The 49,940-nt window shown below is 45.4% G+C and carries 47 protein-coding genes, 1 tRNA gene, 1 rRNA gene, 1 other RNA gene and 1 riboswitch; of the genes, 12 read left to right on the forward strand and 38 right to left on the reverse strand.

Annotated elements, in window-relative coordinates:
• Window positions 1-386: 386 nt before the first annotated feature.
• From J2T19_RS27245 to rpoE, 14 genes are all read right to left on the reverse strand, one after another.
• On the reverse strand, window positions 387-656 hold the full coding sequence (locus tag J2T19_RS27245; RefSeq protein WP_307221526.1) for a pro-sigmaK processing inhibitor BofA family protein: 270 nt from the start codon (window positions 654-656) through the stop codon (window positions 387-389).
• 34 nt (window positions 657-690) lie between these two features.
• The gene (locus J2T19_RS27250) at window positions 691-969 is read right to left on the reverse strand and encodes a DUF2508 family protein (protein ID WP_370874968.1); all 279 of its coding nucleotides are present in this window, start codon (window positions 967-969) and stop codon (window positions 691-693) included.
• Window positions 970-1,238: 269 nt separating this feature from the next.
• A complete protein-coding gene (gene recR / locus J2T19_RS27255; RefSeq protein WP_145053433.1) occupies window positions 1,239-1,838 on the reverse strand; it encodes a recombination mediator RecR in 600 nt (199 codons plus the stop codon).
• A 34-nt stretch (window positions 1,839-1,872) separates the two neighbouring features.
• Complete coding sequence (locus J2T19_RS27260) at window positions 1,873-2,184, reverse strand: YbaB/EbfC family nucleoid-associated protein (protein ID WP_024628773.1); 312 nt, start codon at window positions 2,182-2,184, stop codon at window positions 1,873-1,875.
• A 50-nt stretch (window positions 2,185-2,234) separates the two neighbouring features.
• Entirely contained in the window at window positions 2,235-3,992 is a 1,758-nt protein-coding gene (gene dnaX, locus J2T19_RS27265) for a DNA polymerase III subunit gamma/tau (protein WP_307221533.1), read from the reverse strand.
• Between the two features lie 174 nt (window positions 3,993-4,166).
• Window positions 4,167-4,434: signal recognition particle sRNA large type (ffs, locus tag J2T19_RS27270), an RNA gene on the reverse strand.
• A gap of 264 nt (window positions 4,435-4,698) precedes the next feature.
• Window positions 4,699-4,896, reverse strand: a complete 198-nt coding sequence (rpmE, locus tag J2T19_RS27275; RefSeq protein WP_056698168.1) for a 50S ribosomal protein L31 — start codon at window positions 4,894-4,896, stop codon at window positions 4,699-4,701.
• A 103-nt stretch (window positions 4,897-4,999) separates the two neighbouring features.
• Window positions 5,000-6,274 (reverse strand): radical SAM family protein, encoded by a 1,275-nt coding sequence (locus J2T19_RS27280; protein ID WP_307221536.1) that lies wholly within the window; start codon window positions 6,272-6,274, stop codon window positions 5,000-5,002.
• A gap of 65 nt (window positions 6,275-6,339) precedes the next feature.
• Entirely contained in the window at window positions 6,340-7,665 is a 1,326-nt protein-coding gene (gene rho / locus J2T19_RS27285) for a transcription termination factor Rho (RefSeq protein WP_056698164.1), read from the reverse strand.
• A gap of 471 nt (window positions 7,666-8,136) precedes the next feature.
• Complete coding sequence (murA, locus tag J2T19_RS27290) at window positions 8,137-9,390, reverse strand: UDP-N-acetylglucosamine 1-carboxyvinyltransferase (protein ID WP_145053427.1); 1,254 nt, start codon at window positions 9,388-9,390, stop codon at window positions 8,137-8,139.
• Window positions 9,391-9,537: 147 nt separating this feature from the next.
• Window positions 9,538-10,392 carry a class II fructose-1,6-bisphosphate aldolase gene (gene fba / locus J2T19_RS27295; protein WP_056698160.1) on the reverse strand — a complete coding sequence of 285 codons (855 nt, stop codon included), beginning with the start codon at window positions 10,390-10,392 and terminating at the stop codon, window positions 9,538-9,540.
• A gap of 260 nt (window positions 10,393-10,652) precedes the next feature.
• Window positions 10,653-11,039 carry a response regulator gene (locus tag J2T19_RS27300; RefSeq protein ID WP_056698157.1) on the reverse strand — a complete coding sequence of 129 codons (387 nt, stop codon included), beginning with the start codon at window positions 11,037-11,039 and terminating at the stop codon, window positions 10,653-10,655.
• 224 nt (window positions 11,040-11,263) lie between these two features.
• Entirely contained in the window at window positions 11,264-12,868 is a 1,605-nt protein-coding gene (pyrG, locus tag J2T19_RS27305) for a CTP synthase (protein WP_128099818.1), read from the reverse strand.
• A gap of 490 nt (window positions 12,869-13,358) precedes the next feature.
• On the reverse strand, window positions 13,359-13,931 hold the full coding sequence (gene rpoE / locus J2T19_RS27310) for a DNA-directed RNA polymerase subunit delta (protein ID WP_307221538.1): 573 nt from the start codon (window positions 13,929-13,931) through the stop codon (window positions 13,359-13,361).
• A gap of 422 nt (window positions 13,932-14,353) precedes the next feature.
• Here rpoE and J2T19_RS27315 point away from each other — a divergent pair, with 422 nt between their 5' ends.
• Complete coding sequence (locus tag J2T19_RS27315; RefSeq protein WP_307221540.1) at window positions 14,354-15,508, forward strand: S8 family peptidase; 1,155 nt, start codon at window positions 14,354-14,356, stop codon at window positions 15,506-15,508.
• Between the two features lie 260 nt (window positions 15,509-15,768).
• Here the strand turns inward: J2T19_RS27315 and argS are convergent, their stop codons facing one another.
• From argS to J2T19_RS27335, 4 genes are all read right to left on the reverse strand, one after another.
• Window positions 15,769-17,448, reverse strand: a complete 1,680-nt coding sequence (gene argS / locus J2T19_RS27320) for an arginine--tRNA ligase (RefSeq protein WP_307221541.1) — start codon at window positions 17,446-17,448, stop codon at window positions 15,769-15,771.
• Window positions 17,448-17,870: a YwiB family protein gene (locus J2T19_RS27325; RefSeq protein WP_145053417.1), complete on the reverse strand. Its 423-nt coding sequence runs from the start codon at window positions 17,868-17,870 to the stop codon at window positions 17,448-17,450. Before J2T19_RS27325 ends, argS begins: the two co-directional genes overlap by 1 nt.
• Before the next feature lie 343 nt (window positions 17,871-18,213).
• Window positions 18,214-18,513, reverse strand: a complete 300-nt coding sequence (locus J2T19_RS27330; RefSeq protein ID WP_307221543.1) for a DUF6171 family protein — start codon at window positions 18,511-18,513, stop codon at window positions 18,214-18,216.
• A gap of 4 nt (window positions 18,514-18,517) precedes the next feature.
• Window positions 18,518-19,999 (reverse strand): alpha-N-arabinofuranosidase, encoded by a 1,482-nt coding sequence (locus J2T19_RS27335; RefSeq protein ID WP_307221545.1) that lies wholly within the window; start codon window positions 19,997-19,999, stop codon window positions 18,518-18,520.
• Between the two features lie 619 nt (window positions 20,000-20,618).
• Here J2T19_RS27335 and J2T19_RS27340 point away from each other — a divergent pair.
• A complete protein-coding gene (locus J2T19_RS27340) occupies window positions 20,619-20,750 on the forward strand; it encodes a hypothetical protein (RefSeq protein WP_307221547.1) in 132 nt (43 codons plus the stop codon).
• Window positions 20,751-21,232: 482 nt separating this feature from the next.
• Here J2T19_RS27340 and speB read toward each other — a convergent pair whose 3' ends face one another.
• Both speB and speE read right to left on the reverse strand, forming a co-directional pair.
• Window positions 21,233-22,102: an agmatinase gene (gene speB, locus J2T19_RS27345; RefSeq protein WP_145326605.1), complete on the reverse strand. Its 870-nt coding sequence runs from the start codon at window positions 22,100-22,102 to the stop codon at window positions 21,233-21,235.
• A 15-nt stretch (window positions 22,103-22,117) separates the two neighbouring features.
• The gene (speE, locus tag J2T19_RS27350) at window positions 22,118-22,945 is read right to left on the reverse strand and encodes a polyamine aminopropyltransferase (RefSeq protein ID WP_128099810.1); all 828 of its coding nucleotides are present in this window, start codon (window positions 22,943-22,945) and stop codon (window positions 22,118-22,120) included.
• Window positions 22,946-23,355: 410 nt separating this feature from the next.
• Between speE and J2T19_RS27355 the strand changes: the two genes are divergently transcribed.
• Window positions 23,356-25,434 carry a transglycosylase domain-containing protein gene (locus tag J2T19_RS27355; protein WP_307221549.1) on the forward strand — a complete coding sequence of 693 codons (2,079 nt, stop codon included), beginning with the start codon at window positions 23,356-23,358 and terminating at the stop codon, window positions 25,432-25,434.
• A gap of 291 nt (window positions 25,435-25,725) precedes the next feature.
• Here J2T19_RS27355 and J2T19_RS27360 read toward each other — a convergent pair whose 3' ends face one another.
• Window positions 25,726-26,229, reverse strand: coding sequence for a YwhD family protein (locus J2T19_RS27360; RefSeq protein ID WP_145053409.1), 504 nt, complete (start codon window positions 26,227-26,229; stop codon window positions 25,726-25,728).
• 101 nt (window positions 26,230-26,330) lie between these two features.
• Here J2T19_RS27360 and J2T19_RS27365 point away from each other — a divergent pair, with 101 nt between their 5' ends.
• From J2T19_RS27365 to J2T19_RS27385, 5 genes are all read left to right on the forward strand, one after another.
• Window positions 26,331-28,322 carry a M1 family metallopeptidase gene (locus J2T19_RS27365; RefSeq protein ID WP_307221553.1) on the forward strand — a complete coding sequence of 664 codons (1,992 nt, stop codon included), beginning with the start codon at window positions 26,331-26,333 and terminating at the stop codon, window positions 28,320-28,322.
• Window positions 28,323-28,332: 10 nt separating this feature from the next.
• Window positions 28,333-29,175 (forward strand): carbamoyl transferase, encoded by an 843-nt coding sequence (locus tag J2T19_RS27370; RefSeq protein WP_307221555.1) that lies wholly within the window; start codon window positions 28,333-28,335, stop codon window positions 29,173-29,175.
• Between the two features lie 253 nt (window positions 29,176-29,428).
• A riboswitch (cyclic di-AMP (ydaO/yuaA leader) is annotated at window positions 29,429-29,566 on the forward strand.
• Window positions 29,567-29,569: 3 nt separating this feature from the next.
• Window positions 29,570-30,040 carry a C40 family peptidase gene (locus tag J2T19_RS27375; protein WP_056698118.1) on the forward strand — a complete coding sequence of 157 codons (471 nt, stop codon included), beginning with the start codon at window positions 29,570-29,572 and terminating at the stop codon, window positions 30,038-30,040.
• A 333-nt stretch (window positions 30,041-30,373) separates the two neighbouring features.
• Window positions 30,374-30,865 (forward strand): GNAT family N-acetyltransferase, encoded by a 492-nt coding sequence (locus tag J2T19_RS27380; protein WP_307221557.1) that lies wholly within the window; start codon window positions 30,374-30,376, stop codon window positions 30,863-30,865.
• Window positions 30,866-31,019: 154 nt separating this feature from the next.
• Entirely contained in the window at window positions 31,020-31,376 is a 357-nt protein-coding gene (locus J2T19_RS27385; protein WP_056698111.1) for a c-type cytochrome, read from the forward strand.
• A gap of 80 nt (window positions 31,377-31,456) precedes the next feature.
• Here J2T19_RS27385 and rbsK read toward each other — a convergent pair whose 3' ends face one another.
• From rbsK to J2T19_RS27400, 3 genes are all read right to left on the reverse strand, one after another.
• Window positions 31,457-32,440, reverse strand: coding sequence for a ribokinase (gene rbsK, locus J2T19_RS27390; RefSeq protein ID WP_307221559.1), 984 nt, complete (start codon window positions 32,438-32,440; stop codon window positions 31,457-31,459).
• Window positions 32,441-32,482: 42 nt separating this feature from the next.
• The gene (locus J2T19_RS27395) at window positions 32,483-32,779 is read right to left on the reverse strand and encodes a 4a-hydroxytetrahydrobiopterin dehydratase (RefSeq protein ID WP_056698106.1); all 297 of its coding nucleotides are present in this window, start codon (window positions 32,777-32,779) and stop codon (window positions 32,483-32,485) included.
• A gap of 259 nt (window positions 32,780-33,038) precedes the next feature.
• Window positions 33,039-33,332, reverse strand: a complete 294-nt coding sequence (locus tag J2T19_RS27400) for a hypothetical protein (RefSeq protein ID WP_145053396.1) — start codon at window positions 33,330-33,332, stop codon at window positions 33,039-33,041.
• 234 nt (window positions 33,333-33,566) lie between these two features.
• On the opposite strand from J2T19_RS27400, the gene motA reads away from it, so the two are divergent.
• Window positions 33,567-34,367 (forward strand): flagellar motor stator protein MotA, encoded by an 801-nt coding sequence (motA, locus tag J2T19_RS27405; protein WP_307221561.1) that lies wholly within the window; start codon window positions 33,567-33,569, stop codon window positions 34,365-34,367.
• Complete coding sequence (gene motB, locus J2T19_RS27410) at window positions 34,354-35,172, forward strand: flagellar motor protein MotB (RefSeq protein WP_307221563.1); 819 nt, start codon at window positions 34,354-34,356, stop codon at window positions 35,170-35,172. Before motA ends, motB begins: the two co-directional genes overlap by 14 nt.
• Window positions 35,173-35,408: 236 nt before the next feature.
• On the opposite strand, the gene rluF is transcribed toward motB, so the two are convergent.
• On the reverse strand, window positions 35,409-36,110 hold the full coding sequence (rluF, locus tag J2T19_RS27415) for a 23S rRNA pseudouridine(2604) synthase RluF (RefSeq protein WP_307221565.1): 702 nt from the start codon (window positions 36,108-36,110) through the stop codon (window positions 35,409-35,411).
• An 18-nt stretch (window positions 36,111-36,128) separates the two neighbouring features.
• Window positions 36,129-38,465, reverse strand: a complete 2,337-nt coding sequence (locus J2T19_RS27420) for a PAS domain S-box protein (RefSeq protein WP_307221567.1) — start codon at window positions 38,463-38,465, stop codon at window positions 36,129-36,131.
• A gap of 334 nt (window positions 38,466-38,799) precedes the next feature.
• On the opposite strand from J2T19_RS27420, the gene tadA reads away from it, so the two are divergent.
• Both tadA and J2T19_RS27430 read left to right on the forward strand, forming a co-directional pair.
• Window positions 38,800-39,300, forward strand: a complete 501-nt coding sequence (gene tadA, locus J2T19_RS27425) for a tRNA adenosine(34) deaminase TadA (RefSeq protein WP_307221569.1) — start codon at window positions 38,800-38,802, stop codon at window positions 39,298-39,300.
• Between the two features lie 37 nt (window positions 39,301-39,337).
• Window positions 39,338-39,910: a GNAT family N-acetyltransferase gene (locus tag J2T19_RS27430; RefSeq protein ID WP_145053388.1), complete on the forward strand. Its 573-nt coding sequence runs from the start codon at window positions 39,338-39,340 to the stop codon at window positions 39,908-39,910.
• Here the strand turns inward: J2T19_RS27430 and J2T19_RS27435 are convergent.
• From J2T19_RS27435 to rrf, 12 genes are all read right to left on the reverse strand, one after another.
• Complete coding sequence (locus tag J2T19_RS27435; RefSeq protein ID WP_307221571.1) at window positions 39,907-40,152, reverse strand: hypothetical protein; 246 nt, start codon at window positions 40,150-40,152, stop codon at window positions 39,907-39,909. The two genes, J2T19_RS27430 and J2T19_RS27435, sit on opposite strands and share 4 nt — an antisense overlap.
• A gap of 131 nt (window positions 40,153-40,283) precedes the next feature.
• The gene (locus J2T19_RS27440; protein WP_307221574.1) at window positions 40,284-41,378 is read right to left on the reverse strand and encodes a hypothetical protein; all 1,095 of its coding nucleotides are present in this window, start codon (window positions 41,376-41,378) and stop codon (window positions 40,284-40,286) included.
• A 267-nt stretch (window positions 41,379-41,645) separates the two neighbouring features.
• The gene (locus tag J2T19_RS27445; protein ID WP_056698079.1) at window positions 41,646-41,798 is read right to left on the reverse strand and encodes a small acid-soluble spore protein P; all 153 of its coding nucleotides are present in this window, start codon (window positions 41,796-41,798) and stop codon (window positions 41,646-41,648) included.
• 24 nt (window positions 41,799-41,822) lie between these two features.
• Window positions 41,823-41,999 carry a hypothetical protein gene (locus J2T19_RS27450; protein ID WP_186381086.1) on the reverse strand — a complete coding sequence of 59 codons (177 nt, stop codon included), beginning with the start codon at window positions 41,997-41,999 and terminating at the stop codon, window positions 41,823-41,825.
• A gap of 26 nt (window positions 42,000-42,025) precedes the next feature.
• Window positions 42,026-42,367: a hypothetical protein gene (locus J2T19_RS27455; protein WP_307221577.1), complete on the reverse strand. Its 342-nt coding sequence runs from the start codon at window positions 42,365-42,367 to the stop codon at window positions 42,026-42,028.
• Between the two features lie 301 nt (window positions 42,368-42,668).
• Window positions 42,669-42,757: transfer RNA gene (locus J2T19_RS27460), tRNA-Ser, on the reverse strand.
• A 243-nt stretch (window positions 42,758-43,000) separates the two neighbouring features.
• Entirely contained in the window at window positions 43,001-44,284 is a 1,284-nt protein-coding gene (gene serS / locus J2T19_RS27465; RefSeq protein ID WP_307221579.1) for a serine--tRNA ligase, read from the reverse strand.
• A 259-nt stretch (window positions 44,285-44,543) separates the two neighbouring features.
• A complete protein-coding gene (pdxT, locus tag J2T19_RS27470) occupies window positions 44,544-45,134 on the reverse strand; it encodes a pyridoxal 5'-phosphate synthase glutaminase subunit PdxT (protein WP_307221581.1) in 591 nt (196 codons plus the stop codon).
• Window positions 45,135-45,151: 17 nt separating this feature from the next.
• Window positions 45,152-46,033, reverse strand: a complete 882-nt coding sequence (pdxS, locus tag J2T19_RS27475; RefSeq protein ID WP_307221582.1) for a pyridoxal 5'-phosphate synthase lyase subunit PdxS — start codon at window positions 46,031-46,033, stop codon at window positions 45,152-45,154.
• A 216-nt stretch (window positions 46,034-46,249) separates the two neighbouring features.
• Window positions 46,250-47,623, reverse strand: coding sequence for a D-alanyl-D-alanine carboxypeptidase family protein (locus J2T19_RS27480; RefSeq protein WP_307221584.1), 1,374 nt, complete (start codon window positions 47,621-47,623; stop codon window positions 46,250-46,252).
• Between the two features lie 436 nt (window positions 47,624-48,059).
• On the reverse strand, window positions 48,060-49,517 hold the full coding sequence (guaB, locus tag J2T19_RS27485; protein ID WP_128099787.1) for an IMP dehydrogenase: 1,458 nt from the start codon (window positions 49,515-49,517) through the stop codon (window positions 48,060-48,062).
• A 346-nt stretch (window positions 49,518-49,863) separates the two neighbouring features.
• Window positions 49,864-49,940 (reverse strand): 5S ribosomal RNA (gene rrf, locus J2T19_RS28230); the annotation flags it as partial.

Here is a 49,940-nt window from a genome sequence, read left to right on the forward strand (position 1 = left end):
TGAGCCAGGATCAAACTCTCCAATAAAGTATTGAAAAGAGCGATTAGCTCATTTTGAATCTGACGAGATTAAAAATCTCATTTGTGCTTCGAAACCATCCAGTCCGAAGATGTGTACGATTTCTCAGCGTCGATCTTGCAAGCAAGATCGTTACTCACTCGTTGTTCAGTTTTCAAAGATCAAACTTGATAATTTTCTCATTTTTCGTCACCATTTTGTCTCAGCGGCGACTTTTATAATATATCATGCTTCGTGTGTTTCAGTCAAGCATTTTTTTGAAATTCTTTTTTCGAGCTCTTTCGAACTCGTTAATCTCTACAAAACGTCTCGACCAAGCAAGCAAAGCAACGAGATATAATGTACCATAGAAATGATCGAAGAGTCAACTACCCAAACAAAGAAATTTTCAAACCCAATAATAGCCCTACTCCAGGCAGCCCGAGAATACTCACGGTACCTATCGTGGCAGGATTCAGAGGGATGTACGCCCCTGTAATCAACCCTGAATAATTCACGATATAAATTCCCACAGCCGCTAGTACAAGATGGATTCCGAATGAGGTAAGCCAAGCAAGCCCAATTCTCTTCTTGAACAAGATGACTAACAGCGCAAGCAATGATACAACTAGTACACTTCCTAGTATTAAACTCTTCATTATCCCCGCCTCCATTTCATTTCAATTTATTCAGCTATCCACTTAAACCTCGATCCATCATCACTGCTCCATCCATTTCTGCCCGCTTAGCTCGCTTCAAATGAATTTGGTACTTTCGCTCAGCTGCTTCTAACACATAGATCGCATAATCAATCTCATCCTCCCCTTGCGCCTCTTCGAATTGCCTCACGGCTCTCTCCCATTCCAGCTTAGCCTTTTGAATATCAGTATAAATCTGTTCTGCTTCTCGTTCCTTCATTACTCGAGTATGTTTATCATTAGATGAGCACCTGCTACTTTTCCAAAACAACATAAGCTCTCCCCCTCCAGATCTGAAACAGCATATCTCATACATATCAAGGAGAGGACAAACTTAGAACTTATTCCATGAATATTCCTGTACACAGACTTTCAACTCACAACGTCACTACATCCACCCCTCTCAAACTACCGACCTACACATCCAATAAAACAAAAAAGAGAACCCCGAGGGGTTCTCTGATTAAATTCGTTTACATTGCTATACTTATCAGCTAATAAAACAACACATCGAATACTGTCCTTCAGATCATAGCTAGGCGTTTAACGCACCTCTCTACGACCCTCTAGCGCTTTGGATAATGTTACTTCATCTGCGTACTCCAAGTCTCCACCAACAGGCAATCCATGAGCAATACGAGTTACTTTGATTTCAAACGGACGAACCAAACGGGAAATGTACATCGCTGTAGCTTCTCCCTCAATGTTCGGATTCGTTGCCAGGATCAACTCCTGTACTCGTTCATCACTCAACCGAGTCAGCAGTTCCTTCAGACGAATGTCATCCGGCCCAATACCCTCCATAGGAGAGATCGCACCTTGCAAAACATGATAATATCCATCGAATTCTTTCGTACGCTCCATAGCCACCAGATCTTTAGAATCTTGAACAACACAGATTACCGAAGTATCCCTCGATTTATCCTGACAGATCCGGCATGGATCTGTATCTGTGATATTACAGCACACAGAACAGTAATGAAGGTTACGCTTCACACTGACAAGTGCTTTGGCAAAATCAATAACATCGTCTTCCTTCATGTTAAGCACATGAAAAGCTAATCGTGCCGCTGTTTTAGGTCCAATACCCGGTAAACGAGTAAAGGCGTCAATTAGCTTGGCTATCGGTTCGGGATAATACAATCGATTGCGTCTCCTTTTACAGGATCAATTTAAATTAAAATAATCCCGGAATTTTCATGCCGCCTGTGAATTTACCCATATCTTGATTGGCAATCTCATCAGCTTTGGTCATAGCATCATTTACAGCAGTCATTACAAGATCCTGCAGCATTTCTACATCTTCTGGATCTACCGCTTCAGGTTTAATTGTAATAGCAAGCAATTTTTTGTGTCCGTTAACCTCTGCTGTCACAACGCCTCCGCCAGAAGTACCTTGAACCGTTTTGTCCGCAAGTTCCTCTTGTGCTTTCAACATTTGCTCCTGCATTTTCTTCACTTGTTTCATCATTTGGTTCATGTTATTCATAACTTTTCATCTCCTTAGGTATAGTTATCGCACCAGGCGTATAGTAAAATCTATTCCTTAATTACAACAAGATCCTCACCAAATAGCTGAATGGCTTCATCTATCCAAGGTTGCTTGCTGCCCGAACCCCCATCTTCATGCTCTGGTTCAAGCTTAAAGTCCTCCTTTGGCGCTTCAGAAGCTCCTTCCATTGCGCCAGTCCAATCCTTGAGCATCATCGTCACCAGACGTGCTGAACGTCCAAGCTGTTCAGACAGTACACGTTCAATCACTTCACGATTCGCCTGTTTCTCGGTCGTTTCGCGATGGATGTTATTTTTGAAAGCCACTAATACGTTGTCTTCCAACAAAGATACCGGTTCACCGTCCATAAACCAAGCATGAACTGTGACTTTCTCCTCTTTTACACGCTGCAAAATCTGACTCCACTTTTTGCTGATCTCCATAAAATCAGGCGACCCTTTACGCGCAACATACTGATCCAAATTCGCGGGCAACTTCGCTGGCGAGTTCCCTCTAGACACAGGAGCCCGTGTCGCCGGACGAGAAGGACCGCTCGAGGCAGATTCCCCACCAGATAACCCACTCTTAAGTGCCCGATCTAGTTTCTTCTCAAGCTCAGCAAGTTGTTGCTTCAACCGGCCAATCTCTCCACTATCGGACGATGGCGCAGTAGATCCAACACTTGACGAAGCTACCGCTTGATCAGCCACTACGCCTTGCGCGGGAATACTGCATAGTTTGAGCAACGCAACTTCAAACAGCGTCTGTGGTTGGACTGCATATTTCATTTCACTCTGGTACCGATTAAGTGTATCGATCATTTGGAACAACTGTTCCTTAGTGAAGGATTCAGCCATATCTCGGAATGACTCAGGGTTGAGTACACGATCCGTGAGCTTATCTGCATCCGGTACCATCTTAATCATAAGCAAATCACGGAAATAATAAAGCAAATTCTCCATGCATTTGTCTGCACTCTTGCCTTCATGCATAAATCCTTCAATCATCTGCAGAATATGACCGACGTCACCCTTCAATAGAGAGGCAGCAAGCTTCGCAAATTGTTCAGATGGAATCCCACCGGTCATATCCATGACCTGCTGATAGGTTACCTTCCCATCCGTAAATGAGGAGATCTGATCCAATACGCTAAGCGCGTCCCGCATCCCCCCGTCAGATAGACGGGCAATGTATTGAAGTGCATCAAGGTCAGCTTCCATACCTTCTTGCTCACAGATTAGAGCTAAGCGTGCTGTCTGCTCCTCCAACGACACTCGGCGAAAATCAAATCGCTGACAGCGAGATATAATCGTGGCCGGTAGGCGATGGGGCTCGGTTGTTGCCAAAATAAACATAACATGCGGAGGAGGTTCTTCCAACGTTTTAAGTAGCGCATTGAAGGCCTCTGTCGTAAGCATGTGTACTTCATCAATAATATAAACTTTCTGTCGAACCTCGGTTGGCGCATATTTAACCTTTTCCCGAAGATCACGGATCTCTTCAACACCACGGTTGGATGCCGCATCAATCTCTTGTACATCCATTACCGCACCAGTTGTAATCCTCCGGCATGCTTCGCACTCGTTACAAGGCTCGGGCGCAGGTCCACGTTCGCAGTTCACAGCTTTGGCCAAAATCTTGGCAGCACTCGTCTTTCCCGTTCCTCTAGGGCCACTAAACAAATAGGCATGGGAAGTCCGCTGTTCACGAATCGCGTTCTGCAAGGTTTGAATAATATGCTGCTGTCCCACCATATCTTGGAACGACTGGGGACGCCAAGCCCGGTATAACGCGATATGCTCCATGATGCGTTACCTTCCTTCCACTTCGCATTCGAGTCCTTTGTCGTTCCCCCATTATACTATATTCCGGGGTGAATCCAAACTTTATCTGACCCACTTCTGCGTGGTTTTTTGTAGACATATCAAAAAGACCTCTGCATACATACAACTGCAAAGGTCTCTAATTCTAATAGTAAGCCGTGCACCTGCTATCGATAATTGCGATCCGAGTGGCACCCCTGAACAATAGCTCAGGCTAGGCAACCCTCCGGCACAAGAGTGATCTCACTTATGGCTGCTTCCTTCCGGACCTGACCAGGTTCATGAGTACTCATTGCGGAGGACCCAACCGTCAACACCACGTTCAGGGACCAAACCTCACATCGACAAAACCTCTAGCAGGAATTCAACCTCGCTGTAGCGGATTGCGAGTTACAGGGCACCGCTACCTCCCCATCTAGCACGGTAAGAAATAGTATAACGTAAGGTAGTATAAATTGCAACCAGAGGGAAATGGGAAGAGCTTATTAATTGTTACCAATTGATCTAGAATGCCGCTCGACCTACTTCACGATGTAGAAGACTAGTCTTAAAAAAGTCTAGAAACTAGGTTCCTTATCGTTGATCATTCTCTACTGCCCATGCGTAAACAAACATATAAAAACCCCTGCCAAGATGACAGGGGTGGGTTTGGATGCAATTAGCAGACAATTCCCGAAGGATTGCTGAATTAGATTCCGTATTTTTTCTTGAAACGATCCACACGACCGCCAGCATCGATAAACTTCTGTTTACCAGTGAAGAACGGGTGGCACGCGGAGCAAATCTCTACACGAAGTCCGTCTTTAACCGAACCAGTCTCAAAAGTATTACCGCATGCGCAGGATACTTGACCAATCGTGTATTTAGGATGAATTGCTTCTTTCATTACCTTTCACCTCTTTCCGCCCTGAGCCTCAAGCGGACCCAGAGTAAATGGCACAACTCCGAAGATTATAACATGGCATATTGCCAGTTGCAATCCATAATTATCAAGAGGTGATCAGGCGCTTAGGACGTGCCATTCCAGCTGGTGGAACATGTGTAAACGAGCCAATCACGACGTCAGGCAACTCTTCTTGGAAGATTTCGATCATCTGCTTCATTCCCAGTATGTCACCTTGAGCCGGAGGAATTAGCTCCAAATAACTTTCAGGGTCAATATTGAGATTACGCATCTGAATGAGACGTAGTTTGGTTCTGCGCGCAAACTCAACCATCGCTTCAATCTCTTCCTCACGATCTGTTACACCCGGGAAGATCAAATAGTTAATGGAGGTGTATACACCTTGTTCTGCGGCATACTTCATGGATTTCTCGACATTAGCCAAGGTATAACCACGAGGTTTGTAATAGGCATTATAATGATCGTCCAAAGCACTAATTGTACTTACGCGCATCAGATCCAGCCCTGCATCTACAATACCTCTAATATGATCATTCAATCCAGCATTCGTATTAATGTTGATGTATCCCATATCTGTGATGGAACGCACTTCACGAATAGCCTCAATAATCAGTTTAGCCTGCGTGGATGGTTCACCCTCACAGCCTTGTCCAAAACTGATAATGGATTCCGGCGTTTTCAAATGCTCCAGCATAACTTCAACAATTTCATCCACACGTGGACGGAAATTCATACGTGTCTGCGGAGATACAAAACCACTGTCATCTGGTTGTTCAGAAATACATCCGAAGCAACCTGCATTACAGGAGTATGATACAGGCACGCCACCTTCCCAACGATTCAGGAACGTGTTGGATGAAGTTAAGCATTCATATCCCAGCGCACAATTCGATAGATGAGTATACAAGCGATTTTCCGGATATTTTTTCGTCAAATGATTCACACCTGACTTCACATCATCCCGGTCGCAGTTAAGCGGGTTCCACTTATCTGGACTATCCGACTTCGCAGCCGTGACATAAAAACCGCCATCTTTCCAGACAACTGCCGAATAACCGAACAAAGGCAACTTGTACTCCTTATCCGTCTTCACATAACCTGGCAGGCACAGCCGGGTGAAGCCTTGCGGCAACAACGCACCTACAGCTTGTGTATCACTAGGCATTGGCAACATCTCGCCCGTATCGGGATCCATACCAATTGGACGAGTGCTCGGCAATCCTACCAATGTCGCTCCATCTGGCAGAGGAATAAGCTCATCCTCCATAATTTCAACAATCATATCACCACTTCGTGCAAGTCCATACAAGGACTGGTGATCAAAGACATTACCTTTTTCATCTGCGTATACTAAATACATGATGTTCTCCTCACATCTATATGGGTTAAGCCTAAACGACGAGTGTCCAATCAGCCCATAATCAACTAGGTTGTTGTTGCTGATGTGGCTGTTTGTCTTGGTGAACGACGGGTTGTTGTTGTGCCGGAATTACTCGTTGGATTATTGGCTGCTGCATCAAACGCAGCAAGGAACTCTGCATTGGTTTTGCTGTTGCGTAGCTTCTTCAGGAAGCTCTCCACAAAATCATGTGAGTCATTCATATTTTTCCGAATAGTCCAAATTGTATCCAGCTCTTCTTTGCTAAGAAGCACTTCTTCACGGCGAGTACCCGAACGACGAATATCAATCGCAGGGAAGATACGGCGCTCTGCCAAACGACGATCCAAATGAAGCTCCATGTTACCCGTACCTTTGAACTCTTCATAGATAATATCATCCATACGGGAACCGGTGTCAATCAGAGCAGTCGCCAGAATCGTCAAGCTTCCTCCCTCTTCTACATTCCTTGCAGAACCGAAGAAGCGTTTAGGACGATGGAATGCTGCAGGGTCAATACCTCCACTTAGCGTCCGACCAGATGGCGGAATAACCAAGTTGTATGCACGAGCCAGACGTGTGATGCTATCCAGCAGAATAACGACATCTTTTTTGGCTTCTACAAGACGAAGCGCACGCTCCAATACCAATTCAGCAACTTTAATATGGTTCTCAGGCAGCTCATCAAACGTAGAAGCTACAACTTCACCTTTAACCGAACGAGACATATCCGTTACTTCCTCCGGACGCTCATCAATCAACAGGACAAATAGTTCAATTTCAGGATTGTTCGTTGAAATGCTGTTGGCGATTTCTTTAAGGAGAAGTGTTTTACCTGCTTTGGGAGGTGCTACGATCAATCCGCGCTGTCCCAGACCTACTGGAGCAAGCACATCCATAATGCGAGTGGACAAATGGTTGGGGGATGTTTCGAGAACCAGTTTTTTCTGCGGATATAATGGAGTTAGTGCAGGGAAATGAAGTCTTTCCGCAGCGGCTGAAGGATTCTCTCCGTTTACAGCATTAACTTGCAGCAAACCGAAGTACCGCTCATTTTCTTTTGGCGTCCTACACTTACCCGATACGAGGTCACCCGTTCTAAGGTCAAACTTGCGGATCTGCGAAGCTGAAATGTAGATATCCTCCGTACTCGGCAAGTAGTTAATCGGCCGTAAAAATCCGTATCCCTCAGGGAGAATTTCTAGCACACCTTGCATAAACATCAAACCACTTTGTTCAGCTTGTGCACGTAATATAGCAAAGATTAATTCTTTCTTTTTCAATTGACCGTAATATGGAATTTGATATTTTTTGGCCAGTTTGTAAAGGTCCGTTAATTTCATTTCTTCCAAATCGGAAATTTGTAGATCCATATAATAACCACCTATTCAATTAATAAGTCCGTGAAATGGATAGTTTCGCTAGATGTTCCGGCTATGGAGAGCAGGCATAACACCGCGTTCTCTTCTGTCCATTGTACGGAATGTAACCGCTATAATGCAAATACTTGTCTTTGGATGTAAGTTCCGGGCGGGATGGCTATATACACAGCACTGTCCGCTAGTGAGTGAACACAAAAGTCATGAGGCGTTCGATCCGGGTAACCGGCCAAGGAGCGCAGTTCAAACAAACCGGGGGCTTGAGGAAAGGGAATGATCTCTGTTCTTACAGCCATATGATGTCTAATCCAAAAAAAGACCCTCCGGCCAAGGAAATCGTACATTCCACCTGGTTCCGGAGAGGCTGAGAACTCTATTAGTATAGGTTTACCCATTTGTTGAAAGGTTATGCAGTTCAGTAAAAATAATAACTGTATTGCTGTAAACTTGCAATATATCGTTCGTTTACTCCGTCTCACGCCACACATCTGCACCTAACAAGCGCAGATTAGTAACGAGATGATCGTAACCACGATCAATATATTCAACACCCGTTACTTCAGTCACACCTTCACTAACGGTGAGACCTGCGATCACCAGCGCTGCTCCAGCGCGCAGATCGGATGCTTTTACCTTAGCCGCATTCAAAGGACTACCTTCAATAATTGCAGAACGTCCTTCTACACGAATCTTAGCACCCATTCGCACTAACTCAGGAACATGCTTGAATCGATTGCTATATACAAAATCACTGAGGACACTAACACCCGTGGCTTGAGTTAATACACTCGTCATCGGGGACTGTAGATCTGTAGGGAAGCCAGGGTACACCAGCGCCTTCACATCCACATGATTGTAAGATGCTTGTCCGATAACTCGGATGCTCTCGTCTAGTTCCTCAATGCCAACGCCCATCTCAATTAGCTTTGCTGTCAAAGCTTCAAGGTGTTTAGGGATGACATTATCAATCAGGACGTCTCCACGTGTTGCTGCCGCAGCGATCATGTACGTACCCGCCTGTATACGATCCGGGATAATCGAATGACGACAGCCTTTTAGTTCAGATACACCTTCAATACGAATGGTTTCTGTACCTGCACCCTTAATGCTTGCACCCATAGAGTTCAAAAGTGTTGCTACATCTATAATCTCAGGCTCTTTAGCCGCGTTTTCGATAATTGTAGAGCCTTTGGCACGAGTTGCCGCCAGCATAATGTTAATGGTTGCACCTACGCTACTTACATCTAGATAAATCTTAGCTCCGCGAAGCTCTTTGGCATGCAGATGAATGGAACCATGTTCGTTTGTAACCGTTGCGCCAAGCGCTTCAAAACCTTTGATATGTTGATCAATCGGACGAGGTTCAAAATTACAACCTCCAGGTAAACCGATGGTCGCTTCTTTGAAACGCCCAAGCAGCGCACCCATCATATAGTATGAAGCACGAAGTTTCTTCACAGGCCCATTCGGCATAGGAATGGATTTAATATCGGAAGGATCGATTCTCATCTGACTGCCTTCCCATGTCACACGCGCTCCGAGTTCCTCCAAAATTTCCGCATATACGGCCACATCACTCAAAAGTGGCAGGTTGTCAAGCACGACCTCTGACTCGGCAAGCAATGCTGCAGGAATAAGCGCAATGGCGCTGTTCTTGGCGCCGCTTATGGTTACAGTTCCCTGTAACGGACGTCCGCCACTAATCATCAATTTTTCCATAAAGCTTAATGTCCCCCTACGTGTTTTGCAGCCGATGAACGGCAATACGTGCTGATGGCTAACGATGTAGAAATAAGGTGTGAAAATGGAAAGACACCGGCTAGGCGGTGTTCTTCCATTTCACAGTATGGAACTGTTTGAGATAAATTACGCTTTGTTGTTAGAACCAAACTCGCGGATTTTACCTTTAACTGTTTCTTTGATTGCATCACGGCCTGGTACGATGAATGTACGTGGATCGTAAGCATTTGGTTTAGCTGCAAGTACTTCACGAACTGCTTTAGTGAAAGAGATTTGGTTCTCTGTGTTCACGTTGATTTTGGAAGTACCCAGGGAGATTGCTTTATCGATATCGTGCTTAGGAATACCTGTACCACCGTGCAATACGAGTGGAACTTGTACCGCGTCACGAACTTCTTCCATTTCTTTGAAGCCGAGGTTTGGCTCGCCTTGGTAAGGACCGTGTACGGAACCCAGAGCTGGTGCCAAAGTATCGATACCTGTTTCTTTAACGATACGGATACACTCGTTCAGGTCAGCGTATTGAATACCACCGATAACGTCGTCTTCTTGTCCGCCTACAGTACCTACTTCAGCTTCTACAGAAACGCCTTTAGCGTGTGCATATTCAACCACTTTTTTAGTCATTTCGATGTTCTCATCGATGGAGTGGTGGGAACCGTCGATCATAACGGATGTAAATCCAGCGTCGATCGCTTCTTTACATTTGTCGAAGCTTGAACCGTGATCCAGGTGAATAGCAACTGGTACGGAAATTTTCATGTCAATCAAGAGTCCTTCTACCATTTTAACTACAGTAGTAAAGCCACCCATGTGACGTGCTGCGCCTTCGGAAACACCCAGGATTACTGGGGACTTTTCTTCTTCAGCAGCAGTAAGAATTGCTTGAGTCCACTCAAGGTTATTGATGTTGTATTGACCAACTGCATATTTTCCTTCGAGTGCTTTGTTCAACATGTCTGTCATAGATACTAATGGCATGGTTTCAATCCTCCTAGGGGTTTGGGTTATGTCTATGGTTTTTAGCCGAAATCACATACGGGCTTATTATACCACATCCCATGTCAAATACTAAACATGCATTTGCAAAAATGCTGTGCTTTGCAGCACAGTTTTCATAGATATCACATGACGGCATCATCAATTTCAATATTCCCTGAAAATTTCACTGGAATACCTTGGATTAATACAATCCTTATATTTGGTTATTTATATACAAAAAAATCCTGTTTACACAGGATTTAGCTGCATTTATTGGCGGTATCATTTCGCAATTGCATATTGACGGCAACACGCATCTCATCGATATCAAACGGTTTCGTAAAATGCATGAGTGCTCCAAGGTCGGTAGCTTCCTTAATCATATCTAGCTCCCCATAAGCCGTCATCATGATGACTTTGATGTTGGGGTCTATTTCTTTAATATGCTTCAATATTTCCAGCCCATCCATGCCGGGAATTTTCATATCGAGCAACACCAGATCAGGCTTGTCGTTATTTACAATTTCAAGAGCAACCTTACCATTAGGTGCTTGAAATGTATTATATCCCTCACTGCTGAACACTTCCATTAAGAGGATGCGAATCCCATTTTGGTCATCAACAATCAACAATTTTTTATTTTCCACTGTGTAACCTCCTGGATTTAGGAAAGCATAAACGTCCGAATCTGGATAACTATCCCATAGTCGTCATGATAAGTATTCTACCTCTTCCAGTAAAATCCTTCTCCAGGTTTAAATTGACCAAAACATTTTATCCCATTTTTGACTTCTCAAAACATAACAAAAGGGGATGCCCCGTCCGCCCATAAATCACAAGCGAATAGAGACATCCCCATATAATAAACAACTTACTTCTCAGCGTTCTCCAAGGAAGCTTTCACAAACTCACGGAACAATGGTTGTGGACGGTTTGGACGGGAAGTGAATTCCGGATGGAATTGTACCGCCAGGAACCATGGGTGTCCCGGAAGTTCAACGATCTCTACCAAACGGCCATCCGGAGATGTACCGGAGATAACCAATCCTGCTTTTTCGATAGCTTCACGGTATTCATTGTTGAACTCATACCGGTGGCGATGTCTCTCATACACGAGCTCGTCATCATAACAAGCCATTGCCAAAGATCCTTCTTGAAGCTTACAAGGGTACAGACCAAGACGCATCGTACCACCCAGATTTTCGATATCTTTTTGCTCTGGCAGCAGATCGATTACTGGGAACTCAGTAGCTGGATTGATCTCGGAGCTGTTAGCACCGTTCAAACCAACGATGGAACGTGCATATTCAATAACGGAAACCTGCATACCCAAGCAAATACCGAAGAACGGAATATTTTTCTCACGGGCATAACGGATTGCCGATACTTTACCTTCGATTCCACGATCTCCGAATCCACCAGGAACAAGAATACCACCCACGCCGTGCAGAAGGTCTCCTACGTTCTCATCTGTAATATCTTCGGAATGAACCCAGCGAATTTTCACTTCTGCGTTGGATGCGAATCCAGCGTGAGACAAAGATTCAACAACACTCAGATATGCATCATGAAGCGCTACATATTTACCAACAATCGCAATCTCAACAGTGCGTTGCAATTTGCTGATCCGGTCAACCAACCCTTCCCACTCGCTCATATCCGGTGCAGGAGTAGTCAGCTTCAGGTGGTTTACCACGATCTCATCCAAGCCTTCTTCACGCAGGTTAAGTGGCACTTCATACAGTGTGCTCGCATCGCGGCATTCTACCACGGCGTTCTCATCAATGTCACAGAAGAGCGCGATTTTGGCTTTCATGTCTTTGGACAGCTCGTACTCTGTACGGCAAACGATAACGTTTGGCTGAATACCGATGCTGCGCAATTCCTTCACACTGTGCTGTGTAGGTTTTGTTTTCACTTCACCCGCAGCCTTGATGTATGGAATCAACGTTACATGGATGTACATTACATTGTCGCGACCTACATCACTCTTGATCTGACGAATAGCTTCCAGGAAAGGCAAGCTCTCGATATCGCCTACTGTTCCGCCGATTTCCGTAATTACGACATCCGAACCAGCTTCACGACCAGCGCGGAATACACGCTCTTTGATCTCGTTCGTAATGTGCGGGATAACTTGTACTGTACCGCCCAAATATTCACCGCGACGCTCTTTGCTGATTACGGAAGAGTAAACTTTACCTGTTGTAACGTTGCTGTTTTTGGAAAGATTGATGTCGATAAACCGCTCATAGTGACCCAGATCCAAATCCGTTTCCGCGCCATCGTCTGTTACGAATACTTCACCGTGCTGATACGGGCTCATCGTTCCCGGGTCAATGTTGATATATGGGTCAAATTTCTGGATTGTTACCTTGAGCCCTCTGTTTTTCAGCAATCTGCCCAGCGAGGCAGCCGTGATTCCTTTGCCCAGGGAGGACACAACTCCGCCCGTCACGAAAATATACTTTGTCACTGTTATTACCCTCCTAATATAAGTACAGAAATTCAGGCGATATATGGTGTTATCGTAACCCGTTTCCCAGGTAATCATCGTTAAAAAGAGCAATGGTAGAAATTCCCTGCATCTACGAACTGCTCTTTCTCACGAAGACCGTTTGAACAACGCTGCTTTACAACAAAATGGTGCAAATTTTCCGAGAGCCTTGATCCGAGTTCGTCCCCTTACTTGACATCAATCAGAAACATCGATTGGCGTTTTTTTATATACAAAAACGAACCCCGGACGTTTACCGGGAGCATGCGGAAATCAATTCTTTTTGCAAAATTCTGCCTCTAAAAATACAAAAAAAAGTACTCCCGCAGGACGGGGCACTTTTATAAAAAACATAAATATATTGTCGCTCATTCATAAGCCCATGCAATAGTTTACCCGCTACCCCATCTGCTTGTCAAGGATGTCTGTCGGGGTAAAACGGGTAAATTATTGACATTAAAAATGACGTTTACTTATTGGAATCGTCGTCAAAGTCATCCTCGTCTTCGGACTCTTCTTCATCGTCTTCGTCGAGGTCTTCATCTTCCAAATCATCATCTTCAACTAGAACTTCTTCATCGCTATCATCTTCATCGAAGATGTCATCATCGTCTTCATCTTCGTCTTCATCTTCGTCTTGGTCATCATCCGTGTTGTCGAAGTCTTCGTCGCTGCTGTAGCTATCTTCCTCTTCACCGAAGTCCTCATCTTCCAAATCATCATCTTCATCGTTGATGATACGTGGACGTTTCGCACCCGTCATGGAATCTTCCGTTCCAGCAACCGGATACCAGCGCTTCAATCCCCACAGACTCGTACCGACGCAAGCAAAACGTCCATCGATATTAATCTCGGTATATAGCTGGGCGATAAACTCGTTGATTTCTTCGTCAGTCATTCCGCGCTGTTTCGCTACCTCATTCATCAAATCTCGGTAGTAATACGGCGTATTTGCCGCTTTCAGCACCATAAAGGCGAGGTCAACCAAAGGGATCTCTCTTACCTTTTCTTTATCAATTTTTAAGTTGAGTGAGGTACTCACTGACAGACACTTCCTCTCACACATTAATTCACTTTATATCCCTACGAACTGGATCGTTACGTATAACATATCCATTAACAAAACTAAGTAAAACCTATTTAGCGTTAAAAAGCAAGTTTTTATGTACGTGGATTAGATAAATAACATGGAAAACAACTTCGACGACGCCATTCTACAGAAGCTGAGCAAAAATAGAAAAAGACGGAGTCCCCTCCGCCTTCTGACTGTATACCCTCGTAGGATTGCTCCTTACCAAGGTTCCCCGCAAGAGCCCTCTAGCCCTCCATCCATCATATGTCCCTGCGCCCTTTTTGACACGAAGTGAAGGACTTTTTATAAAAAAAGGGCAAGTTCCCCATGCGGCAGGCTGAGCGCATTCATAGAATACCTCAGCATGTTCATCCCGAAGGGGGCTGCCCATAATGGACTACACTGGCTTATTGCATCATTTAGTTGAAGGAATGAAAGATCCTGAACCGGAACAGGCGGGGCGGTACCTCATCCGGTTCAACCAACCAAGACACTATGAAGAATGTCTCTTGGAACTTTCGAGAATGCGTAGCAAATTCTCCGACCTCAGAGCAGTGCGTTCATCCCGTCTTGCACGCTCCATTATCGCAAATGTAGGCTGCCCAGAAGAATTGAATCGTTATGGCGCTGATATCACAGTAGAAGAGGATCACTCCATCTCGCTCCATGCCACTGCGCTTCATAATAAACCAACCAGCGTTCAAGGTGTGCCCTGGGGAGTGAAGCAGATCCGTGCACCCAAAGTATGGTCTGTCTCCACAGGGCATCGCATCAAAATCGGTGTGATTGATACTGGTGCAGATTATCAGCACCCGGATCTTCGTTATTCACTAGCGCGTGGGATTAATCTGTTAAATCGTAGTTTACTGCCGCATGATGATAACGGTCACGGAACTCATATTGCCGGAACAATTGCAGCAGCCAACAGCATGGCTGGCATGATCGGTGTAGCTCCTCGGTCTTTGATATATCCAGTAAAGGCATTTGATCATAACGGATCGGCTTATGTATCCGATATCGTGCTCGGCATCGACTGGTGTGTGCGTAACCGGGTAGATATCATCAATATGAGCTTCGGTATGAAGACTCGCAGCAAGGCTCTTCTCGATGTCGTTAATCGGGCGTACCATGCCGGCATTGTCATTGTGGCCTCGTCAGGAAACGACGGCAAACGTCGTAGCATTGATTATCCAGCAAGGTATCCGCAGACAATATCCGTGGGTGCAACGGACAAAAACCGGCGCATTGCATCCTTCAGCAACCGTGGTGCATATGTAGATGTCTACGCACCTGGCGACAAGATTGTATCCTCATGGGTACAAGGCAAGCATCACGAGATGAGCGGCACCTCCATGGCGACTTCCCACGTAAGCGGCGCCATCGCGCTATTACTTGCCAAGCATCCAGGACTTTCGCCCAGCGAAATTAAAACGCTGGTCAAGCGCGCCACCGTACCACTGCGCGCTCGCAAAACAACCGCCGCGAAGACGAAGATACGCGGCGGCGAGATCGACGCCCTCCGGCTCATGCAGGAGGGCGAGGCATAACGCACCGACCACCACCGCCATTGGCTGAGCAAGCCTTGAAGACACCGTATACCGCATGCTCGCGGTATACAGAGGCTTCAAGACTTGTACACGCGGCAGCGCGGCGGTGGTGGTCGGTGCAGGCTCACGTGCAAGCACGGCACGCCCATGCGTCCGTCTGCTTGCACAGCAAAAAGTCCCCATGCTCACGCTGCATTGCAAGCGTGGTGCATGGGGACTTTTTGTCAAGCCTAGGCGGCGCTGCGCCGCCGCGGCATGGATTACATTTTGTCTGGTGCGGATACGCCAACCAGACGAAGCGCTGTTGCGATAACGGTGCGCACAGCTCCGATCAACGCCAGACGCGCTTGCGTTTGCTCCGCGTCTTCCGTAATGACGCGTTCTGCACGGTAGTAACTGTGGAACAGGGATGCCAGCTCATATACGTAACGGATCAGGCGATGTGGCGCATATCCCGTAGCTGCAGTGGCAATCTCTTCTGGCAGTTCTCCCATTTTGCGGAGAAGATCAAATTCATGTTCTGTTGTCAGCTTAGACAAATTGATCTGTTCAATTGGCAACAGCTCGATGCCTTGTTCCTCTGCTTGACGGTATACACTGCATACCCGAGCATGTGCGTATTGCACATAGAACACCGGGTTTTCATTAGACGTCGAAATAGCAAGATCCATGTCAAAGTCCAGGTGGGAATCCATGCTACGCATTGTGAAGAAGTATCGAATGGCGTCAATGCCTACCTCATCCATCAGGTCTTCCATTGTTACGGCTTTACCCGTACGCTTAGACATTTTCACTTTCTCACCGTTCTGGAACAAGCTAACCATCTGTGCAATCAGCACGACCAGTTTATCCGGATCGTTGCCGAGTGCTTGCATCGCAGCTTTCATCCGTGGAATATATCCATGGTGATCGGCTCCCCATATGTTAATCATCGTGTCGTATCCACGAGAATATTTATCGCGGTGGTATGCGATGTCTGGTGTCAGGTAAGTGTACGTACCATCATTCTTGATCAATACACGTTCCTTGTCGTCCCCATATTGCATCGTTTTCAGCCAGGTTGCGCCATCTTTCTCATAGATCTCGTCACGGTCACGCAATTCATCCAGCACGCGAAGTACTTCACCATTATCGTACAGGGAAGTCTCGCTGAACCAGATGTCAAAGTTAACGCGGAAGCGATTCAAATCTCGTTTGATCTTATCCAGTTCCTTCTCCAGACCATAGTCACGGAAGTAAGCGGCACGATCTCCTGGGTGCATGGACAGCAAGCTGTCTCCCTTCTCGGCAACCAGTTCCTTCGCAAACCCTTTAATATCTTCACCGTGGTAGCCGTCTTCTGGCATCTCAGCATCTTGGCCTAGCTCTTGCAAATAACGTGCTTCAATGGAGCGAGCCAAATTAAATACTTGGTTACCCGCATCATTAATGTAGTATTCACGCGTTACATCGTAACCAGCGTAATCAAGGATATTGCACAGTGCATCACCTACAGCTGCTCCACGGGCATGTCCCAGATGCAAGCTTCCTGTTGGGTTGGCACTGACAAACTCCATTTCGACCTTGCGTCCTTCACCAACATTAATTCTTCCGTAATTCTCTCCCTGCTCTTGCACAAGCTCCAGTACTGGATAGAGGTAGCTCTTGTCCAATTTGAAGTTGATGAAGCCTGGACCAGCGATCTCAGCCGTCTCTATGCCAGCATCCGCCAAGTTCAGGTTGGCGATGATCTCTTCCGCAATCTGACGAGGATTGCGCTTAGCAATCTTGGTGAGCTGCATCGCAGCATTGGTCGCTAGGTCACCATGGGATTTGTCCCGAGGTACTTCAAGCGTGATAGCAGGTAACTCATCTTGCGTAACGATCCCAGCAGCAACGATGGCATTACCGATCGCCGTGCTTACCCGTTCATTAATTGTATCTAGTGGATTACGTGTCATTAAATTGGTTCCTCCTGTATATGCAAACTAATCGCGAAATGTCCGGATTCTTCGTCAAAGCGGTAGAAGTCATAGCTCCACGCTGCGCGTGCGTTCAATCCTTGAATGGAAAGTTCCAGTTCCTGTGTATGCGTGGACAAGGAAAAAGCCATGTAAGGAGAACGATAAAAGCCCGGAAGCTTCCGGTTTAATTCAAACGTCTGCTCCGATTCCACCTCGCCGTGACGTATAATCTTGATGGACTGTCCGCTCATCTTCAATGTTGTTCGGGTAATGCCACCTTCAGGACCGGTCTGTGGTTCCTGATAACGAACATAGAGAACAGACCCTTTCAGCACAGCTTCACCCTGCATTTCCTGCAGCACATCTTCACCTTCATAGCGGCTGTGCAGCCGGATCTGAACCGGTCGCATGTTCGACATGAATGTTAACCTCCATTATATTCGAGGCGGCGCCAAAAACGAGAGGCTGATCTACACAAGCGCTTCTCGTATCGTTGTACCGCTATACGCACTCATATTACCGGATAGCCTTCTATCCTACACTCTACTGTATAACTATATCCAGTTCACTCGTTCAATTCAAATCCAAATTCAGAGTTTTTGTTCTTGGGCAGCAAAAAAAGGAGAGCAGCACCCCATGATATGCCCTTTACAGTAACAGGTTTGATTGTTCACCTGCCTACTTGACGGGGGACACTTCATTTAGTGCTGCTCTCATTCTCTCATTAATATAGTAATTAAGTAATTAAAATTAGGACTTCAATCAGGCCCATCGTGAATCATACGGGAATGGACAGGTTGAATCTAGCAGTTTGGCACGCACCTGTACCAAACAACCACAATACCGACAAGTGCTACCGTACTGTAATGCCGGACAGCTGTAGCAGGAGGATAATCTCCGCTCATATTCGGCATCTGCAACAACAGGACGTGAACGTGAGGCTAGCTCCACAAGACGCGCTAGCTTGGCTTCACTAATCTGTACATCATATTGATCATCGCAACCTTTGCAAAGCGAACGCTCAGTCTTCTGACCTGTTTCCATAGATAAACGGCTGTTCATAGCACTATGCCTTTATTGCAATGACTCCAACAGATGCAGGCGGCAATACGAACCGCAATTGACCATTTTCCAGCGTAACACCCTTCCATTCTGATGGAGTAACGTTCTCTGGCTGCTCAAACGTATTAAATGCTCCAATCTCCCCGTGGTGCAGAATACGCCCTGAGGCTACGGAAGAATCGGTAGCTTGCAATTGGCACACTACTTCCAGCTCATCCGTATGACTAAGATTACATGCGGTCACATGAATTACACCTTCCTGATCACGTGATGCAGACAAGCTAAGCTGTGGAATTGTATCTTCACCAAAAGTATATCCAGGGCTCTCATAATCCAGCTCCAGTCGCTCCGCATCCATATGAACCTGGTACATATCAAAGACGTGATATGTTGGCGTAAGAATCATCTTCTCACCTTCAGTCAAAACAAGTGCTTGCAGCACATTCACGATCTGTGCAAGGTTTGCCATTTGCACCCGCTTGTTATACTTATTGAATAAATTCAGATTGATGCCTGCTACCAGAGCATCTCTCATCGTATTTTGCTGATAGAGGAATCCTGGGTTGGTTCCCGGCTCCACGTTGTACCATGTGCCCCACTCGTCGATAATCAGACCGACTTTACATTCAGGGTCGTATTTATCCATAATCTCGGAATGTTTTACAATTAACTCTTCCATATGGAGCGTGCGCTTCAACGTCTGGAACCAATCACTTTCATTAAAACCAGTCGCTTCACCTTTATCCTGCCATACGCCCGTTGGGAGGGTGTAATAATGTAGGCTGAGTCCACTCATATGCTGATGAGCTTCACGCATTAACACTTCGGTCCAATGATAGTTATCCTCGTTTGGCCCACATGCAATTTTGTAAATCTGGTTATCGGAATAATTACGCACATATGTGGCATATCGGCGGTATTCGTCAGCATAATATTCTGCTCGCATATTGCCGCCGCATCCCCAGTTCTCGTTACCTACGCCAAAGTACGTCAATTTCCATGGCTTCTCACGACCATTGCTCTTCCGCCAATTTGCCATTGGTGATTCGCCGTCAAACGTCATGTATTCAACCCATTGTTGCATCTCTTGAACTGTACCGCTTCCTACATTGCCACTAATATAAGGCTCCGTTCCAAGCAGTTCACACAGTCTCAGAAATTCATGAGTTCCAAAATGATTGTTCTCTTCCACGCCGCCCCAGTTCGTATTAATCATTCGTGCACGCTCACTTAGCGGCCCCACGCCATCCTTCCAGTGATACTCATCGGCAAAACAGCCGCCCGGCCAACGGAGCACCGGAATATTTAGCTTTTGCAGCGCTGTCAATACATCATTGCGAATACCCTCAGTATTCGGAATAGGTGAGTTTTCTCCAACCCATATTCCTTCATAAATACAACGACCTAGATGTTCAGAAAAGTGACCATAGATATTGCGATTTATTAATCCTTGATTAGAATCTGCCTTTAAAGTAACGTTAACCATTAATTCAACCTCCTAAAAAGTATGTTGTTATCGCTTACAATATCGTTTTTTTGGATTAGTTTCAACCATTAATATTACACAGCAAATAGACCCTTTCTAGCTTATAGTAGCTGGAGAGAGTCTATTTATTCTTATATTTATTTCGAGAGCTACGTTAGAGCCTGTTTATCCTTCTCATTTTTGAAATAACATCTTTACAAATCCATTAGAATCGATCATTTATTGCAATTTAGGCGGAAAAATATTTTAGGATATAGACAAATTGAAGCATTTTGACCTATCTCTCGTCTGATTGAAGCTACTTAAGGTATTAGGATTGATTCATGAGTACATGTTCTCCCTAATCTCCCTCACATCGTTCGTTTCCACAACTGGCTGGAGATACATCACTTGTCGTTCCAAGTCGGCTCGTTGTATTCAACGTATTTCGGAAACTCTTGAGCTACACCTAGTTGAGATTCAATCAACATTGTTCCATGTGGAACTTTCTCTATACTGAGTAATTCCAGTTCATGGTAGAGAGACGAGAACAGACGTGCTATAATATTCCTTATGGACTTTGAATAACGGTGGATGTTTTCCAGATCACGGCGCAGCTTCCCGAAAGGGGGTGACGTCGATGATCAAACTTGTGGCGTTGCTTGATGTAATCCGATGGATTGCTGCGATCCTCAGTATTGTACTGAGTGGGCGAAAGCTGTACCGTTGGTTACGCAAAAAGTTTCGTAGCAAGCGAAAACCCACCTCATAAGGTTGGCGCCTAACGGTGGGTTTCGCTTGAATAGCAATATTTAATTCATGCGCGCCGTGGCAATCCACAGCCTTTCGGGTCCTAAGAGTCATTATCGTTGGAGCGATAATGACTCTTTTTAGTATATGGTTGAACCCGATTACCATATACTCCGTAATTGTAATATATCAATCAATATATTACTGAATGCTGATGTATCTAGTATAGCACAGCTCACGGCAGAAAGTTAAATTAAGTTAACTTAACTTAATTTAACTCGTTACTCCCCTCGGTGAAATTATCGTTCAGCACGATTATACGTGTAAACTTATACATTCTTGAATCAATTTCAACTATGAACAAATTGGATCATTTTCATCTATATCTAGCCCGGATTGAAGCTGCTAAAAGGTTTATGAGATTGATTCTCCTATATTTTAAAAAACGCCCCCTTCTACGCAGGTTACAATCAGGCGTAGACAGAGAGGCGCTAACTTTAACTATTACTTCACGAATCCAAGCAGCATTTCACGAATCATTTTCGCAGCCACAATCTGAGTCTGTTGTGTTGGATCATAGATCGGCGCAACTTCAACCAAATCACATCCAACTACGTTCACATCAGAGCCTGCGATCATGTGGATCGCTTCCAGCAGTTCTTTAGATGTAATGCCGCCCGCTTCTGCCGTTCCTGTTCCTGGTGCTGCAGATGGATCAAGCACATCGATATCAATGGTCACATACACTGGACGGTTGCCCATTTTCGGAAGAGCTTCCTTCATTGGAGCTGCAACTTCAAATGGATAGAAATTGATGTTCTCGCGTCCATACTGGAACTCCTCGCGGGAACCAGAACGAATACCGAATTGATAAATATTTTTGCCGCCCATCAACTCAGCCGCTTTACGTACTGGTGTAGAGTGGGACAATGGCTCTCCTTCATAGTTTTCGCGAAGGTCTGCGTGTGCATCAATATGAATCAAGATCAGATCCGGGTATTTCTTATACATTTGTTGAATGACCGGCCAAGTAACCAGATGTTCTCCGCCGAGACCAATCGGGAATTTGTCGTCAGCCAGCAGGCTACCGATGTATTCATGAATCACTTCAAGACTGCGTCCAGCGTTACCGAAAGGCAAGAGCAGGTCTCCAGCATCAAAGTAAGTCATGTCTACAATACTTTTATCGAGATACGGGCTGTACTCTTCGAGTCCAACCGATGCCTGGCGGATATGAGATGGGCCAAAACGGGAGCCCGGACGGAAGCTGACCGTGTAATCCATCGGCATACCGTAGATAACTGCTTTGGAGTTTTCATAATCCTCAGAGCTGCAAATAAATACATTTCCTGAATAAGCTTGATCCAGTTTCATTAATTGATTTCCCCTTTATTTCGTTAAATCTTCCACGAATTTAGGAAGTACAAATGCCGCTTTGTGCAGACGCGGAGAGTAATACTTCGTATCCATCTCCGGAATTTGAGTCTCATCCACCGCAAGCGGGTCATGCTTCTTGCTGCCCATGGTGAATGTCCATAGACCGCTTGGGTATGTTGGAATATTACAGCCGTACACATGTACGATCGGGAAGATTTCTTTGACGTCTTTGTTCACCTTCTGGATTAGATCTGCCTTGAACCAAGGGTTGTCTGTTTGGGCAACAAAGATTCCGTCTTCTTTGAGCGATTCATAAATGCCTTGGTAGAAACCACGCTCAAACAATGGAGCAGCTGGCCCTACAGGCTCGGTGGAGTCTACGATGATCACATCGTATTCATTTTTATGTTCAATAATATGCATGTAGCCGTCGTTCACAAGGACTTCCACATTGGGCTCGTCCAGTTTACCGGCGATTTCAGGCAAATATTTTTTGGAATATTCAATGACTTTACCGTCAATTTCAACGAGAACTGCTTTTTCTACTGTACTGTGCTTAATGACTTCACGGATTACACCACCGTCACCACCGCCAACAACCAATACCTTTTTCGGATTCGGATGGGTATGGAGTGCAGGGTGAGCTGCCATTTCATGATACACGAACTCGTCTTTTACTGTCGTCATAACCATACCGTCAAGGATCAACATATTACCGAATTCTTCGGTCTCTATCATAGCCAAATCTTGAAAGTCTGTTTGCTCTGTTACATAAGTCTGCTTAATCTTCGCGGTGATCCCGAATACAGGGGTCTGTTTCTCCGTAAACCATAGTTCCATAATCTCTACCTTCTTTCCGTAAAGTATTGATCAGCCATACCCGATTAAGCGCTACACGCTTAAACATTCGCCCAAGCACGTCCAGCGTTCGGCGCCACACAGCATGATGGTTGCTGGTTGCGGGAGAGATCCGCGTTTCACTTCATATATAGATTAAAAATGGACCAGAACGCGCAAAGCGACGGACAGATCAACGAATCAGTGACGTTTGGTGTGGTTCGTCCTTCCGTGTCTTCTGTATATTGTGCCGAACTCGTTCTTTTCATTACCCTTTTGCATTATACGCGATAGACGTTTATACTGCAAAACGGTTTTCCCACAATATGATACTTATTAAACCGTTATGTAGCGCAGTGAATATACCTGCCACTCTAATCCCATACTGGAAAGAAAAGAAAGGAGCCCGTTCCATGAATCAGACACGCCAAAAGACCCGCAAACGCGGGTTCCGTATATGGAAATTCGTCAAAGGGATCTCTGTGCTGGTTGTACTTGGTCTGATTGCCACAGCAGCCGGACTTGTCTATCTATATGCCACTAGCCTGCCACTAGCTGACTCCGATCGCAATTCCAGATTATTGGACAGCCAGGGCGACATCATTGCAACCTTCTCTGCTGGCGGCAAGGACTCGGTACCTGTACAACTGCAAGATATCTCGCCAGATCTCGTTCATGCCACACTGGCTGTAGAGGATCGCAAGTTCTATGAGCATTACGGCTTCGACATTCGGGGTATGGGACGAGCTGTACTCGTTAACCTGGAGCATATGCAGATGTCACAGGGAGCGAGTACGCTAACACAACAACTCGCACGTAATCTATACCTGTCCCACGAGAAAACATGGACACGTAAAGCCAAAGAAGCTATGTACACTGCTCAGCTTGAAATGAAATATAGCAAGGACGAGATTCTACAGATGTACCTGAATGAAATCTATTATGGTCATGGAGCCTACGGCATCGAGGCTGCTTCACGCATGTATTTTGGCAAAAGTGCTAAACAACTGGATCTCGCTGAGAGCGCTATGCTGGCAGGTATTCCGAAAGGTCCAACCTATTATTCTCCATATAATCATATGAAGAATGCCAAGGATCGGCAGAAGATTGTATTAAATGCAATGGCAGATATCGGAGAAATTACACAGACCGAAGCGGATAAAGCTTATGAGGAAATGCTCCAGTTCAGACCCGAAAGTGAACGGAAAACGGTGGAAAAAGCCCCTTATTTCCGAGATTATATCCGGAATCTAGCCATCAAGGAACTGGGCATCAGTGAAGCGATGCTGGATCATGGGGGATTAAACATCTACACGACACTAGATTTACGTGTGCAAAAGGCCGCAGAAGATGCTGTATCCAAGGGTATGGATGCTACTGGTGAGCTAGAGACCGCACTGGTCTCCATTGACCCTCGCACAGGCTATATCAAAGCAATGGTCGGCGGCAAAAATTATCGCACCAATCAGATTAACCACGTGCTGGCAACGACACGTCAGCCAGGTTCAGCATTTAAACCCATTATGTACTTGGCTGCATTGGAGTCTAAACAGCTCACTAGTGCATCTATATTCAATAGCGAGCCTACCTTGTTCCACTATGACAACGATCGTAAGACGTACAAACCAGGGAACTTTGGTGACAAGTACCTTGGTGAAATCGATCTAAGAAAAGCGATAGCTGCATCAGACAATATTTATGCGGTTAATACGATCATGCAGATTGGGCCAGAGCAGGTAGTGAGCATGGCTCGAAATTTGGGAATCACAAGCAATATGAGTGCTGTTCCTTCCCTTGCACTCGGCACCTCACCCGTTAGCCCATTGGAGATGGCATCTGCCTTTTCAGTCATTGCCGCCGGCGGTCAACGTACACCTCCTGTTGCTATTTTACAAGTAACTGACGCTGCGGGTCGTGTTCTATATGAAGCACCTCAGACCAAAGCAGAAACGGTCGTTGAGCCCGCCGCGGCCTACGTCTTGACTCGGTTAATGGAGAGTGTATTTGAAAATGGTGGAACAGGGAACCGCGTCTCAGCTACCATTAAGCGACCCGTTGCAGGCAAAACAGGAACAACCAATACAGACGCCTGGCTGGTCGGCTTCACCCCTGAGCTCTCAACTGCCGTCTGGGTTGGGTATGATCAAGGAAAAGCCATCTCCACCGCTGATGGACGCCGCGCGGCTCCCATGTTCGCCCAGTTCACGGAACAAGCACTCGCTAGTGTTCCACCCAAAATATTTTCGGTACCAGACAACGTTGTTAGTGTCTACATTGATCCTGAATCCGGTAAGCTGGCCGGTAATGGATGCCCAGAGAAACGACTTGAAGTATTTATTGATGGAACCGAGCCAACGGAAGTATGTCGCAGTGCTTCAGAAGACTCGGAATCTGTAAGCGATGATATGACACATGAGGCACAGCAGCAACAGGGCCTACAGGAAGAAAAACATTCATGGTGGAGAGATTTCAAACGTTGGTGGGTGGAATGACGTAAACACATAATGACGTAGTTGCGTCATCATCACTTTTCAGCAGGTGTACTCCCTATCTTTGCAATCAATAGCCCAGCTGAGTGGAAGTCTGTCCGGCTCGTTCTTACAATGAACGTGGTTATTAGACACTTCAAAAGGAAAGCTGCTCTTGAACAACATTCAAAAAGCCCCGTACCTGATGTTAGGACGACTCCTGTTATAAACAGGTGACATTCCTTCAGTAAAGGTCACGGGGCTTTTTTAGATTAATTATTTCGTTTAGTTAAATGCAATGAACGATTTAGGCACCTAGGACAAAGCTTCCTTCAACACATCCGGGGAAGCATTCCACCATTCTTCGTTATGTGAGATCAGAAGTGTCTTCAGGGCTGCACGTTCTTCTGGACCCAGATCATCCAACATAAAGCGGCGTTTCAACGCATAATCCATGCGGTTCACATGATCCGCAAGCAATTTCCATCCACGCTTAGCCTCCGTATCAATCCACATCTCACAAGCCGTCGCACCACCATATAGCTGTCCCTGCTCTGTACGATCTACAGCTACCCAAACAAGCCATACTTGGCGTCCATTAGGTACGTCCTCACGATTGGTCGAAAACTTGATGCCACGCTCCACTTTACTCTTCGCGTGCATCGCACCAATATCAATCTTGGCTTCGCCTTGATCAATAATGACCGGGGATAAGTTATTCAGATCAATAGAACCCGCACCGAAACCTTTGTGTTTGCTTTTTGCACTAACGATATTCAAGGCAATTTGTTTTTTGCCGTTTTGCTCGTTTTGTTCCATGTTTATAGCCTCCAAGGGTTGATACAAATATTTTAACTAATATTCGTCCCATTGCAAACATATACATGCTGTAGATGCTTGTCAACGGGAGGTATTTAACGATGATTCCACGACGCGCCAAGAGTTGGCTCACCGCATTCCTTGCCCTGTGTGTGCTTATTGCAGGAGCATGGATTACGCTGGGATACACTCGCTCCACAACATCCGAATTGCCTGTGCTCGCCCCAGAAGTGGGCAAGCCTCTAGGAAAACCTCAAACCTCCGCACCCCCAGAAAGCGTGCAGACCCCGACTGCTGAAGTGTTCAGCGACCGTGTGGTGGAATATCACATCGATGTGAAATTGGTGGACGGAAACGTGTTACAGGGAACACAGACACTAACCTGGACTCATCCAGGCAAAAAAACGGTCAACGAGCTTTATTTCCACCTGTATCCCAATGCATTCTCCTCTTCAGACACTACTTTTATGAAGGAGTCTGGCGGAAAGCTTCGTGGGGATGTTATGCCCACAGACGGCTATGGATCCATGAAGATTACGGAGATGAAAACAGAAGACGGTCTGTCACTTTTACACCGCATGCAATACGTACAGCCGGACGACGGAAATATGAAAGACAAAACACTGATCAAAATCCGATTGCCCAAACCAGTGAAGGGCGGCGAGAGCATAACGCTGCACACTCGATTTGAAGTACAACTACCCAAAATTTTTGCCCGTATGGGAAACGCAGACGATTTTGTGATGGCAGGGCAATGGTTCCCCAAAATTAGCGTATACGAGCCTACAGGTAGACGTGGCCGCACAGCCGAGGGTTGGAATTTGCATCAATATCACGGCAATTCCGAATTTTATGCCGACTTCGGTATCTATAGCGTACGCATTCGAGTGCCGGAATCATACAAGGTAGCCGCAACAGGTTTTCCAACGCAGCAGGCAGTTGTGAAAAATAACGAAAAGATCTATCAATTCTATGCTGATGATGTCCATGATTTCGCATGGGCGGCCTCACCTCATTTTGTTTATGCCGAAGAACCTTTCTCGGCCCCCAATGTTCCTGGAGTAAGGATCAAACTTTATCTTGACCCTGCGCATCAGGATCTAAAAGAACGTTACTTCTACGCTGCTAAGGCAGCTCTAGCGAACTACAGCAAATGGTTTGGCACTTATCCCTACTCTACTCTCTCCATTGTAGTTCCTCCGAAGACCGGAAATGGCGCAGGAGGCATGGAGTATCCAACGTTGGTGACTGCCTTCGGGGCGGATGAAACGACACCCGGGTATGATCTGGAACGAACCGTCGTCCATGAAATTGGTCATCAGTATTTCTACGGTATGCTCGCCAGCAATGAATTTGAGGAAGCTTGGCTAGACGAAGGGTTCACCTCTTATGCAGAGGATAAATTAATGGAGCAAGAATATGGTCTAGTCCCTAACTTACCTGTTCAAGCAGGTCTGATCACGTCTCCAGCCCCGTTGACACAGGAAGCATGGAAGTTTGATTCACAGAACCATTATGCAGCGAATGTGTATACAAGAGGTAAGCTTGTTTTGCTCGGTATCGAACAACAAGTTGGCTCCAAAACAATGGAACGCATCCTCTCTACTTATGTGAAGAAGTATCGTTTCAAGCATCCTACTTCAGCAGATTTCCAAAAGGTCGTGGAGCAAGTTACTCGCACTTCATGGTCTACGTATTTTGATCAATATGTATATGGCGATGGGATGGCGGACTTTGCTGTGGAGAAGATCAGTGTAACTCCGATTCAGAAGGGCGATCAAGAGGTATACGAATCCTCTGTGACCATTCAGAAAAAGGGAAGCAATTATATGAAGGTTCCTGTACGAATTGTGTTCGAGGATGGGCATATCGTCAATAAGCAATGGAATGGAAACGAGGAGCGGATCACATATAAGCTTACCTATACTTCTCCGGTTTCTTGGGCCATGACCGACCCACTGTACACTGTGGTATTAGAGAATCGTCATATGGACAATTTCCTGAAAGCTAATCTAGACGAATCCTCTAAATTCCGCTGGAGTTTGAGCGCAACCAAACTTGTAGAAGCTATTTTCGGAAGTCTGTCATGGTGAGGTGGAGACAGTGAAAGCAAAAATACGTGAAGGCTGGTTTCTCGTCCGTCAACATATATTCATAGCCGCACTACTATTTATCTATCAATTAGTATGGGGGTACTTTATCTATCGATTAGTGCAGTCTGCGGTTGTCCCGCTGCTACTTCGATATCCTGACACGGATGCTGGAGAGCTCAGTACCCTTTTGTTCAAAATGGAAAGTCAACTCAGCCTCTCTACTCATCCCGAGGTTCATCGGTATCTATGGATTCTTGGAGCCATGCTGCTGCTGCGCATGTTAATCACCCCCCTCATCCAAGCAGGGCTGTTGTACTCATTACAACACTTTAATCAATCGGAGGAGCGAACTCCTTTTGTCCGTGGTATCAAAGTGTTGTGGAAACCCATGTTACTACTGCACTTCATCCGAACGTTGTTGATGTTGTTGCCGGCCTACTGGCTTGTGCCCAGACTATTCGCCATTCTAATGGATGGATTCCATTCATTACAACTGTTACTGCCGGGTATTCCATATGTCGCCTTATGGATCGTGTACGGCTGGATTATTCATCACGTGATGTTATACATGCAGTTCGGTGCATCAGCTCCAGATGTAGAAGGCCGAGCACGCGGTGCATTATACGCTCTATGGATCGCGCTTCGTCATATCGTTCCTGTGATTGGCATCGCCTTGCTTCTGGGGGGGATCCATCTGCTCATCTTCGGTGCTTTCACTTCGGCATACTGGTTCTTAACAGGTCTAGCTGGCCTTATATTACAGCAAACGTATCCTCTGGCTCGCTGTCTTATGTCTCTATGGAAGATATGCGCCCATTTCCGCTTATGGCAGTCCAAGTCGACTAGAAGTTGATTCAAACAGGTTAAAATTTGTTACCATCTCCATGTCACATAAACGCGATGATAACGCTTCACAAAAGCAAACCTCAACCTTTCCCCGTCAAAGGTCGAGGTTTTTTTTGCTAATTTTACTGCTAAACGTTGCCAAATCAATGCACCTCTGGTACAATAATCGCAGTGAGTTTTTAGTAACAACTTTGTAATCTTTACCTTCATATTTGTAACTACTTAAAATTTAATCGTCATTTCTTGATTTCACAGGTGCACAACTAGCATAGCCAAATTCCTAGCACCTGGGAAGCGGGGGAACCAGTTATGGGTGAATTGATCTTGCTACAGAGGGATCATAGGGGACCTTCAACCGAATCCTTAAGCTAACCTCGCAGGCATTGGAAGGGGTATATCTCTTGTTCAAGAAGAAACTAACCGCAGCTGTACTTAGCCTCACATTCGCATTATCGCTTGGAGCTGGCAGCGCATTCGCAGATTCAAAAATGGATGAAGTAATTGACTCAGCAATGGGAACTACATACAAAAGCGGAGGAACAACGCTTAACGGCTTTGACTGCTCTGGGTTTACACGGTATGTATTCGACAAGCTTGGTATTGATCTGGCACGCCAATCAAGCTCCCAATTCGACATGGGTGACTCCGTTTCCCGTTCAGAAATGAGACCTGGCGATCTGGTATTCTTTAATACTTCCGGCAGTGGAGTATCACACGTAGGAATTTTCGTTGGAGAAGGTAAGTTCGCACACTCTTCTTCTTCTAAAGGCGTTACGATCAGCGCATTGAGTGAAAACTACTGGGCTAACCGCTATGTTGGCGCTAAACGTATTATGAGCACGGACGCGTATGAAACACTCGCACGTGACTAGGGACAAGCTGAGCAACATCATACTGTAACCAAGCATAACAGAACCGCCTGATCCATTCTCCGCAGGAATGTATCCGGCGGTTTTTTTGTGCTTCTTCGTCCGTGCCCTTATGATGTTTTTACCCATCCTATTGTAATATAAACGTAATAAACCGATCTTTTGTTTCAATTTTTTCTATTTTACGAAGACTTGCCAAAACTACACCACGTTCTGTAGAGTAATGTTAGGAATATCTATACATTGGACATGATCTGTAGGATCGATCCCCACTCAAGAGCTTGTTCGGTTTTGAAGCGGTACCTATCCTACAAATGAGAGGAGCGTGCAGTAAGTATGGACGAAGCTTCTGTGACGTTTCACGTTAAACCTATGGAAGAAGAACATGCGCAGCAGATATGCAGTTGGCAATACGATCCACCTTATAATATTTATAGCTGGCTTCCTTGGGAACAGATGAAGGCACTTGAAGTCGAATTTGGAGATGTTCAGCTAAGGAAAGATCAATATGCTGTCATTTTGGGCGAGAATGATGAAATCTGCGGTTTTGCACAGTTCTTCCCGCTGGTCGGAGTCACCCGAATTGGACTAGGTATGCATCCCGAACGATGTGGTCATGGCCAAGGTGTTGAATTTGTGTCTGCGATTGTACGAGAAGCCATTCGTAGGAATCCCTCAAATGAAATTGATTTAGAAGTGCTCACCTGGAACACAAGAGCCATCCGGGTCTATGAAAAGGTTGGTTTTATCACCCAAGATACATACGAACGTCAGACACCTACTGGCTTGCAACCTTTTTATTGTATGGTGTATACAGGAGCCCGTTAACGTATAAGATTGTTACGAGCTAATACGTTTCCTGCTTTTAGTTGATAAGTTTCAAAAAATTACCACAAAATGCTATGATGTCATGGCTAGTTCCGTTATAATGATATGGACTGATTCAGTTAGATGATCTTTCATTCTGGAGGGGACATAAGGGATGCACAAGTGGATCATGAGCGGGGTATTTTTTGCAGCGTGCGCGTTTGCTATTATTTTAATGTTTACGCTTCCAGGAAAAGAAGAGGTTGCCCAGGAAGCTAAACCAACTATGCCGGAAGTCACAATGGATGCCGGACAGGCTGAAGCACTGGTGAAAGCCAATTGTATTTCCTGTCACGGTGATCAGCTTCAAGGGGGCGTAGGCCCAGCTCTTGCGAACATCGGAAGTCAGGATGACGTAGAGAAGATCTACTCCACGATCGTCAAAGGTAAAGGCGGCATGCCTGCGTTCAAGGATCGACTACAAGATGAAGAGATTGCCAACATTGCGATGTGGCTCGCCGAGAAAAAGTAACGGATGAACGAAGAGGCTATTACCTCCCTACCCGGGGTGTAACAGCCTCTTCTCTGTGCTTGGACACATCCATGATACAATCAGTCGCTTGATGCCTGCTGCGCAAGAAACGCTTCTACCTCATCTGCAGACGGCATTCCTGACTGGGCACCCAGCTTCGTCACAGATAGCGCAGCCGCGCCCATAGCGAAGCTTACGGCCGCATCAAGCGTCTCGCCGCGCGCGAGGGCGACCGCCAGCGCGCCGTTGAAGCAGTCGCCAGCGCCGGTCGTATCGACGGCGCTTACGGCGTAGCCGGGCGCACGGTACGCGCCGGCACGCCCTGCTTGTACGCGGCTGCCTGGCGCTGCCGCGTACACAGCCCCCTCGGGGCCGAGCGTCGTGACGACGGCGACCCCGAGGGATGCGGCGAGCTCTGCGACCGCCGCATCTAGGTCTTCCGGCCGGAGTTGATCCCGGCCGGTAAGCACGGCGAGCTCGCTGCGGTTCGGCGTGACGACGTCCACGCACCGCAGGAGCTCCTGGGGCAGACCCGGCATCGCAGGAGCCGGGTTGAGCACCACCAGTGCGCTGCCTTCTGCCGCTAGTGTAGCGGCGCGGGTGACCGCTGGCAGCGGAATCTCAAGCTGCAGCAGCACCGCTGCGGCTGCAGTCAGGCTTTTCACCGTATCCGCCTCTTCCAGCATCTCCGGTAATACTTTCCCATTCGCCCCTGGGATAACAATAATTCTATTATCTCCATTGGAGAGCCAGATCGAGGCTGTACCCGTCGCTGAATCATCCATAACACGAACCTGCGATGCATCTACCCCGCTCTCATTCAGGCTACGAAGCAGGCGTTCGCCAAACACATCTGCCCCTACAGCTCCAATCATCGTTGTCTGCCCACCGAGACGAGCCGAGGCCACTGCCTGGTTAGCCCCTTTGCCACCAGCAAGATAGTGCAGCTCTTCCCCACTGACCGTTTCTCCCTCTTCTGGAATCGTATCCGTTTTGACGACAAGATCCATATTGAGGCTACCAACGACAGCGATAAGCGGATGTTTCTGATTGTTGTCTGACATGCCCGTTCACCCATTTCTTGCAGACGAGTCTAACCGAGTTGGTTATTCCGCCCTCATTTTCTCAAATGTTTCGTTAAATTGCTCAGCTTCCTTAATATCTACAGATGTAATACCTCCGTCATCCCATGACGTGAGACGTAGTGTGACTGTCGTATAATCAATTGTAATGAAAGGATGATGATTGAATGCTTCCGAGATCGCAGCGACCTCATCTACAAATGCAATCCCTTTCATGTAGTTAGAAAACACAAATTTGCGGACAATCCATCGTCCCTCCTCTAGTTCCCAGCCTTCAAGCCTTCCCAGATGAGCTTCGACTTCCTCTTGCGAAAAAACCATACGTTATCTTCCTCCCCATACGATGGAAACATCACCATACTTCCGCATCCATCTATGCTACCAACGAAACCTTTGGCACTACCGACTAGCCCCAAACGGTTGGTTCACCGCAGTGCGATTCGCCGTTTCATGACTATCATCTTACCATGGACCAGCCTCAAAATCCAATCTAACAGATGACGGTAGAGCCAATAACCATAAGGCTTTCAGGGGTTTATCTCCCATGATATATAACCCTGAATTAACGTTTCTGTGCAAGCTAAATTAGCGGTACAAAAGTGAGTTCTTCTTCCCCAATCAAAATATGAATCCGGTGCTGATCCTTATCATGGATGACAACCCCGCTACCAACTGGAATAACCGATTCCTCACCTAGCGCATAGAACAGATCCTCTGCCAGTGCCTCATCAACTTCAAGCTGCTCCGCTTCACCTAATCTGCTCCACTCTTCCGAATCCATTTCAAAGAAAACATACCGATCCGGTATACGACTGAGAGCCTGTGTTAAATCTGTCAATATTCCTTCATAATCCCGTCCATGCTTTACGCCCATTGGCTTTTCACTCCTATTCGGCCCCTAAGGAGCGGATTTCATCTTATTATACCTGAAAATAACCCTTAAAAAAAAAGGCCTATTGGTCGATAAATACTATACATGATCGTTTTAACTGTTTTGGCAATCCAAAAGAGTGCCAAGCATGAAACGAATTGCGGCTCTACGTTCGTCCGGAAGCCCGAATATAGCCGCTTGAAAGGATTCAATTTTATCTCATGGATGAGGTGTATGATGAACATTTCAACAATTATTGGACTTGTTTTGGGACTCGCTTCACTTATATTAGGTATGATGTTGAAGCATGCTCCCGTAATTAATCTTGTCAACAACCCAGCAGCCTACATGATTATATTTGTTGGTACCGCAGCAAGTATTTTTATGGCATTCCCTATGTCAGAAGTCAAGAGAATTCCGAAGCTCTTCGGAATTTTGTTCAAAAAGCAACAATTGATCGATCGCGTATCCCTAATCGGCACATTTATGGACTGGGCTTCCACTACCCGTCGTGAAGGTTTGCTTGCACTAGAATCAAAAGTTGAAGAAATCGATGATCATTTCCTTCGCAGCGGCATGCGAATGATTATCGACGGGAACGATCAAGATTTCGTCAGCGATGTCTTAATGGAAAACATTCACACTACAGAGGAGCGTCACCGCAGTGGTGCACTGATCTTCTCCCAAGCAGGTATGTATGCTCCAACACTCGGCGTTCTTGGAGCCGTAGTTGGTTTGATTGCAGCCCTTGCGGATCTTAGCGATATGGATAAGCTCTCTCAAGCGATTGCAGCAGCATTCATCGCTACCCTCTTGGGTATCTTCACAGGTTATGTACTGTGGCATCCAATGTCCAACAAGTTGAAGCGGATGTCCAAGCAAGAGATGGAAATCAAGCTCATGATGGTTGAAGGTCTGCTCTCGATTCAATCCGGTGTTTCCACCATTGCTATCAATCAGAAATTATCTGTATTCCTGACACCTTCCGAACGTAAACAACTGGAAGAGAAGGAGGGTTCATCAGGTGAAAAAGGCTAAGAAGCATGAAGCACATGAAGAGCATATAGACGAGAGTTGGTTGCTCCCTTATTCCGACTTGATGACCTTGTTGCTCGCTCTGTTTATTGTGTTGTTTGGCATGAGTTCCATTGATGCCGGTAAGTTTGAGCAAATGGCTTCCGCACTAAGCAGCGCATTGAATGGTGGATCAGGTGTCCTTGATTATAGCTCCATGAATCCTGAAACTCCGGGTGCTGATCTTGGTAAGAAGAAAGAACAGCCTGAGGAGATTACGAAAAAATCACCAAATCAGATCACCGATGCTCAGATGGCTCAGAAAGAGCAAGAGGATCTGGAGAAGCTCAAGAAACGTCTGGATCAGTATATTTCGAAAAATGGACTATCCGATCAACTTAACACCAAGTTAAACCAGTCGGAACTGAAGATCACGATCAGTGATAATGCCTTGTTCTCCTCTGGGCGAGCCGATGTGAAACCAGAATCGCGCTCCTTGGCCAAAGCGATCTCAAGCATGCTTCAGGAGTTCCCTGAATATGAAGTGGTTGTATCCGGTCATACCGATAATGTTCCCATTTCGAACAATCAATATAAGGATAACTGGGATTTGAGTGCCGATCGTGCCCTCAACTTCCTCAAAATTCTTTTGCTTAATACAGCGCTCGATCCTTCCAAGTTCACACCTAGCGGCTACGGGGAGTACCATCCAATCGCTAGTAATGATACGAATGTTGGACGAGCACAGAATCGGCGTGTAGAGGTTTCCATCATTCGAAAATACCAAAGTAACAACACGTCAGTAAAAGCTGTTGATTCGGCTAACTAGACGCCTTGAATCGCCTTGAGACAAACGATAAGTGCCCCTTTCCTTTTATACCAGGAAAGGGGCACTTTTGTTTTACTCCCTGCTTTGCTGCGGAATATTGTAATACTATTTTTATCGCTTTTCATATTACTGATCTTGATACTGCTACTATTAGCAGATGAAGAAAGCCAGCATCCAGTAATCCCGTAGGGACTCCCGAACGCTGGCCTTATTTCACTCTCGCTATGGTCTCATATTTATTCTAGTGAATAATCGAGCAGACTACTGAGTTCTGCTTTCTCTGCCGCAGTCAACTCTCTCCACTTGCCCGTAGCTTGTTCCCCCAGATGAATGTTCATGATACGGATTCTTTTCAGCTTCCGAACCTCATAACCAAATGCACTGCACATCCGGCGAATCTGGCGGTTCTTTCCTTCAGTCAGTATAATTCGGAACATTCGATCCGAGATACGAGTCACTTTGCAGGGAAGCGTCATTTCACCAAGAATTTTGACCCCTGTACTCATACCCTGCAGGAAGCTTGCAGTTACTGGTCGATCCACGGTCACGATATATTCCTTCTCATGGCGACCCTCTGCTCTTAAGATCCGGTTCACAATATCCCCATCATTGGTCATAAGAATCAAACCTTCTGAATCTTTATCCAATCGACCAATCGGGAAGATCCGCTCTGTGTGACCTACAAAATCTACAATGTTCCCCCGGATATGTTGCTCCGTCGTACTGGTGATACCCACCGGCTTGTTCAAGGCGATGTACACATGTTTTCTTTTCTCCCGGATCGGCTGTCCATTAATGCGTACATCATCGCCTTCTTCAGCCTGACTACCTAGCTCTGCCAGGATACCATTAATCGTTACTTTCCCACTCTCAACTAGCTTGTCCGCTTCACGCCGGGAACAGTAACCTGTCTCACTAATAAATTTATTAATACGCAAAAGGTCATCTCACCTCATCTAGTTCTCTTCGTCTGTAGGGGGCTGCGCCGTGTTATCGTCTTTTGCCTGCTCTGGCAACTTATCCGAAGCCGGAAGATCAATAATAACCGTTGTCCCCTTGTTCATGACACTTCTAATATCCATCATGCCCTTATGTGATTGAATGATGCGCTGACTGACCATCAGACCAAGACCCGTACCCGACTCTTTGTTGGTAAAAAACGGTTCACCCAGCTTCGGCATCATCTCTTCAGGAATACCAATTCCTTCGTCCTTAATCTCAATCCTTACGCGATTCAGCTCTTCCTCATGGTGAAGACGAATTCGAATGCTTCCTCCATTAGGCATCGCCTCCATACCATTTTTGAGCAGGTTAATAAACACCTGCTTCAATTGGTTCTCTTCACAGTGTACCATAGCCGAATCGGATGAGGCACTTAGCACAAATTCTACACCATGCAGATGCGCTTGGCTATCGAGCAGTGAGATTACATCTCCAAGGATAAAACGGATATCCCGATCTTGAAAATGAACCGCCTGTGGCTTCGCCAAGATCAGGAACTCACCAACGATGAGATTGATCCGATCTAACTCTGACAGCATTAAGTCCAGATGACGATGATTAAGCTTGTTTGTCTGCTGTTGAAGTTGAAGGAACCCACGCAACGTGGTTAGTGGATTCCGAATTTCGTGCGCAACGCCGGCAGCCAATTGTCCTACAGTCGTTAGCTTCTCAGAACGTCTCAGCAGCTCTTCCATTCGGTTACGGCTTGTGATGTCTCGCGATACACTGATCAATGCTGTGATTTCGCCCTCTTCGTCTCGAACAGGAGCAGTACTTACGCTGACTTCTACACGCGTTCCATCCTTCTTCATCCAAGTCGTTTCATTAGAGGTGATTGACATACCCTCAATTAACTGTGCGTGCTGCTCACGCCGTTCCTCTTCTGCCTCTGGAGGGATGATCTTCAAGGTACGCCCTTCTACTTCACGGCTACGCCAGCCATATAGCTGCTCAAAAGCACGGTTTACCCGAAGTACATTTCCATCCAGATCCGTAATATGAATTGCATCCGCAGTCTGATTAATAATAGATTCTAGGTGCTCTTTGACTGCGCGGTTCTCTTCATACATCTGCTTGAGGCGATTCGTGTAATGACCCAGATTGCGAATCATGGCGTTAATTCGATTCGCAAGCTGTCCGAGCTCATCCTTCCTTTTCACTTTCAGACGGAAATCGAAATGTCCATCAACGACATCATTCACTTTGCCTAATATCAATTGAATTGGACGTGTAATATATCCTGCGAGCAGATAACTGCCGAAGATTACAATCTCAAGCAATACAAGGGAGATCGAGGCATGGCTGACCAACTGCTCTGACACCATGGAAGATATCTGCTTATAGTCCATGACAATTCCAATTACATAAGACGATTGATTAGGAGTAAAAATAGGAATAAAGCTCTTTAATACTTTTTGATCATGTGTTTCGCTGACAAAAGAAACGTTCTGTCCCGTACGGATGGCTTTCACCACCGCACGGTGATCCTCTTCTGTTGTGCCATATTGATATGTTCCGAACCTGATTGGTTTGTTGTTTAGCTTGCTAAAGTTACTATCTCTTCCGTCATCGTTCATACTTGGACTACCAAAGGTTAAAGGATTAATACCTGTAATCTCAAGAATAGAAGGATTAACTTCACGAATTTTGTTCAAAATCTCATCTGGACCAGAGATCTTCACATAGTCATCAACTTCGGCATTATTATAGAAGGGATTGATTATGTAGTTCCTCTCCCCATCATGGTAGTAGCCCCAAATATCAATATCTGACGGACTGGACGTCGAATACTCGAATCCATCTGACCAGAAATGATCCAGCGCTTGCCCTTGGGGAATGGTGACCTGATGCTTTTCGAACAATTGCTTGAAGGCCTGATACCAATACGTCATGGATTTTGTGGAAAGTCCAATCTCCCGTGGATCGGAAGAACGGGTTACAACGATATCATCCTCGGTCTGTTCCATGAGCGATATGTGGGACACGCCGACCTTTTTGCTCACACGTACAAGGTCTTCATTTGTGATATTATTAATATCCGGATCTAGTTCTTCTGCAGCCATAACCGAAGCAAGCCACAGATTATTACCAATCTGGCGTTTTACATATTCTGAACTATACTGATTCTGTTCGACAGAAATCGCGATCTGTTTAGCAGTCAGCACCATTTTGTTTTCGCTGTCCTGCCTAAGGTTTTCCTCTGTAGTATAGTAACTCAGTGCAATATTCAGCACCAAAATAACGAGCACTGAACACGACATGATCATGGATAATTTCGTTTTTATAGACAACTTTTTGTTCACCTCTCGGCTTGTACCCTTTGGCGATATATGGCAAAACCTATATCCATCATAACGGTTGTATGTGGTTTTGAAAAGGATATTTGACCATAGTCCAAAAGTTACCGTTTAGCTAAAAAGCTCGAAATTTATTGTTTTTTCTCTTTTTCCATGTCTACAATTAAATAAGTCACAAAAACTATACACAAATCCACAGGGTTGTGGATAGTATGTTCATAACTATGTGAGCAACTCCTCAGTTATCCACAGACTTATACACAACATGTTAACAAACCGAATATTTGTTCGCTGAATAAACCGTTTTTGAAAGGGGATTTTAACTGTAATGAATGATATTTCCTCCTATATTGATCTTTCTCACCTTCCGGAAGATGCTAGGCACGAGTACTGGATGCGGGAAGCCATTGCTGAGGCACAAAAAGCGGAGGCACTTGGGGAAGTTCCTATTGGGGCTGTCATCGTGCAGAATAACCGGATCGTCGGACGTGGATATAACCTGCGAGAAACAACGCTGGATTCGACAGCTCATGCAGAAATGGTCGCTATTCGTCAGGCCAGTGAAACGATTGGAGCTTGGCGGCTGCTGGATTGCAGTCTGTATGTTACGCTTGAGCCTTGCCCCATGTGTGCGGGTGCAATCGTACAATCACGTGTTCCACGTGTAATCTATGGCACGGCTGATCCAAAGGCCGGATGTGCAGGAACATTGATGAACCTGTTGCAGGAGCCAAGGTTTAATCATCGAACAGATGTCATCCCGGATGTACTCCAGCCTGAATGCTCCACCATGCTCACTCAATTTTTCCGACGTTTACGTAAAAAATAGAGGTTTCATTCATTTTGAAAGGATGTGCACCGCCACAATGGCACTGACACTATACGACACACCTAACGGTATCAGCCTTCGTTTATTAACATCAGAAGATACACAGGCTTATCTAGATCTGATTCAGATTACACGCATCCCCTATCAATCTGTAGAGCCTATACGAGAGGATGAGTTCTATACGCTGGAAGCACAGACTAGACGCATTCAGGATCGAATGAAGGCTTCGGAAGAAGGAACCGGGTATCAGTTCGGGATTTATACCATTAAGGACAGTACTCTCATTGGACAAGTTAGCCTAAACAATGTCGTCCACGGTGTTGCCAACTATGCGGATATGGGTTACTTCATCCACCCCGACTATCAAGGCGGCGGACGAATGACTGCTGCTGTAAAATTAGCTGTAGCCTACGCATTTCGTGCGCTGAAGCTGAATCGTGTACAAGCTGCCATTCTGCCTACCAATCAAGGATCGCAGCGTGTGCTTGAGAAGAACGGCTTTCAAGCAGAAGGTATTGCACGTAAATATCTTAAAATTAATGGGCAATATCAAGACCATCAGATTTATGCTGTTCTCGTTGGTGATCTGCATGAACAATTATCCGACTAGTCGCTCACCAATATAATACGTTCGCTCCAAAAAATGCACCACCCAGCGAAATAAGAGCGAAATAAGAGTGTAACAAAAACCGCATCACCCCCAAAAAAGGGAGTTGTGCGGTTTTTCTTTACTCCATAGATCGTTTGTACTTTTATTTTATAGACATGACCATTCTTCACGGCTTTTAGCCCTTTCCATACTTCGCTTTTCTCCCACTCATCTGGTACAGCAGGTAAAGTTGAATCTTCCATGTTAAAGTATCCTAGATTGAGCTAGTCTTTATAGCGTGTTACATTCATTTCATGCAAAAAAACCGCCTATATTCAAAGCGGGAAACGTTCTCCCGTTTGATTATAGGCGATCTTGTGAGATTACATAGATATTAGTAACCGTAAGAAGAATTCATCAGCTCTTCGAGCTCTTGCATTGTAATCACGTTATCACCAGTTGGAATGTTGATTTTAAATGCTGGTTTTTCGTTGATTTTAGTGTACGTGTTCGAACCTGTGAAGGCCAATTTAACTTCATCCTTGGTGTCCGGTTTTTTGATCAACAGATCAGCATCCATTTTTTGATAAACAGGGAAGTCCTGTTTGTCCAAGGCAAAGTCAATATTGAATTTATTGATTGTCAGCGTTTCTTTCAATTTATCCAGATCTTTGGACATTTCAGCTTGATCAGCCTCAGTAATCTTCAGGTCTTCCTTCGCTCTATCAATATCTTCTTGGCTCAATTGCAGCATTTCGCGATATTCCTCTTTGGACACGATGTCCATTACTTTAGGCAATGCTTTCGTTACCAATACAGTAACAGCTTCTTTTACATTGTCATTCGTAACGGTGAATTGCACGACTTGTTTAGCATCTAATTCTTCAGGAAGTGCTGCATCTTTCACAGCAATGTTTTTGAAGAATTTCTCTTGATCATATTCTCCCAATACCGCATCCATCACTTCGTTGCTGAGCTTCTGTGTTTTGGCAGCATCCATAGCTTGCGGATTGAACTCAGTTCCTTCTTGTTCAGCCAGTTCCTTCAGATCGATCTCCACAAACTTGTTAACGATCGTTTCTGGAATAGGGAAGAATGGAACATTTGGCACCTTAACATAGAGTTTCTCTGCTGTCATAACCATTGGGATATTGAACGTCATGCCCATATCGCCTTTGAGTTCAATGCCAAGCGTCATCTCCGTTTGCATAGGCTCACTTTGGTAAACGCCTGTAACGTTCAACTGAGCGTCTTTCAGCATACTCATAAACTGGGTCATGGTTGGATCACCTTGTGACTCTGCTCCAGGTTTATAGCTCAGATCATTAATTGTAAAGTTGGAACTCATTTCATACGAAGTTAGTTTAGAAGCATTGGACGCAGCCGTCTTCAAAGCCTCTTTTGGTTCTTGCTTCGTACCACATGCTGTTAATGCCATAGACACGGTCAACAACATTGTAAGTAGAAGCGCCCCCATGCGTTTCTTCATTTGTTTCTCTCCTCTCGTGATAACCCCAAAAAAATAATTCAACTTCAATGATATACCATTTATTCTGAAACGGAAACACGATTTGGGAAATTTGTGATCTTTCTTCTGCAAATTGGCTACAAAGACCTATGTCAGATTGCAATGGTAACGGTTCACAACGTCTATATATGTACGAATACGCAAAAAAATCCGGCTTTACCCACCGGACTTTTTTGGTATTCTGTTCATTTATCAAGTAGTACAGACTCTATTTTACTTACAGCATGTTTAACCCTCAGGGTTCAAGTGATCAACATGATTTTGGTTTTTTACCTTTTTGGAACCCGATAATGGCTCTTGCATGGAAGATCCCTTAGAAGGTTGTCTATGCTGTTTAGACGGTTGTGCCTCAGGTACAGGGACAGCTTTAGGTTTGCTCATGATGTTCTGTTCCCCCTTCTAAAATTAGGAATGAGATGGATTCATGTCTTCCGTTTTATCATGATTCAGTGAATCTTGATGTCGACGGTCATTCACGTCTTGCTGAATTTGCTGAGCATGGTGGCTGTTAACAGCCGTTTGCTCAAGGTCTGCAGCTACGTTTTGTAGATTTTTGTCCACTCCCGCTTTAGCTTTGCTCACTCGAATCACTCCTTCCCCGTTTAGGGTTATGGTCTGGTTCTAGATTGTAACGATTGAGCGCATTCGTGAATATGCCGAGTGTAATCGTGAGCAAGCTCCTGAATCGGCTCTGTTCGCTCATCCGTTGACTGTCCATCCCGCTCGACATCAACTAATTGCACGTTGACCTCCCGGGAATCTACATAAGCGCATTTAAAGTCAAAGGAGTACATTTGATGCCCAGCAGTCGCAATGTGAATACGAATGGCCTGCTCATCGGCTCCGTCTGCCATAACTTGTGCTTGATCGCCAACATTCAGGACTTCGGGTAAACGCTCTTGCCAAGCGCCAACAAGCTCTGATTGACTGATGTTTAACTCGCGGTTCATCTTACCACCTCCACTTCTATAAAGTGCGGCGATGAAGATGTTTTTATGCATCTCGCCTCTGCTTGATTTCACATTTCCACATGAATCCATAGCAAACCTATTCAACCAGCAGTAACAGCCTATAACCACTGCTTATTTGGCCAATCCGCAAGTTTATATTTAAGGTGAGCTCACAGTGATATGGCCAATCCTGCACCAGCTGCGCCACGCTTAACGCTAACGGATCTGAACAGCCCGTTCCCCAGAAGAAAATCAAAAAAGGACTTGAGCATCAGCTCAAATCCTTGTTATTAATGTAGTATGGCGGAGAGGGTGGGATTCGAACCCACGTGGAGTTGCCCCCTAACGGTTTTCAAGACCGCCCCGTTATGACCGCTTCGGTACCTCTCCAGGGAAAATATTTTATAAACTTGCCACGAGAGATATCATACCATAATGTTGGGCATTATAGCAAGCTTTTTAAATAATATTTTTAAAATTTATTTTAAATTCAATTTATATCCTTGATCTGCTTCAATTAGAGCCTTGCTCTCGTTCGTTTAAAAATAGAACCCATCATCCTCTCGATGACGGGTTCATTACCATTCGTAACTTCTATTTGATCTCACGCTTTAGAATATACTATTCCAGGTTCTATGCACGACGTGCAATGACACTGATTCCACCCATATAAGGACGAAGAATCTCTGGAATCACGACTGTGCCATCTTCCTGTTGGTAGTTTTCCAAGATCGCAGCTACGGTACGTCCAACAGCAAGCCCTGAACCGTTCAGTGTGTGCACGAATTCCGGCTTCGCTTTTGGTTCTCTACGGAAACGAATATTTGCCCGACGTGCTTGGAAATCCTCACAGTTGGAGCATGAAGAAATCTCACGATATGTGTCACTCTCCGGCAACCATACTTCAATATCATACGTTTTTGCTGATGTGAAGCCCATATCGGCTGTGCATAGCGTAAGGACACGGTATGGAAGTTCCAGCAATTGCAGTACACGCTCTGCGTTTTGTGTCATTTTCTCCAATTCCTCATAAGAAGTTTCTGGAGAAGAGAGTTTCAGCAATTCTACTTTATTGAACTGATGCTGGCGAATCAGACCACGCGTATCGCGCCCAGCTGAACCTGCTTCTGAACGGAAACATGAGCTGTATGCCACAAAATGTTTCGGCAGATCCTCCATATTCAGAATCTCTTCGCGATGATAGTTCGTTACCGGAACTTCGGCAGTTGGAATCAGGTAATACTCTGTATCTTTCAGCTTGAACAAGTCTTCTTCAAACTTCGGCAGTTGTCCTGTACCAAACAGACTGTCCCGGTTCACGATATAAGGAGGCAGAATCTCTTCATAACCATGCTGATCACTGTGCAAATCCATCATGAAGTTAATCAGAGCTCGTTCCAGACGAGCACCAAGTCCTTTGTAAAACGTAAAACGGGAACCCGTTACCTTAGCTGCTGCTTCAAAATCAAGGATATCGAGATCCTGAGCAATTTCCCAATGGGCTTTTGGTGTGAATGAGAATGATTTGGGTTCTGCGTAACGGCGAACCTCAACATTGTCCTCTTCGGAAGCTCCAACAGGTACACTCTCATTCGGAATGTTTGGAATCGCCATCGTCAGCTCATTAATCTTCGCTTCCAACTCCCGAACTTCTTCATCCATTGCTTTGATTCGATCGGAAACCTCACGCATCTCAAGGATGAGATCGTCTGCGTTCTCCCGGTTTTTCTTCAGACGAGCTACTTCTCCTGATACCGTATTCCGACGACCTTTTAACGTTTCATTCTCTTGCAGCAATTCTCTGCGTTTGGTATCCATTTCAGTGAATCCAGCAATGAGATCTAGTGACTTGCCACGATTCGTTAACGCTTCTTCTACACGTGCGTACTCATTCCGCAATATCTTCACATCAAGCATCGATTACCCCTCCTAATAGCCCCACAAATATAGACTCTGATATGTAGATCAGTCATGTCTTTGTGAGCCTGTATCTTTCATCATTCGTTAAGACTAAAACAACCCATGAACCTCGGAAGACGCCCTATGCTGCGATTCCCGCTTTGGAAGCAGATACGGGCAACATCAGGCATCCGATTAGATACAACCCCTACAGCCACTCTCTAGAGTGATTGTAGGAGCGATCTGTTTCCGGGCAATCATAGGTTGTTCATCGTTGCTATAGATTCTGCACAGACGCTTTATATGACCGAGCCATGTCTACAAAGTAAGCATGCAAGCGAAAGTCGTCCGTCAATTCAGGATGGTATGAACAAGCCAGCAAATGACCCTGACGTGCTGTTACAATCTCATCCTTGTATGTGGAAAGAACCTCAACCTGTTCTCCTACACTTTCAATCAAAGGAGCCCGAATGAATACAGCTCTCACCGTTTCCTCAATACCCTTGACTGGCAGATCCGTCTCAAAGCTCTCTCTCTGCCGTCCAAAAGCATTACGGGATACAGTCATATCCATCAGTTCCAAATGAGCCTCTTCCTGACCTGCAATATGCTTAGCCATTACAATCAATCCTGCGCATGTACCAAAAACCGGTTTACCTACTGCAGCAAATTCACGAATAGCTTCCATAAAGCCATACTTGCGCATCAGTTTACCAATTGTAGTGCTCTCACCACCAGGAAGGATCAGCCCATCCAACTCGTCCAGTTGCTCGATGTTTTTGATGGCCACTCCCTCTGCCCCAGCTTGCTCAACACTACGGATATGCTCCGTTACTGCGCCCTGAAGTGCTAAAACGCCGATCTTCATCTGCAATTCCCCTTCTCTTACCAGCCGCGATCCTGCATACGCTCAGAAGGCGAAAGCTTGGAGATCTCAATACCTTTCATTGGTGCTCCGAGGTTTTTGGAAACTTCGGCAATGAGTTTGTAATCCGTATAGTGCGTTGTTGCTTCGACGATGGCACGAGCGAATTTCTCAGGGCTGTCCGATTTGAAAATCCCTGAACCTACGAATACGCCATCTGCTCCCAGGTGCATCATAAGTGCTGCATCCGCAGGAGTAGCTACACCACCCGCTGCAAAGTTAACCACTGGCAGCTTACCGTTCTTATGTACGTCAAGCAGCAACTCATAGGCAACACCCAGGTTCTTCGCTTCAGCATACAACTCATCCTTGGACATGTTCGTAACTTTACGAATCTGGCTGTTAATGAATCGCATATGACGAACAGCTTCAACGATATTTCCTGTTCCCGGTTCACCTTTCGTACGAATCATGGAAGCTCCTTCGCCAATACGGCGCAATGCTTCCCCAAGGTCTTTAGCTCCACACACAAACGGTACAGTGAACTCATGCTTATCAATATGGAATACTTCATCCGCAGGAGTTAGCACTTCACTCTCATCCAGATAGTCTACCCCGAGTGATTCTAGAACTTTGGCTTCAACATAGTGTCCAATCCGAGCTTTTGCCATGACCGGAATAGTTACAACTTTCATCACTTCTTCGACAATTGTTGGATCCGCCATACGAGCCACTCCACCAGCCGCACGAATATCAGAAGGAACACGTTCTAAAGCCATAACCGCCGTAGCACCTGCTGCTTCAGCGATTTTAGCTTGCTCTGCATTCATAACGTCCATGATGACGCCACCTTTTTGCATTTCAGCCATACCTCTTTTAACGCGCGATGTTCCTGTTTCCATATTCCAAGCCCCCCGTAATGTATGTGCTGCTCTTACCCCTATGATGAATGTGAATTCACCACTCTAGGGCAGAAGAACATTTAGACTTTTTACTGATTCATACGTAGAATTCTAACTTGATATTTTACCGGAAAAATTGTAAATATACAATGCATCCAGTCGGAATTACTTGCAATTTGTCATGGTTAAGAACATGACCTTCAGTTTAGGCAAAAACTAGAACAAGTTTTTGATTCCATCAAACAGATCAACGAAGAAATCCTTCACAGCACGGAAGAATAGACGGAACCAGCCGCCCTTCTCTGCTTCTTCTGCGGTAATGAGATTCACCGTTTTCTCCTGAGGTTCAATGCCGTCCGCTTTGTAGCTATACGTTACCGTTCCAACTTTAGTTCCTGCTTTAATTGGTGCAACTAGCTTGTCTGCTTCAGTGATGTTCGCTTTAAATGTCACATCCAGGTTTTGTGTTCCTTTAGGGACAACAAAACTTACAGCATTATCTGTAACAACAGGTACCGTTGTTTCTGCACCTTTTTTCAGTGGTACAGCTTCCCAACCAGTAACCTTCGTTTTAGCAGCAACAGCCTGTTTTACTTCGAAGTTGTTAAATCCGAAGTCCAGTACCTTCTTCGTTTCCTTGAAACGTGCAGATTCTGAAGTTGTACCCATGACTACACTGATCAGACGCATACCATCACGCTCAGCTGTACCTGTGAAGTTGTTTCCTGCGTTTGTGGTGTGGCCTGTTTTCATTCCATCCAGACCTTCATAGGCATAGCTTTTGAAATTGGTTATATTTTTATTCTCTTCCAACATCCAGTTATAGTTGATAATTGGCGCTTTATCATTTGGACGGAATTTATAGGATTGAATGGTTGTGAAATCTTTGTAATCCGGGTGATCCATAATAATATATCTACACAGAATCGCTGCATCAATTGCTGACATCATCGTTTCTTTATCTTCAGCAGGACGGTATTTTGCAGGCATATCAGCGCGATCAAGTCCTGTTGAGTTAATGAAATAAGTATCCTTCATTCCCATACGTTTTGCTTCATCATTCATCATTTTAACAAATGCTTCTTCAGAGCCGGCAACACGTTCAGCCAAAGCAACGGTAGCATCATTGGCCGATCCAACCGCCATCGCGATATAGAGTTCTTTGACAGTATGCTGATCACCTTCTGCAAGGAAGATGCGCGAACCAATGCTTTCCGCTGCGTTCTCTTTAACAGTAACAACATCATCCCAACTAAGTCTGCCTTGCTTCACTTCTTCAGCCACGATATACTCAGTCATCATCTTAGTCATACTTGCTGGCGGCTTTGCTTCGTTTGCATTTACAGAGAGAAGGATCTGACCCGTTGATGCTTCCATCAGTACAGCATTCTTAACTTCAAGCCCTAAGTCATCGACGCCTGGAATTTTAACTGTTTTTTCGGTTTTTGTCGTCGTTGCAGATGCCGTCAGGACTTGCCCTGAATCGTTCGCTGCAGCCATGACAGGCATTACCGCAGACAGGCATAGCATATTAATCAGCATCACCGAGGCAACGCTTTTTTTGAGCATTTGGCGTTTCTTTTTGTTCATTGTTTTGACTTTCAAGATGAATACTCCCTTCAAATCCGAAGCTTTCCGTTCTATGCTTCAGTGCAGCTTAAGCTACGATATTTTCTTAGTCCCCGTCATGTGTTAAATCCATGTGTAACGTTGTTTTAATGCGCTATATCGAATGAGCATGTATTTGCCCTGAATTTCAATATTGACTGTCACTTCATCAGCATGAACTCTCATGTTTATGTAGATGGTCGTCCGCGCTTCTATTTAGCAGACCAACCTATGTATTGCCCACCTAACCATATTAGGTGTCCTTTCCATAGATTCACGTCAAAAAATCGCCGCAACGCCCTAATCCATTAAAGAATCGTCACCGCTTGTTCTATTCTATCACAGGGGTATCCGCAAAAAAAGACAGACCCGGCGAAAATCGCCAAGCCTGTCTTGGAAATAGTTAACTCTCTTCCGATTACAACGAGTAGTTAGGTGCCTCTTTTGTAATCTGTACATCATGTGGGTGACTCTCCCGCAAACCTGCACCGGTAATGCGGATGAAATGTGTATCATTACGAAGCTGATCCAAGCTGCTTGTTCCACAGTAACCCATACCAGAACGTAGACCACCGATCAGTTGGTGAATCGTATCAGACAAAGGACCTTTGTATGCTACACGACCCTCGATTCCTTCCGGAACAAGTTTCTTATCATCATCTTGGAAGTAACGATCCTTACTTCCTTGTTTCATTGCACTCATTGAACCCATACCACGGTATACCTTGAAGCGACGTCCTTGATATATCTCAGATTCGCCTGGGCTTTCTTCTGTACCTGCAAACAAGCTTCCCAGCATAACCGCATGAGCACCCGCTGCAAGAGCCTTCGTGATTTCACCGGAATACTTAATACCACCATCGGCAATAATCGGAATTCCATACTCACGTGCTACAGTTGCACAATCGTATACAGCTGTTACCTGAGGAACGCCAATCCCTGCAATAACACGAGTTGTACAGATAGAACCAGGACCAATACCTACTTTTACTACAGAAGCACCTGCTTCGATTAGATCACGTGTTGCTTCACCAGTTGCTACGTTACCTGCAACAATCGTAAGATTCGGGAAACGCTCGCGCAGTTGACGAACTGCATCAATAATATTGATGTGATGACCGTGAGCTGAGTCTACAGTGATTAGATCAACGCCTGCTTGTACGAGTGCATCAGCACGTTCAAATGTATCTTTCGAAATACCAATTGCCGCACCCACCAAAAGACGACCTTGTGCATCTTTGGCTGCATTCGGGAATTGAATTGCTTTTTCAATATCTTTAATTGTAATGAGACCCTTCAATGTGTTGGACTCATCTACCAATGGAAGTTTCTCGATTTTATGCTTCTGCAAAATACCTTCTGCTTCTTGCAGCGTAGTGCCTACAGGAGCAGTTACCAGGTTCTCACGAGTCATTACTTCGCTGATTTTAATGCCGTAATCATGGATAAAACGCAAGTCACGGTTAGTCAGAATACCAACCAGCTTCTGTTCACCTTCAACGATAGGTACACCGGAGATACGGTACTTCGCCATAACGGCTTCTGCATCAGATACCAGGTGTTCCGCTGTCAGTGAGAATGGGTTCGTAATAACGCCGCTTTCCGAGCGTTTAACACGATCCACTTCCTCCGCTTGTTGCTCAACAGACATATTTTTATGAATAATCCCGATGCCACCTTCACGAGCAATAGCAATTGCCAGTGTTGCTTCTGTAACGGTATCCATACCCGCACTGATCAATGGAATATTCAGTTTTACACTATCGCTCAAACGTACAGATACATCTACTTCTTTAGGTAGTGTCTCGGATTTCCGTGGCACCAGCAATACATCGTCGAAGGTCAAGCCTTCCTTACCAAATTTATCTTCCCACACGCGGGTGTTCCTCCTTATGTTTGCTCAGCTTTACGGTCCAAAACCCGAAGATCCTAGGCTGTATTTTACGCCGAAAATGCGTTTTCTGAAAAATTTATTATTGCCATCTTAGCAAAGCGATATTTAGCCTGTCAAGGGAAAGTGACTGGTTATATCAGGTGTACTGCCTGATGCATACAAGTGTATTTCTTGTGTGGACAAAGTGTAGATATGACAAAAACACCATTCATTCTTAAATGGCGATATCAAAGGAATTATAGGCTCTATCTGAGTACATCATTCATGCTTATTAATGGGTTATAAACAAATAAAAACCACCACCGAATATCATCGGCAGTGGTTCTTTGCTTGGCGGCGTCCTACTCTCCCAGGACCCTGCGGTCCAAGTACCATCGGCGCTAGAGGGCTTAACGGTCGTGTTCG

The organism is Paenibacillus tundrae, from assembly GCF_030812775.1.
Classification (GTDB): domain Bacteria; phylum Bacillota; class Bacilli; order Paenibacillales; family Paenibacillaceae; genus Paenibacillus; species Paenibacillus tundrae_A.

Coding starts and splice junctions, on each gene's coding strand:
- J2T19_RS27245 (WP_307221526.1), bottom strand. CDS start 656: ATGAAGAGTTTAATACTAGGAAGTGTACTAGTTGTATCATTGCTTGCG.
- J2T19_RS27250 (WP_370874968.1), bottom strand. CDS start 969: ATGTTGTTTTGGAAAAGTAGCAGGTGCTCATCTAATGATAAACATACT.
- J2T19_RS27260 (WP_024628773.1), bottom strand. CDS start 2,184: ATGAATAACATGAACCAAATGATGAAACAAGTGAAGAAAATGCAGGAG.
- dnaX (WP_307221533.1), bottom strand. CDS start 3,992: ATGGAGCATATCGCGTTATACCGGGCTTGGCGTCCCCAGTCGTTCCAA.
- rpmE (WP_056698168.1), bottom strand. CDS start 4,896: ATGAAAGAAGCAATTCATCCTAAATACACGATTGGTCAAGTATCCTGC.
- J2T19_RS27280 (WP_307221536.1), bottom strand. CDS start 6,274: ATGTATTTAGTATACGCAGATGAAAAAGGTAATGTCTTTGATCACCAG.
- rho (WP_056698164.1), bottom strand. CDS start 7,665: ATGGATCTACAAATTTCCGATTTGGAAGAAATGAAATTAACGGACCTT.
- murA (WP_145053427.1), bottom strand. CDS start 9,390: ATGGAAAAATTGATGATTAGTGGCGGACGTCCGTTACAGGGAACTGTA.
- fba (WP_056698160.1), bottom strand. CDS start 10,392: ATGCCATTAGTATCTATGACAGACATGTTGAACAAAGCACTCGAAGGA.
- J2T19_RS27315 (WP_307221540.1), top strand. CDS start 14,354: ATGGACTACACTGGCTTATTGCATCATTTAGTTGAAGGAATGAAAGAT.
- argS (WP_307221541.1), bottom strand. CDS start 17,448: ATGACACGTAATCCACTAGATACAATTAATGAACGGGTAAGCACGGCG.
- J2T19_RS27325 (WP_145053417.1), bottom strand. CDS start 17,870: ATGTCGAACATGCGACCGGTTCAGATCCGGCTGCACAGCCGCTATGAA.
- J2T19_RS27330 (WP_307221543.1), bottom strand. CDS start 18,513: ATGAACAGCCGTTTATCTATGGAAACAGGTCAGAAGACTGAGCGTTCG.
- J2T19_RS27335 (WP_307221545.1), bottom strand. CDS start 19,999: ATGGTTAACGTTACTTTAAAGGCAGATTCTAATCAAGGATTAATAAAT.
- J2T19_RS27340 (WP_307221547.1), top strand. CDS start 20,619: ATGATCAAACTTGTGGCGTTGCTTGATGTAATCCGATGGATTGCTGCG.
- speB (WP_145326605.1), bottom strand. CDS start 22,102: ATGAAACTGGATCAAGCTTATTCAGGAAATGTATTTATTTGCAGCTCT.
- speE (WP_128099810.1), bottom strand. CDS start 22,945: ATGGAACTATGGTTTACGGAGAAACAGACCCCTGTATTCGGGATCACC.
- J2T19_RS27355 (WP_307221549.1), top strand. CDS start 23,356: ATGAATCAGACACGCCAAAAGACCCGCAAACGCGGGTTCCGTATATGG.
- J2T19_RS27360 (WP_145053409.1), bottom strand. CDS start 26,229: ATGGAACAAAACGAGCAAAACGGCAAAAAACAAATTGCCTTGAATATC.
- J2T19_RS27365 (WP_307221553.1), top strand. CDS start 26,331: ATGATTCCACGACGCGCCAAGAGTTGGCTCACCGCATTCCTTGCCCTG.
- J2T19_RS27380 (WP_307221557.1), top strand. CDS start 30,374: ATGGACGAAGCTTCTGTGACGTTTCACGTTAAACCTATGGAAGAAGAA.
- J2T19_RS27385 (WP_056698111.1), top strand. CDS start 31,020: ATGCACAAGTGGATCATGAGCGGGGTATTTTTTGCAGCGTGCGCGTTT.
- rbsK (WP_307221559.1), bottom strand. CDS start 32,440: ATGTCAGACAACAATCAGAAACATCCGCTTATCGCTGTCGTTGGTAGC.
- J2T19_RS27395 (WP_056698106.1), bottom strand. CDS start 32,779: ATGGTTTTTTCGCAAGAGGAAGTCGAAGCTCATCTGGGAAGGCTTGAA.
- J2T19_RS27400 (WP_145053396.1), bottom strand. CDS start 33,332: ATGGGCGTAAAGCATGGACGGGATTATGAAGGAATATTGACAGATTTA.
- motA (WP_307221561.1), top strand. CDS start 33,567: ATGAACATTTCAACAATTATTGGACTTGTTTTGGGACTCGCTTCACTT.
- tadA (WP_307221569.1), top strand. CDS start 38,800: ATGAATGATATTTCCTCCTATATTGATCTTTCTCACCTTCCGGAAGAT.
- J2T19_RS27430 (WP_145053388.1), top strand. CDS start 39,338: ATGGCACTGACACTATACGACACACCTAACGGTATCAGCCTTCGTTTA.
- J2T19_RS27435 (WP_307221571.1), bottom strand. CDS start 40,152: ATGGAAGATTCAACTTTACCTGCTGTACCAGATGAGTGGGAGAAAAGC.
- J2T19_RS27440 (WP_307221574.1), bottom strand. CDS start 41,378: ATGAAGAAACGCATGGGGGCGCTTCTACTTACAATGTTGTTGACCGTG.
- J2T19_RS27445 (WP_056698079.1), bottom strand. CDS start 41,798: ATGAGCAAACCTAAAGCTGTCCCTGTACCTGAGGCACAACCGTCTAAA.
- J2T19_RS27455 (WP_307221577.1), bottom strand. CDS start 42,367: ATGAACCGCGAGTTAAACATCAGTCAATCAGAGCTTGTTGGCGCTTGG.
- serS (WP_307221579.1), bottom strand. CDS start 44,284: ATGCTTGATGTGAAGATATTGCGGAATGAGTACGCACGTGTAGAAGAA.
- pdxT (WP_307221581.1), bottom strand. CDS start 45,134: ATGAAGATCGGCGTTTTAGCACTTCAGGGCGCAGTAACGGAGCATATC.
- pdxS (WP_307221582.1), bottom strand. CDS start 46,033: ATGGAAACAGGAACATCGCGCGTTAAAAGAGGTATGGCTGAAATGCAA.
- J2T19_RS27480 (WP_307221584.1), bottom strand. CDS start 47,623: ATGAACAAAAAGAAACGCCAAATGCTCAAAAAAAGCGTTGCCTCGGTG.